59 protein-coding genes (2 of these 59 only partly in view) are annotated in these 53944 nt (G+C 64.6%); 28 read left to right on the forward strand and 31 right to left on the reverse strand.

Translation table 11 applies throughout. The annotated features are described in order from the left end of the window. The 3 genes in view from FJ936_RS16825 to FJ936_RS16835 are tightly spaced (each overlapping or abutting the next) and all read right to left on the reverse strand, a layout consistent with a single transcriptional unit that may run on beyond the window. Positions 1 to 2133 carry the 5' portion of an error-prone DNA polymerase gene (locus tag FJ936_RS16825; protein ID WP_140791667.1) on the reverse strand. Its footprint begins 1203 nt before the window's first position, so only the first 2133 of its 3336 coding nucleotides appear in the window; the start codon lies at positions 2131 to 2133; the stop codon falls past the left edge of the window. After that, complete coding sequence (locus tag FJ936_RS16830; protein ID WP_140791665.1) at positions 2130 to 3608, reverse strand: DUF6504 family protein; 1479 nt, start codon at positions 3606 to 3608, stop codon at positions 2130 to 2132. Before FJ936_RS16830 ends, FJ936_RS16825 begins: the two co-directional genes overlap by 4 nt. After that, positions 3550 to 4590 carry a hypothetical protein gene (locus tag FJ936_RS16835; protein ID WP_140791663.1) on the reverse strand — a complete coding sequence of 347 codons (1041 nt, stop codon included), beginning with the start codon at positions 4588 to 4590 and terminating at the stop codon, positions 3550 to 3552. The genes FJ936_RS16830 and FJ936_RS16835 overlap by 59 nt, the downstream gene beginning before the upstream one ends. 178 nt (positions 4591 to 4768) lie before the next feature. Here FJ936_RS16835 and FJ936_RS16840 point away from each other — a divergent pair, with 178 nt between their 5' ends. Further along, the gene (locus tag FJ936_RS16840) at positions 4769 to 5191 is read left to right on the forward strand and encodes a metallopeptidase family protein (protein ID WP_140618287.1); all 423 of its coding nucleotides are present in this window, start codon (positions 4769 to 4771) and stop codon (positions 5189 to 5191) included. Positions 5192 to 5207: 16 nt separating this feature from the next. On the opposite strand, the gene FJ936_RS16845 is transcribed toward FJ936_RS16840, so the two are convergent. Then, positions 5208 to 5414 (reverse strand): DUF1737 domain-containing protein, encoded by a 207-nt coding sequence (locus FJ936_RS16845; RefSeq protein ID WP_140791662.1) that lies wholly within the window; start codon positions 5412 to 5414, stop codon positions 5208 to 5210. Between the two features lie 38 nt (positions 5415 to 5452). Further along, complete coding sequence (locus tag FJ936_RS16850; RefSeq protein ID WP_140791660.1) at positions 5453 to 6340, reverse strand: CoA ester lyase; 888 nt, start codon at positions 6338 to 6340, stop codon at positions 5453 to 5455. A gap of 285 nt (positions 6341 to 6625) precedes the next feature. Here FJ936_RS16850 and FJ936_RS16855 point away from each other — a divergent pair, with 285 nt between their 5' ends. From FJ936_RS16855 to FJ936_RS16870, 4 genes are read left to right on the forward strand one after another with little or no spacing between them, the layout of a single operon-like run. Further along, positions 6626 to 8161 carry a DUF4173 domain-containing protein gene (locus tag FJ936_RS16855; RefSeq protein ID WP_141906784.1) on the forward strand — a complete coding sequence of 512 codons (1536 nt, stop codon included), beginning with the start codon at positions 6626 to 6628 and terminating at the stop codon, positions 8159 to 8161. Between the two features lie 3 nt (positions 8162 to 8164). Continuing rightward, the gene (locus tag FJ936_RS16860; RefSeq protein ID WP_015314984.1) at positions 8165 to 8857 is read left to right on the forward strand and encodes a response regulator transcription factor; all 693 of its coding nucleotides are present in this window, start codon (positions 8165 to 8167) and stop codon (positions 8855 to 8857) included. After that, entirely contained in the window at positions 8848 to 10464 is a 1617-nt protein-coding gene (locus FJ936_RS16865) for an ATP-binding protein (protein WP_140791656.1), read from the forward strand. The genes FJ936_RS16860 and FJ936_RS16865 overlap by 10 nt, the downstream gene beginning before the upstream one ends. A 27-nt stretch (positions 10465 to 10491) precedes the next feature. After that, positions 10492 to 11658 (forward strand): FAD-binding oxidoreductase, encoded by a 1167-nt coding sequence (locus FJ936_RS16870; RefSeq protein ID WP_140791654.1) that lies wholly within the window; start codon positions 10492 to 10494, stop codon positions 11656 to 11658. Between the two features lie 233 nt (positions 11659 to 11891). On the opposite strand, the gene FJ936_RS16875 is transcribed toward FJ936_RS16870, so the two are convergent. Both FJ936_RS16875 and FJ936_RS16880 read right to left on the reverse strand, forming a co-directional pair. Next, a complete protein-coding gene (locus tag FJ936_RS16875; protein ID WP_140791652.1) occupies positions 11892 to 12629 on the reverse strand; it encodes a DUF72 domain-containing protein in 738 nt (245 codons plus the stop codon). Positions 12630 to 12724: 95 nt separating this feature from the next. Beyond that, entirely contained in the window at positions 12725 to 13195 is a 471-nt protein-coding gene (locus tag FJ936_RS16880) for a GNAT family N-acetyltransferase (RefSeq protein WP_141906785.1), read from the reverse strand. A 154-nt stretch (positions 13196 to 13349) separates the two neighbouring features. Between FJ936_RS16880 and leuD the strand changes: the two genes are divergently transcribed. The 6 genes from leuD (at position 13350) to leuB (ending at position 18267) form a co-directional block, all read left to right on the forward strand. Further along, on the forward strand, positions 13350 to 13955 hold the full coding sequence (gene leuD, locus FJ936_RS16885) for a 3-isopropylmalate dehydratase small subunit (protein WP_015314976.1): 606 nt from the start codon (positions 13350 to 13352) through the stop codon (positions 13953 to 13955). Positions 13956 to 14005: 50 nt separating this feature from the next. Beyond that, positions 14006 to 14941: a hypothetical protein gene (locus FJ936_RS16890; protein WP_141906786.1), complete on the forward strand. Its 936-nt coding sequence runs from the start codon at positions 14006 to 14008 to the stop codon at positions 14939 to 14941. A gap of 160 nt (positions 14942 to 15101) precedes the next feature. Continuing rightward, positions 15102 to 16106, forward strand: a complete 1005-nt coding sequence (locus FJ936_RS16895) for a L,D-transpeptidase (RefSeq protein ID WP_141906787.1) — start codon at positions 15102 to 15104, stop codon at positions 16104 to 16106. A 124-nt stretch (positions 16107 to 16230) separates the two neighbouring features. Then, the gene (locus FJ936_RS16900; RefSeq protein WP_141906788.1) at positions 16231 to 16614 is read left to right on the forward strand and encodes a RidA family protein; all 384 of its coding nucleotides are present in this window, start codon (positions 16231 to 16233) and stop codon (positions 16612 to 16614) included. A gap of 13 nt (positions 16615 to 16627) precedes the next feature. Beyond that, positions 16628 to 16978: a VOC family protein gene (locus FJ936_RS16905; RefSeq protein ID WP_141906789.1), complete on the forward strand. Its 351-nt coding sequence runs from the start codon at positions 16628 to 16630 to the stop codon at positions 16976 to 16978. Positions 16979 to 17163: 185 nt separating this feature from the next. Next, a complete protein-coding gene (leuB, locus tag FJ936_RS16910) occupies positions 17164 to 18267 on the forward strand; it encodes a 3-isopropylmalate dehydrogenase (RefSeq protein ID WP_141906790.1) in 1104 nt (367 codons plus the stop codon). Here leuB and FJ936_RS16915 read toward each other — a convergent pair whose 3' ends face one another. The 4 genes from FJ936_RS16915 to FJ936_RS16930 form a co-directional block, all read right to left on the reverse strand. Then, entirely contained in the window at positions 18268 to 18717 is a 450-nt protein-coding gene (locus FJ936_RS16915; RefSeq protein ID WP_140874525.1) for a MarR family winged helix-turn-helix transcriptional regulator, read from the reverse strand. Beyond that, positions 18710 to 19138 (reverse strand): polyketide cyclase, encoded by a 429-nt coding sequence (locus tag FJ936_RS16920; protein WP_015314969.1) that lies wholly within the window; start codon positions 19136 to 19138, stop codon positions 18710 to 18712. Before FJ936_RS16920 ends, FJ936_RS16915 begins: the two co-directional genes overlap by 8 nt. A gap of 135 nt (positions 19139 to 19273) precedes the next feature. Then, the gene (locus FJ936_RS16925; RefSeq protein WP_141906791.1) at positions 19274 to 20005 is read right to left on the reverse strand and encodes a DUF805 domain-containing protein; all 732 of its coding nucleotides are present in this window, start codon (positions 20003 to 20005) and stop codon (positions 19274 to 19276) included. A gap of 277 nt (positions 20006 to 20282) precedes the next feature. After that, positions 20283 to 22151, reverse strand: coding sequence for a DEAD/DEAH box helicase (locus FJ936_RS16930; RefSeq protein ID WP_141906792.1), 1869 nt, complete (start codon positions 22149 to 22151; stop codon positions 20283 to 20285). Positions 22152 to 22608: 457 nt separating this feature from the next. Here FJ936_RS16930 and FJ936_RS16935 point away from each other — a divergent pair, with 457 nt between their 5' ends. Beyond that, positions 22609 to 23643 (forward strand): aspartate-semialdehyde dehydrogenase, encoded by a 1035-nt coding sequence (locus tag FJ936_RS16935; RefSeq protein WP_023774477.1) that lies wholly within the window; start codon positions 22609 to 22611, stop codon positions 23641 to 23643. A 214-nt stretch (positions 23644 to 23857) separates the two neighbouring features. Here the strand turns inward: FJ936_RS16935 and FJ936_RS16945 are convergent, their stop codons facing one another. Next, positions 23858 to 24265: an ACT domain-containing protein gene (locus tag FJ936_RS16945; RefSeq protein ID WP_141906794.1), complete on the reverse strand. Its 408-nt coding sequence runs from the start codon at positions 24263 to 24265 to the stop codon at positions 23858 to 23860. A 173-nt stretch (positions 24266 to 24438) separates the two neighbouring features. Between FJ936_RS16945 and FJ936_RS16950 the strand changes: the two genes are divergently transcribed. The 3 genes from FJ936_RS16950 (at position 24439) to FJ936_RS16960 (ending at position 26301) form a co-directional block, all read left to right on the forward strand. Further along, positions 24439 to 25344 carry a bestrophin family ion channel gene (locus tag FJ936_RS16950; RefSeq protein ID WP_140618264.1) on the forward strand — a complete coding sequence of 302 codons (906 nt, stop codon included), beginning with the start codon at positions 24439 to 24441 and terminating at the stop codon, positions 25342 to 25344. A 103-nt stretch (positions 25345 to 25447) separates the two neighbouring features. After that, positions 25448 to 25858 carry a DoxX family protein gene (locus FJ936_RS16955; RefSeq protein ID WP_140618262.1) on the forward strand — a complete coding sequence of 137 codons (411 nt, stop codon included), beginning with the start codon at positions 25448 to 25450 and terminating at the stop codon, positions 25856 to 25858. A gap of 179 nt (positions 25859 to 26037) precedes the next feature. Continuing rightward, positions 26038 to 26301, forward strand: a complete 264-nt coding sequence (locus FJ936_RS16960) for a YMGG-like glycine zipper-containing protein (RefSeq protein ID WP_015314961.1) — start codon at positions 26038 to 26040, stop codon at positions 26299 to 26301. Between the two features lie 108 nt (positions 26302 to 26409). Here FJ936_RS16960 and FJ936_RS16965 read toward each other — a convergent pair whose 3' ends face one another. The 7 genes from FJ936_RS16965 to FJ936_RS16995 form a co-directional block, all read right to left on the reverse strand. Next, positions 26410 to 27255 (reverse strand): acyl-CoA thioester hydrolase/BAAT C-terminal domain-containing protein, encoded by an 846-nt coding sequence (locus FJ936_RS16965; RefSeq protein WP_140874515.1) that lies wholly within the window; start codon positions 27253 to 27255, stop codon positions 26410 to 26412. Between the two features lie 125 nt (positions 27256 to 27380). Continuing rightward, positions 27381 to 27782 carry a 30S ribosomal protein S16 gene (gene rpsP, locus FJ936_RS16970; protein WP_023774471.1) on the reverse strand — a complete coding sequence of 134 codons (402 nt, stop codon included), beginning with the start codon at positions 27780 to 27782 and terminating at the stop codon, positions 27381 to 27383. 47 nt (positions 27783 to 27829) lie between these two features. Continuing rightward, a complete protein-coding gene (locus FJ936_RS16975; RefSeq protein ID WP_015314959.1) occupies positions 27830 to 28156 on the reverse strand; it encodes a chorismate mutase in 327 nt (108 codons plus the stop codon). Positions 28157 to 28163: 7 nt separating this feature from the next. Continuing rightward, positions 28164 to 29759, reverse strand: a complete 1596-nt coding sequence (ffh, locus tag FJ936_RS16980; protein WP_015314958.1) for a signal recognition particle protein — start codon at positions 29757 to 29759, stop codon at positions 28164 to 28166. Positions 29760 to 30054: 295 nt separating this feature from the next. Next, entirely contained in the window at positions 30055 to 31011 is a 957-nt protein-coding gene (locus FJ936_RS16985) for a type II CAAX endopeptidase family protein (protein WP_141906795.1), read from the reverse strand. A gap of 172 nt (positions 31012 to 31183) precedes the next feature. Further along, on the reverse strand, positions 31184 to 31783 hold the full coding sequence (locus FJ936_RS16990) for a DUF1236 domain-containing protein (RefSeq protein WP_015314956.1): 600 nt from the start codon (positions 31781 to 31783) through the stop codon (positions 31184 to 31186). A 62-nt stretch (positions 31784 to 31845) separates the two neighbouring features. After that, entirely contained in the window at positions 31846 to 32943 is a 1098-nt protein-coding gene (locus FJ936_RS16995) for a putative zinc-binding metallopeptidase (RefSeq protein ID WP_141906796.1), read from the reverse strand. A 311-nt stretch (positions 32944 to 33254) separates the two neighbouring features. Here FJ936_RS16995 and FJ936_RS17000 point away from each other — a divergent pair, with 311 nt between their 5' ends. Next, positions 33255 to 34052 (forward strand): lytic transglycosylase domain-containing protein, encoded by a 798-nt coding sequence (locus tag FJ936_RS17000; protein WP_141906797.1) that lies wholly within the window; start codon positions 33255 to 33257, stop codon positions 34050 to 34052. A gap of 48 nt (positions 34053 to 34100) precedes the next feature. Here the strand turns inward: FJ936_RS17000 and FJ936_RS17005 are convergent, their stop codons facing one another. Together FJ936_RS17005 and FJ936_RS17010 are read right to left on the reverse strand one after the other, a co-directional pair. Further along, entirely contained in the window at positions 34101 to 34622 is a 522-nt protein-coding gene (locus FJ936_RS17005; protein ID WP_141906798.1) for a hypothetical protein, read from the reverse strand. A gap of 5 nt (positions 34623 to 34627) precedes the next feature. Then, positions 34628 to 35851 carry an argininosuccinate synthase gene (locus tag FJ936_RS17010; RefSeq protein ID WP_141906799.1) on the reverse strand — a complete coding sequence of 408 codons (1224 nt, stop codon included), beginning with the start codon at positions 35849 to 35851 and terminating at the stop codon, positions 34628 to 34630. A gap of 325 nt (positions 35852 to 36176) precedes the next feature. On the opposite strand from FJ936_RS17010, the gene FJ936_RS17015 reads away from it, so the two are divergent. Then, positions 36177 to 36818, forward strand: a complete 642-nt coding sequence (locus FJ936_RS17015) for a LysE family translocator (RefSeq protein ID WP_140703788.1) — start codon at positions 36177 to 36179, stop codon at positions 36816 to 36818. On the opposite strand, the gene FJ936_RS17020 is transcribed toward FJ936_RS17015, so the two are convergent. From FJ936_RS17020 to rlmN, 3 genes are read right to left on the reverse strand one after another with little or no spacing between them, the layout of a single operon-like run. Then, positions 36790 to 37263: a hypothetical protein gene (locus FJ936_RS17020; protein ID WP_015314950.1), complete on the reverse strand. Its 474-nt coding sequence runs from the start codon at positions 37261 to 37263 to the stop codon at positions 36790 to 36792. The genes FJ936_RS17015 and FJ936_RS17020 overlap by 29 nt on opposite strands. Continuing rightward, positions 37260 to 37709 carry a hypothetical protein gene (locus tag FJ936_RS17025; protein ID WP_141906800.1) on the reverse strand — a complete coding sequence of 150 codons (450 nt, stop codon included), beginning with the start codon at positions 37707 to 37709 and terminating at the stop codon, positions 37260 to 37262. The genes FJ936_RS17020 and FJ936_RS17025 overlap by 4 nt, the downstream gene beginning before the upstream one ends. Next, entirely contained in the window at positions 37706 to 38941 is a 1236-nt protein-coding gene (gene rlmN, locus FJ936_RS17030) for a 23S rRNA (adenine(2503)-C(2))-methyltransferase RlmN (RefSeq protein ID WP_140618248.1), read from the reverse strand. Before rlmN ends, FJ936_RS17025 begins: the two co-directional genes overlap by 4 nt. A gap of 278 nt (positions 38942 to 39219) precedes the next feature. Here rlmN and FJ936_RS17035 point away from each other — a divergent pair, with 278 nt between their 5' ends. Then, complete coding sequence (locus FJ936_RS17035; protein ID WP_015314947.1) at positions 39220 to 39519, forward strand: hypothetical protein; 300 nt, start codon at positions 39220 to 39222, stop codon at positions 39517 to 39519. An 80-nt stretch (positions 39520 to 39599) separates the two neighbouring features. Here FJ936_RS17035 and FJ936_RS17040 read toward each other — a convergent pair whose 3' ends face one another. Next, complete coding sequence (locus FJ936_RS17040) at positions 39600 to 40157, reverse strand: DUF305 domain-containing protein (protein WP_140719665.1); 558 nt, start codon at positions 40155 to 40157, stop codon at positions 39600 to 39602. Positions 40158 to 40286: 129 nt separating this feature from the next. Here FJ936_RS17040 and FJ936_RS17045 point away from each other — a divergent pair, with 129 nt between their 5' ends. Continuing rightward, positions 40287 to 41642, forward strand: coding sequence for a chloride channel protein (locus FJ936_RS17045; protein ID WP_140660410.1), 1356 nt, complete (start codon positions 40287 to 40289; stop codon positions 41640 to 41642). A 54-nt stretch (positions 41643 to 41696) separates the two neighbouring features. Here FJ936_RS17045 and FJ936_RS17050 read toward each other — a convergent pair whose 3' ends face one another. The 3 genes from FJ936_RS17050 to FJ936_RS17060 form a co-directional block, all read right to left on the reverse strand. Then, on the reverse strand, positions 41697 to 42200 hold the full coding sequence (locus FJ936_RS17050) for an invasion associated locus B family protein (RefSeq protein WP_141906801.1): 504 nt from the start codon (positions 42198 to 42200) through the stop codon (positions 41697 to 41699). 286 nt (positions 42201 to 42486) lie between these two features. Further along, positions 42487 to 42849 carry a YkvA family protein gene (locus FJ936_RS17055; RefSeq protein WP_015314943.1) on the reverse strand — a complete coding sequence of 121 codons (363 nt, stop codon included), beginning with the start codon at positions 42847 to 42849 and terminating at the stop codon, positions 42487 to 42489. Between the two features lie 138 nt (positions 42850 to 42987). After that, entirely contained in the window at positions 42988 to 43284 is a 297-nt protein-coding gene (locus tag FJ936_RS17060) for a 4a-hydroxytetrahydrobiopterin dehydratase (RefSeq protein WP_015314942.1), read from the reverse strand. Positions 43285 to 43334: 50 nt separating this feature from the next. Between FJ936_RS17060 and FJ936_RS17065 the strand changes: the two genes are divergently transcribed. Continuing rightward, the gene (locus FJ936_RS17065; RefSeq protein ID WP_015314941.1) at positions 43335 to 43853 is read left to right on the forward strand and encodes a low molecular weight protein-tyrosine-phosphatase; all 519 of its coding nucleotides are present in this window, start codon (positions 43335 to 43337) and stop codon (positions 43851 to 43853) included. Here FJ936_RS17065 and thpR read toward each other — a convergent pair. Both thpR and FJ936_RS17075 read right to left on the reverse strand, forming a co-directional pair. Continuing rightward, entirely contained in the window at positions 43757 to 44353 is a 597-nt protein-coding gene (gene thpR, locus FJ936_RS17070; RefSeq protein WP_140618242.1) for an RNA 2',3'-cyclic phosphodiesterase, read from the reverse strand. The genes FJ936_RS17065 and thpR overlap by 97 nt on opposite strands. A gap of 139 nt (positions 44354 to 44492) precedes the next feature. Further along, on the reverse strand, positions 44493 to 45137 hold the full coding sequence (locus FJ936_RS17075; protein WP_140793865.1) for an arylesterase: 645 nt from the start codon (positions 45135 to 45137) through the stop codon (positions 44493 to 44495). An 85-nt stretch (positions 45138 to 45222) separates the two neighbouring features. Here FJ936_RS17075 and FJ936_RS17080 point away from each other — a divergent pair, with 85 nt between their 5' ends. The 4 genes from FJ936_RS17080 to FJ936_RS17095 all read left to right on the forward strand — a co-directional run bounded on the left by FJ936_RS17080 (position 45223) and on the right by FJ936_RS17095 (position 50152). After that, on the forward strand, positions 45223 to 45918 hold the full coding sequence (locus FJ936_RS17080; RefSeq protein WP_140793867.1) for an ABC transporter ATP-binding protein: 696 nt from the start codon (positions 45223 to 45225) through the stop codon (positions 45916 to 45918). Next, positions 45918 to 48467: an ABC transporter permease gene (locus FJ936_RS17085; RefSeq protein WP_140793869.1), complete on the forward strand. Its 2550-nt coding sequence runs from the start codon at positions 45918 to 45920 to the stop codon at positions 48465 to 48467. Before FJ936_RS17080 ends, FJ936_RS17085 begins: the two co-directional genes overlap by 1 nt. Positions 48468 to 48694: 227 nt before the next feature. After that, positions 48695 to 49468, forward strand: a complete 774-nt coding sequence (locus FJ936_RS17090) for a Bax inhibitor-1/YccA family protein (protein ID WP_015314936.1) — start codon at positions 48695 to 48697, stop codon at positions 49466 to 49468. A gap of 105 nt (positions 49469 to 49573) precedes the next feature. Then, entirely contained in the window at positions 49574 to 50152 is a 579-nt protein-coding gene (locus tag FJ936_RS17095) for a GNAT family N-acetyltransferase (RefSeq protein ID WP_140618237.1), read from the forward strand. A 74-nt stretch (positions 50153 to 50226) separates the two neighbouring features. Here the strand turns inward: FJ936_RS17095 and FJ936_RS17100 are convergent, their stop codons facing one another. Further along, positions 50227 to 50607 carry a DUF2794 domain-containing protein gene (locus FJ936_RS17100; protein ID WP_015314934.1) on the reverse strand — a complete coding sequence of 127 codons (381 nt, stop codon included), beginning with the start codon at positions 50605 to 50607 and terminating at the stop codon, positions 50227 to 50229. Positions 50608 to 51135: 528 nt separating this feature from the next. Here FJ936_RS17100 and FJ936_RS17105 point away from each other — a divergent pair. The 4 genes in view from FJ936_RS17105 to FJ936_RS17120 are tightly spaced (at most 35 nt apart) and all read left to right on the forward strand, a layout consistent with a single transcriptional unit that may run on beyond the window. Further along, positions 51136 to 51795 (forward strand): XRE family transcriptional regulator, encoded by a 660-nt coding sequence (locus FJ936_RS17105; RefSeq protein ID WP_140719651.1) that lies wholly within the window; start codon positions 51136 to 51138, stop codon positions 51793 to 51795. Between the two features lie 35 nt (positions 51796 to 51830). Beyond that, on the forward strand, positions 51831 to 52901 hold the full coding sequence (locus FJ936_RS17110) for an extracellular solute-binding protein (RefSeq protein ID WP_181171355.1): 1071 nt from the start codon (positions 51831 to 51833) through the stop codon (positions 52899 to 52901). A 23-nt stretch (positions 52902 to 52924) separates the two neighbouring features. Continuing rightward, on the forward strand, positions 52925 to 53788 hold the full coding sequence (locus FJ936_RS17115; RefSeq protein WP_140793871.1) for an ABC transporter permease: 864 nt from the start codon (positions 52925 to 52927) through the stop codon (positions 53786 to 53788). Next, positions 53788 to 53944 carry the 5' portion of an ABC transporter permease gene (locus FJ936_RS17120; RefSeq protein ID WP_140660404.1) on the forward strand. The gene runs 641 nt beyond the window's last position, so 157 of the gene's 798 nt are visible here — the first part of the coding sequence; it begins with the start codon at positions 53788 to 53790; the stop codon falls past the right edge of the window. The genes FJ936_RS17115 and FJ936_RS17120 overlap by 1 nt, the downstream gene beginning before the upstream one ends.

Raw genomic sequence — 53944 nt, forward strand, 5'->3', positions numbered from 1 at the left:
TCGTCCTGTCATGCCGTCGATCATCTGCTGGCGATAATTGCCGATCGTGCCGGTGCGCTTGAAGGTGGCCATGGCACGGCGCAGTTCATCGGCCTTGCCCGGTTTGAAGCCGCCGGCGACGATGGCGATCTTCATCGCCTGCTCCTGGAACAGCGGCACGCCCAGCGTCTTGCCGAGAATCTCTTTCAGCTCCGCCTTGGGATATTCGGGTTTTTCCTTGCCTTGCCGCCGGCGCAGATAGGGGTGCACCATGTCGCCCTGGATCGGGCCCGGCCGTACGATCGCCACCTCGATGACGAGGTCGTAGAATTCGCGCGGCTTGAGACGCGGTAGCATCGACATCTGAGCACGCGATTCGATCTGGAAGACGCCGAGCGTATCGGCACGGCAGATCATGTCGTAGACACAGGAATCCTCCTTGGCGATCGTATCCAGGGTCAATGGCCTGCCATAATCGTCTCTCACGCCGTAATGGGTCTCGAGCAAAGTGAAAGCGCGCTGCAGGCAGGTCAGCATGCCGAGCGCCAGGATATCCACCTTGAGGATTTTCACCGAATCGAGATCATCCTTGTCCCATTCGACCATCTTGCGCTCGTCCATCGCCGTCTTGACGATGGGGACGATCTCGTCGAGCCGGTCCCTGGTGATGACGAAGCCGCCGACATGCTGGGAGAGGTGGCGGGGAAAGCCCATGATCTCGTTGGCGCGTTCCATCACATGCCGTGACACCGGATCCCTGCGGTCGAGGCCGCCGGCCCTGGCTTCCTTCTCGCCGAGTTCCGAGGTCGACCAACCCCAGATCGAGCCGGAGAGAGACGCCCTGACATCCTCCGAAAGGCCCATCGCTTTCGACACTTCGCGCAGCGCCGAACGGCCGCGATAGCTGATGACGGCGGCGGCGAGTGCCGTGCGTTTGGAGCTGTATTTCGTATAGATGTACTGCATCACCTCTTCGCGCCGTTCATGCTCGAAGTCGACGTCGATATCCGGCGGCTCGTTGCGTTCCTCGGAAATGAAACGCTCGAAGAGCGTGTCGATCTTGTCCGGCCCGACCTCGGTAATGCCAATGCAGAAGCAGATAATCGAATTGGCCGCGGAGCCGCGGCCCTGGCAGAGAATGCCTTCGCCTCGGGCGAATTTGATGATGTCATGGACGGTCAGGAAATAACGGGCGTAATTCAGCCGCTCGATCAGGGCGAGCTCTTCCTGGATTCGTTTTATCACGCTGGCGGGGATACCGCCGGGAAAGCGCCGGGCCGCACCTTCCCGAGCCAGTCGCTCCAGCTCCGCCTGCGGTCCGAGACCCGATTCCGTCGGCTCGTCGGGATAATTGTACTGAAGGTCGCCGAGCGAGAAGGTCAGCTCTTGCGCAAACCGCAGCGTCTCCGCCAGCGCTTGCGGATACCGGCGGAACAGGCGCGCCATTTCCAGCGGCGGCTTCAGATGGCGTTCGGCATTGGCGGTCAGTTCCAGCCCCACCTCGGCGACCGGAACATTGAGGCGGATCGCGGTCAGCACGTCCTGCAGCGGGCGCCGTTCGGCCGTGTGGTAGAGCACATCGTTGGTCGCCATCAGCGGGATGCCGGTGCTCTCGGCGAACGCCGCCGCCTGCTCGATCCGGAAGCGATCATGGCCGGCATAACAGGGTGAGACGCCGAGCCGCAGGATCCTGCCGAAGCGATCCCTGAGTTCACGGAGCAAAGCCAGACTGTCTTGCGCGCCGGCCGCCAGATCGGGCAGGACCGCCAGCGACATCCGGTCCCCCCATTCGAGCAGGTCGTCGCGCCGGAGCAGGGTGGCGCCCTTTTCGGTCTCGTCACGCAGATTGGCCTGGGTGAGCATGCGGCACAGATGGCCCCAGCCCGCACGGTCCCTGGGATAGGCGAGAATGTCCGGCGTGCCGTCGCCAAAAACCAGCCGGCAGCCGGGATGGTAGGCAAGCTTTTCGACCTTGGCCTGCTGCCAGGCGCGCACCACGCCGGCGACGCTGTTGCGGTCGGCGAGCCCGATCGCGGAGAAGCCCATGAGCTTGGCCGCGACCACCAGCTCCTCGGGTTTGGAGGCGCCGCGCAGGAAGGAGAAATTCGACTGGATGCCGAACTCCGCATAAGGAATGACGGTCAGCGCGTTCATGCGAAGACCCCATGCATGAACCAGCGCGGCGGGGTTTGCGAGACGCCGCCGTAAAGGCCTTGCCGGTAGAGCCAGTAGCGGCGGCCACCGGCATCCTCGATGCGGAAATAATCGCGTGTCGACGCGGCCGCGTCGCCCGGCGCCTCGCGCCACCATTCGGCGGCGATGCGCTCCGGCCCTTCGGCGCGCGTCACACGGTAAAGCGCGCGGCGCCAACGAAAATGCAGCGGCGGTCCCTCCGGCATTTCGGTGGCCGGCACCTCGATGGGCTCGGGCGAACGGAACAGCCGGATCGGTCGTTCCGGCGGGAAGATGGTCATCGGCGCCTGCATCCTGTCCGGCTTCTTGGGTGGTGTGGTCCGGCGCGGGGCTTCGGTGAAGGGAATGACGGCGACGGCGCGTTCCGGCAGGTGGCTTTCCACGGGAACCGGCTGCAGAACCGCGCCCTCGCCGAGGCGGGCGCGGATACGGTCGGCGAACAGGGCGATGTCGGCGCCGTCATCGGCCGCTTCGCCGGTCAGATCGGCCTGCTGCATGTCGAAAGCGGCGACGGCCAGCACCGAGAGGCGCACCAGGTCGAAGCCAAAGCCGGCATCGATATGCTGCTCGAGTGCCGCCAGCCTTTCATGGAACAATTTCCGGATCAGCAAGGGTTCGCGCATCGGCCGCGAGGTGCCGAGCGCGATGCGGCTGACGGCGCCGTCGACGCGAAAAAGCAACAGCGTCAGGCTCCTTGCGCCTTCGCCGCGGCGTTCGAGGTCGGTCTTCAAGGTCGTCGCCAGCATGCCCACCAGCCGTTCTATTTCCTCCGTCAGCGTGACGGGCTCGGCGAGATGACGCTCGACCGAAAGCGGCGCGACGGGAAGACGCGGTGAGATCGCCTCGTCGAGACGGCCAAGCGCCTGGTCGAGGCGCTGGAGCAGCAAAGCGCCGAAGCGGCGGGCGAGCGGCGCGCGCGGTGCCGCCATGACGGCGTCCGCCGTGCGCAGCCCCACGCTTTCCAGGCTGGTACGGGTTTCCGGCGCTATGCGAAGGGCGGCCAGCGGCAAAGGGGCGAGCAAGGCTTCCTCCTCGCCTGATGGAACGATGCGGTCGCCGCAAAAGCGGGCCGCCGCCCAGGCCGCCCCGGGCGTGCCGGCAAGCCCGGCGCGGACGTCGAAACCCTGCTGGAAGAAGCGCGACAGGATTTCGTCCAGCATGGCGCGTTCGCCGCCGAACAGATGGGTGCAGCCGGTGACGTCGAGGAACAGGCCGTCAATGCCGTCCAGCGCCACCAGCGGCGTGTAGCGGTCGCACCAGTCGGCAAGGCCCTCGAGCAGGCGCCGGTCGGCCTCCGGATCGGCTTCGACGATGTCGATCGACGGATGCATGGCGCGCGCATCGGCAATCCCCATGTCGCGCTTCAGGTGCAGCGCCTCAGCCCGCGCGTCGAGGGCCGAGATGCGCTGCGCGTTGCCCTGGCGATGGCTGATCACGAGCGGTGGATGAGATGGCTGCGGATGATCCGGCGGCCGGGAACGCCAGGATTTCCCCAGACGCTGCCGCAGGATCCTTTCGGTCGCGAGATAGGGAAACCACAGGGACAGGATTCTCTGCCCATTCGTTGCTTGCCCTGCTTCTTTCCTCGCCCCTTCTTTCATCGAATCTGCATTCATCGGGGTTCCACTCCAGTGTGAATTGTCCAGGCAGGGCCGTGCGGCTCTTGCCGATGCTGATGGTGAAGGCCGGGTGGCCGATCGAGCCGGCGAGCGGCCCGGCGACTGTTTCGCGCGGCACGGCCGGCGCCGAAGCGACAATCAGACGAACAGGCGCCGCCGTCGGTTCGGGCTCGGCCGCTTGTCGCAGCAGGAACACCGGCCGGCCGGCACCTTGCGCCCGCGCATGCAGGCGGCGTGTCGCGGTCAGGTCCAGCCGCTGCGGATTGCCGCGGATCTCCAGGATGACGGCTGCAAGCGCGGTCATGCGGGCCGCCTCCTCGGCGATCCACAGCGCATCGACAAGCCTGGGCGTCTCGGAAAACAGCAATTGCTGGGGCTCGATGCCGAACGAGGCATGCAGCCCCCTGGCATAGGGAAAGCCGGCCTCATGGAAAATTTCCGATGTCCCGATCCACAGGATGGGCAGCCCCTGCGCCTGGCTGAGGATCAGGCTGACGATCGACAGGGCGAAACCGGCGACGGCGCCCGCATCGCGGGTTTCCAGGCCATGGATTTCGGTCAGGGCGGCTTTCGGCAGGCCGCCGCTGAGCGCGGCATCGAGCCGCTCGATGCCGATGGGCAGGAAAGCGTCCGGCAAGGCGGCGGCAAGCCCGCGCCGGACGATCGTCAGATCGCTGCCGGCGTCAGCAAGGGGCGCGCCAGCCGGCGCCTGCAGGCGCTCGGGCAGTGTTCCCTCGATCTTCGCGATCTGGCGGCGCAGGGCAAAAACAGTCTCCCGCGCCACGGCGGTCATCGCCATGACGGTCAGCTTTCACTCACAATTGTTCCTGTTATGTTCCTATAGATTCCAGAGGGGATCGGAAGAGTCAAGCAGGCTCATCAAGGAATTTATTCCTCTTCTTGCGCGACACCGGCGTACAGGCGTCATTTGCCTCGACCAGCGCGAACGCCTATATGCCGGGATCAAAGGACAAAGCATGGCCCGCATCTACAAGACCCGCACCTGGCATGGTGAACTTGCGCCCTCGATGGAGGAATTGGAGTTCCTGGCCCTGGAGGCCTACGCCCACCTGCCGGAGGATTTTCGCAAGCTGACCGGCGAGATCGTCATCCAGATCGCCGAATTCCCGACCGACGAGATCATGGACGACCTGTCGCTGGAAACGCCGTTCGACCTGCTCGGCCTGTTCGAGGGGCGCGGTATCGCCGAACGCTGGAACCCGCAGACAGGCGAAGGCCCGAACCGCATCACGCTCTACCGCCGCGCCATGCTCGACTACTGGGCCGAAAACGAGGAAACGCTGGGCGACATCGTCACCCACGTACTGGTCCACGAGATCGGCCACCATTTCGGCCTGTCGGACGATGATATGGAGAAGATCGAAGAGGCGGCTGAATAGCCCTCGGCGTTTTCCCCTACCAGTCGCTGAGCTTCGTATCCGGCCCGTATTCCTGGCCATCGACATCCTTCACCACGGCCTGGCCGCAGCGCATGGTCTTGGTCTTCTTGTCGTAGGCGTAGGTCGGCGAGCCGAACAGGTGCCAGCCCCTGTTCAGCGCCGCCGTCACCTTATGGCAAAAGCTGGCGTCGTCCGGGGCGGTGAGAAAGCGGTAGAGTTTCATCGTCCAACTCCTGTCGTGTATCCCCAAATCGGCGAATATCATGCGCCGATGGCGGCCGCTTTCGCCAGAAGTTTTTCGGCCTGCGCCAAGTGCAACCGCTCGACCATCCTGCCATTCAGCGCGATGACCCCCTTGCCACTGTTTTGCGCAAGCGCGAAGGCATCCTTCACCGCGCGCGCCTCGGCCAGCGCCTGCGCCGACGGGGCGAAGGCACGGTTGGCCGCCTCGACCTGCGATGGATGGATCAGCGTCTTGCCGTCGAAGCCCATGGCGGCGGCCTGCGTGCACTCACGCGCGAACGCATCCGGGTCGCGGAAATCGTTGAACACCCCATCGAGCATGTCGATCCCGCCGGCGCGTGCCGCCAGCAGCATCTGCATCAGCCATGGCAGCAGATAGGCGCGATCCGGCGTCGCCAGCACGCCGGTATCCTTGATCAGGTCATTCGTTCCGGCGATGAAACAATCCAGGCGCGAGGCGGGGTCGCGGCCGAGTTCGGCGATGGCGCCGATGTTGAGCATGGCCTTGGGCGTCTCGATCATCGCCCATAGTTTCACGCTGTCCGGGGCAAAACTATCGTCCAGCACATCGCCGACTTCGAGCACGTCACGCGGCGTGTCGACCTTCGGCAGCAGGATGCCGTCCGGCTCCGCCTTGGCCACGGCCGCAAGATCGTCAGTGCCCCATTCGCTGGACAGCGCATTGACGCGTACCACCATCTCGCGGCGCCGGCCATTGGCATCAGGGCGGTTGGCGAAAATGCCGGCCAGTTTTTCGCGCGCGGCGATCTTGTCGGCGGGGGCGACGGCGTCCTCGAGGTCGATGATGACGGCGTCGCAGGCAAGCTGCGCGATCTTGGCCAGCGCCTTGTCGTTGGAGGCCGGGACATAGAGCACGGAGCGGCGCGGGCGGTAGATTTCGGTCATGCCAGATCTATGCCGTGTGTGATTGGTCGAGGCAAGCCGCCAGCCCTGCACGAAAACTGCACGCGCCTGCCGAAAACCTCCTCCGATCCGCCGCATCGCTTTCCTGCAGGCCTGCGACACAGGCGGCATGCACAAGCGAGCAAAACCCCGTCTGCCTTACCGGCTGCGCAGCGAAGGCTGGTGGCTGGTCGACCCGCAACGCGCCAACCCCGCTGCAACTCCCATCCCATTTGTCCGCAAGAGCCCATCGCCATGGCGATGGGACGCCATCAGGAAGATCAGGCCATGACCTCTTTCTTCCGCGCCGCGCCAAGCTATTGCAGCCGCTTCGGCGTCGCCGTGCTGCTGGTCGCGCTCGCCGATTTCCTGTTCTACGGCCAGCCCGCCGGGATCACGGTTCTGCTGTTCGCTACGCTGCTTGCCGCCGCGGCGGTTGCCGTGCATCCCGCCGCCTTCAGCGACGGCAAGATGTGGCTCAAGTCGGCCGCCTTGCTTGTCGCGCTGTTGCCGCTCGCCGAGACTGTCAGTCCCTTGTCCGTCTCGGTCGCGCTTGCCGCGCTGGTGGCGTTCGCGCTTTCGCTGAGCGGCCGCCCGTGGCACGGCATGGCGCGAATTGCCGGCCAGATCGTGCTGTTCGGACTGGCGGCGCCGTTCCGGTTCCTCGGCGATTTTCTCCAGTGGCGAAGAGCGGCGCGGCGGTTCGGCGGACATCGCATAAGGCTGGCGGCAATCGCGGTCTGGGTAATGCCGCTGACGCTGGGCGCGGTCTTCGTCGCCCTTTTCGGTGCCGCCAATCCGGTCGTCGAAGACTGGCTGTCGCTGATCGACGTCTTCAAGCTGCTCGAGCTTATCCAGCTGACGCGGATTACCTTCTGGCTATTCGTGCTTGCCGGCGTCTGGGCCTTTCTGCGGCCACGCCTGCCGCGCTTTCAGCGCCGCATCGCCAGGCTAAATCACCCTCCTGCCGATGCCCAGCCAGCGGCCGACCGGTACGCCGTCGAGGACATCGTCTTCGGCAAGGCCGCCATCCTGCGCGCGTTGATCGTCTTCAACATTCTGTTTGCGCTGCAGAGCGGGCTCGACGCCACCTATCTGTGGGGCGGGGTCGCGCTTCCCGATGGTTTGAGCTACGCCGCCTACGCGCATCGCGGCGCCTATCTCTTGATCGCCACCGCGCTGCTGGCCGCCGGTTTTGTCCTTGCGGCGCTGAGGCCCGGCAGTGAAACATCGGCCGACCCGCTCATCCGTCGGCTGGTCTATGCCTGGGTGGCGCAGAACATCATGCTGGTCGTCTCGTCGATCCTGCGGCTCGACCTCTATGTCGGCATCTATGCGCTGACCTACTGGCGCGCCGCCGCTTTCGTCTGGATGGGACTGGTGGCGGCCGGCCTTGCGCTGATCATCGCCCGTATCGCGCTCGGAAAATCCAGTGAATGGCTGCTCTCCGCCAATCTTCTGACGTTATCCCTAACGCTGTATGTCTGCTCTTTCATCAACTTCGCAGCCATGATCGCCACCTACAATGTCGACCATTCCCTCGAAATGAGCGGCCAAGGCATCCCGCTCGACGTCTGGTATCTCCGCTCGCTCGGGCCGGACGCGTTTCCAGCGCTCGATCGCATCTTCGATCGTCAGCGCGGGACGGCCAATGCCGGTGCCGCCGGCGAACTGGCAAGGTTGCGCGGTGTCGAGGAAGGCTGGTATCGCGGCCTGCAGGAAAACTGGCGAAGCTGGAGCTTCCGCGACTGGCGCCTGCTTCGCTATCTCGACAACAGGCGGCCTATTGTTCCCAGCGTCGCAGAACCCGTGCCGGATCGCTAATCCATGCCGCATCACATCCTCGTCGCCGACGATGACCCGCATATCCGCGAAGTGATCTGCTTCGCGCTGGAAAAGGCCGGCATGAAAACGGCTGCCGTCTCCGATGGCGCCGCCGCCCTGCAGGCAATCGAACGAAGCACACCCGACCTTGTCGTGCTCGACATCGGCATGCCGGAGATGGACGGGCTGGAGGTCTGCCGGCGGCTGCGTCACACATCAGACGTGCCGGTGTTGTTCCTGTCCGCACGCGACGAGGAGATCGACCGCATCCTCGGGCTCGAAATGGGTGGCGACGACTATGTCACCAAACCGTTCAGCCCGCGCGAACTCGTCGCCCGTGTCAACGTCATCCTGCGCCGCGCCCGTCCGGCGGCGCCGGAACTGGCCGACGACAGGCAGTTCGCGCAGGGAAAGCTCACCCTGGCGCCGGCCAGCCACGCGGCCGCCTTCGACGGCAAGCCGCTCGCCCTGACGGCGATCGAGTTCTCGATCCTGAAAGGGTTTCTGGCGCGGCCCACCCATGTGCTCGACCGCGACGCGGTGATGGCCAATGCCTATGCCGGCAAGATCCATGTCGCCGACCGCACCGTCGACAGCCATATCCGCAACATCCGGGCCAAGCTGGCGGCCGTGGGGTGCCCGGAGGTCATCGAGACCGTGCACGGCGTCGGCTTCCGGCTCGGCCGATGCGGCTGACGACATCAAGCAAGTCGATTGGCAGCAAGTGGATCGGCCGCAAATGGCGGCCGCGCCTCGCCACGGTCGTCGTCGCCATCCTGATCTTGGTAATGTCCCTGCCGCTGGTCGGCCTGTTCTTCTTCCGCCTCTATGAGAACCAGCTGATCCGCCAGACCGAGGCGGAACTGATCGCACAGGGCGCGGCCATCGCCGCCATCTATGCGCAGGAGGTCCGCGACGCCGGCATTTCACCGGAAAAGCTTGGCGTGGCGATGCCGCCGGCCAATGGCTATGCGAGCCGAGGCGCCAATCTCGATTCGCCCTATCGGCCGATCGAGCCGCGGCTCGATCTCGCCTCGGACTACGTGCTTGCGACCCGGCCGGCGGGGATCCCCACCACGGTCGATCCCGCTTTCGCCGCGATCGGCGCGCGGCTGGCGGGCATTCTCGACGCGACGCAGAAGACCACGCTGGCCGGCTTCCGGCTGCTCGATCCTCGGGGTGTGGTGATTGCCGGGCGCGACGAGACCGGGCAGTCGCTCGCCGGGGTCGAGGAGGTGCGCGCAGCACTTGCCGGACGCTATGCCAGCGCGCTCAGGCTGCGCATCCCCAACCAGCCGGCGCCGCCGCTCTATTCGGTCAGCCGCGGCACCAAGGTGCGCGTCTTCGTCGCTTTGCCGGTGGCCGTCGACGGCAAGGTCTCCGGCGTGGTCTATGTGTCGCGGACGCCCAACAACATCATAAAACATCTCTATGGCGAACGCGGCAAGGTGACGGCGGCGGCGATCGCCATCCTAGGCGGCACGCTGCTCATCGGCCTCGTCTTCCTGCGCACCGTCAGCCGTCCGATCTACGCGCTGATCGACCGCACCCAGCGCATCGCCGCCGGCGAGCGCGACGCGATCCGGCCTCTCGACCACCATGGCACGCGAGAAATGGCTGAATTGTCCGCCGCCTTTCTCGACATGGCCGATAAACTGCAGGCGCGCTCGGATGCCATCCAGACCTTCGCCACCCATGTCTCGCATGAACTCAAATCGCCGCTGACGGCGATCCAGGGCGCGGCCGAACTGCTGCGCGATTCAGGCAGCGCGATGGGCGATGACGAGCGGCGGCGCTTCTCCGACAATATCGTCACCGATGCGGGGCGGCTCAACCTTTTGGTCCGGCGGCTGCTCGATCTGGCGCGGGCCGAAAACCTCGCACCCAGCGGCGAAAGCACCTCGGTCGGCGCGGCGCTGGCCCTGCTTCCCGTCGACACCAGGTTGGCGGTTGAAGTCAAGGCCGGTGGCGACCTGGCCTTGCGCATCTCGGCCGAGAACGCGGCGATCATGCTTGCCAACCTCATCGACAATTCCGCCAGGCACGGCGCGACGCTGGTTTCGATCACCGCCGCAAGCGCCGGCGGCAAGGCGACCGTGCTGGTCAGCGACGACGGCGCCGGTATCTCGCCAAGCAACCAAGCGCGCATCTTCGAGCCGTTCTTCACCACGCGACGCGATACGGGCGGCACCGGCATGGGGCTTGGCATCGTGCTGGCCCTCCTGAAAGCGCATGATGGTACGATCCGGCTGGTTGACTCCGAGCGCGGCACGCGCTTCGAGATCACTTTGCCGGTCGCGTAGATTGCGGACGGCGGATCGGAGAAAAAAGTGCGCTACGACATCGTCATCATCGGCGGGGCCATCGTCGGATCCTCGATCGCCTACTATCTGCGCGAGGAAGGATTTTCCGGTTCGATCGCACTGATCGAGCGCGACCCGCAATTCGCCCATGCGGCGACCACACTGTCCATGGCCTCGATCCGCCAGCAATTCTCCATTCCGCAAAACATCCGCCTGTCGCAGTTCACGCTAAAACTGTTTCGGCGGCTGAAGGAAGAATTCGGCACCGACGCCGATATCGGTTTTCGCGAGGGCGGCTACCTCATCCTTGCCGGCGAGGCCGGGCTGCCGATCCTGAAAGCCAACCACGAAGCGCAGGTCGCCGAGGGCGCCGACATCCTGCTCGAGGACGCCGACCAGCTGACGCGCCGCTTCCCCTGGCTGTCGGCCGAAGGCATCACCGCCGGCGCCTATGGCCGGACCGGCGAGGGCTGGTTCGACGCGCATGCGATGCTGATGCTGTTTCGCAAGGCGCTGCGGCAGAAGAAGATCGACTTCATCAGCGCGTCGGTCACCGGCGTCGAGCGGCAGGGTAACCGTGTCACCGGCGTCAGCCTCGACAATGGCGATCGGCTCGAGGCCGGCACCGTCATCAATGCCGCCGGGCCGAATGCTGGCAAGGTCGCCGCCCTTGCCCAGCTTTCGCTGCCGGTCGAGCCACGCAAGCGCAACGTCTTCGTGTTCGACGCGCGGGACAAATTCACTGACATGCCATTATTGGTCGATCCCTCCGGCATCTATGTCAGGCCGGAAGGCTCGGTCTACCTCACCGGCGGCGCCGAGCCGGAAGAGGGCGACGGCCCGGCCGACCCCGGGGACTTCGACGTCGACTGGCCGCTGTTTGAAGAGGTGATCTGGCCGGTGCTGGCAACCCGCATCCCGGCCTTCGAGGCGATCAAGGCGACGCGCGCCTGGGCCGGGCACTACGATTACAACACGCTGGACCAGAACGCCGTGATCGGCCCGCACCCGCAAGTGACGAATTTCCTGTTCGCCAACGGTTTCTCCGGCCATGGCCTGCAACAGGCGCCGGCGGTCGGCAAGGCGCTGGCCGAACTGATCGTGCATGGCGGCTACCGGACGATCGACTGCTCGGCATTTGGCTACGCGCGTGTCGCCGAAGGGCGGGCCTTCCGGGAATTGAATGTGATTTGAGGTCAGGGGCTGCCTCGCGGGTTTGCCAGGCGCTCAGTTTCTTCGTCATTCCAGGGCGGAGCAGGAGCGAAGCGACGTCGCGGAGACCCTGGAATCCATGCCGTTACCGTTGTCGTAGTGTTCTAACGGCGCAGAACGAAGGGGGTGCCGATTGGCGCGTATTGTCGCGACAAGTCGACGTCGCGGCATGGATTCTAGGGTCTGCGCGACGTCGCTGCGCTCCTTGCTTCGCCCTAGAATGACGAAGTCTGGGCGTCAACCTTGAGCGCGTTGCCCAGCGCATTGCCTCCGGCCGTATTGTCGAAGATTCCCCAGACCTCGGCACCCGAAGCGGCGGCGGCCTCGACTTGCCGGCTGAATCGGTCGAGGCTGTCGGCGTCGTAGTCGGAGTAATAGACGCGCGGCGCGCCGTGCCAGCGGAAATAGGCGAGGCCGGGCCAGCCGCCGGGCACCGCGGCAGATGGCACCGGAGCGGGGTCGGCGGCAACGCGTGCGATCCGGCGATCGGCCAGAAGCGCTTCAGCCTCTGCTTCGAACCAGCTGGGATGGCGCGGCTCGCAGACCAGCCTAGTTTCGGTTCGGGTGCCCACCATGTCGAAGAAATCGCTCGCTACATCGGGCTCGAAGGACAGGCTGGGCGGCAACTGCACCAGAACCACGCTTAGCTTTCCACCGAGACCTTCGACCTCCTGGAGAAAGCTTTGCAAAATTTCGTTGCAGTCCACGAGACGGCGCTCATGGGTGATCGCCTTCGGCATCTTGACGGCGAAGCGGAAGTGCTGCGGCACGGCGTGTGCCCAGCGTTCGTAAGTCTCGCGACGGTGCGGCTTGTAGAAGGACGTGTCGATCTCGACGATCGGAAAGTGCCGGGCGTAGCGTTCGAGATGCGATCCGGGTTGCGGGAAATTATTCTTGTATCGTGTCGGAATGCCCCAGCCAGCCGTGCCTATGAAACATGCCTGTTTTCCCATGCAAGGGATGTGGACCAGAAGAGGCATGGGTCAAGGCGTGCGGAGGGCGCGTGACGACGCGCGCCGTTGGCGATGGATGGATCACAGAAGAAAAGTCAGCGCTGGCGGGAGATCCAGAAGGCGTCGGGCACGCGCTTCATGCCGATGCGTTCATAGAATCCGACAGCGTCCGGCATGGAAATCAGGCTGATGGCGACCGACGGTCCGAGCTGCCGGGCCACCTCGTCCATCAGTCCCTTGCCGATGCCCAGGCCTTGCGCCTTGGCCGAGACGGCAAGATCGCTGATGTAGCAGACCCAGGAAAAGTCGGTCAGGCAGCGGGCAACGCCAATCAGCGGCCTGCCTCCCATGTCGAGATGCGCCATGTCGAGACCGGCCATGTCTAGACGGGCCATGTCTAGACGGGCGGTCACGATCAGGTTGGCGCCCTCCAGCATCGCCTTCAGCCTTGCCTCGTCGTCGACGGGCCGGACTTCGCCGAGACTGGATTCCACCAGCACGCGGCGGAATTCGGGAATGCCGAGCGCCGGTTCGCGCGCATAGAGAACGTGGGAGTTTTCCACCATTGGACCAGACTGCACCATCGGGCGGTGAATTCGAAGCTGTTTTGCGCAGCGCCCTTGTGCCGGCGCGCACGAACAGTTGCCTTTTATTTGCCCGCGGCTTTGTGTAAACCGGGCCTCAGCAAATCCCCCCGCAACGAAAACACGGGCCAAAGCCATGGAAAAATTCACCAAGCTCACCGGCGTCGCCGCTCCCATGCCGATCGTCAATGTCGACACCGACATGATCATCCCGAAGGATTATCTCAAGACGATCAAGCGCACCGGGCTTGGCACCGGCCTGTTCGCCGAGATGCGCTACAAGGACGACGGTTCGGAAAATCCGGATTTCGTGCTCAACAAGCCGGCCTACCGCAAGGCGCAGATCCTGGTTGCCGGCGACAATTTCGGCTGCGGCTCGAGCAGGGAACACGCGCCATGGGCGCTGCTCGATTTCGGCATACGCTGCGTCATCTCGACCTCGTTCGCCGACATCTTCTACAACAACTGCTTCAAGAACGGCGTGCTGCCGATCACCGTCAGCCCCGAGGACCTGGAGAAGCTGATGGACGACGCATCGCGCGGCTCCAACGCCACCCTGTCGGTCGATCTCGAAGCCAAGGAAATCCGTGGTCCAGACGGCGGCGTGGTCACCTTCGACCTCGACGACTTCAAGCGGCACTGCCTGCTCAATGGGCTCGACGATATCGGCTTGACCATGGAAAAGGCAGGCGCCATCGCCTCGTTCGAGAAGAAGAACGCCGAACTGCGCCCCTGGGCCTGAGCGGCCGCAAGGACTGGCCCTTTCCGGGCCGGGTCGAGGGAGGGACAGTCATGAGACATCAGCTTCTTGCCGGCGTTTGCGGGCTGGCCTTGTTGCTGGCGCCCGCCGCGAGCGTGCTCGCGCAGACCCAGACGCCCGCCGCGCAACAGGCGCCGGCGGTGGAAAAGCCGGCCACCGATCAGGATGCGGGAGCCAACGCCGCCGACGACGCCGACGACGACAAACAGGCGCCGGTGCCGTTCGAAGGCGGCCACCTCACCATCACGCAGCCGGAGCAGGACGGCGAGAAGGTGCTTGCTTATGACGGTAAGCAGCTGGCCAGCAATTACGATCTCTTCTTCGACAAGATTGTGGAGGTTGGCGGCATCAAGGTGGCCCTGTTCGATGTTGGCGATGGCGGCAATCAATGCGGCCCGGCGACGGTGATCGTCTGGAAGCCGGAAGGCGGCGCCATCCAGAGCACCAAGGTCGAGCAGGACGAGTGCGGAGCGCCGCCCGCGGGAGTGTCCGACAACGCCATCTATTTCGTGCCCTATCTCCTGCCGGGGGACCAGAGGCCGGCCCTGCAGTGGTCGCCGACGGATGGGCTGACGATTTCGGGCAATCTCACCTACATGCCCGAACCCGGTACCGACTGGAAAGACATCGATCCGGAAAAGTACCAGAACATCATCGACGCCTTCCACAATGAGGCTGTCTACAAGGAAGCCGAAAAGCTGCTCGGCAAGGACATGTCGGATATGGCGACCAGCCTGCTGGTCGGCGGCGGCACGGAAAAGACCGCGTCCGGCGCCTTCTTCGCCAGCGGCTGCGTGCCGCATGATTGTGGCGGCAATGACGGCTTCATGGCCGTCGACCCGGCCATGCACCAGCTCTATTTCGCCCGCCGCGGCGACAATGGCCAACCGAACGCCTGGCCGGCGCTGGCGACATGGCCGGCCGATGTGAAGGAAGCGCTGGACAAGGCGCTGGGGTCGGCGAACTAGCCAGGGCATTTCCGGCGAAAGGGCGGCGCCTCCAGGGCTCTGCCCCTTTGTTTCGGGCAGGACCGCGTCAACGGCGACATTCGCTGGGACAAAATGGAACCAGATCGGCCGCGCGGCGTCATAGAAGCAGTTTCGCTCGGCAGTGCCTGGAGTAACATCGATGGTCAGGCTCGTTCTTCTGGCGCTTGTTCTGTTCGCCCTCGCTGCTGGCGCCACAGAGGCGGCAAAGCTGGACGCAGCCGCCGTCAACAACGCCCAATTCACCGACGCCGCAACGAAGGGTGTCGATGCGACCGTGTTGAAGGCACAGGTCCTTCTGGATCGCGCGCGCTTCTCGCCTGGCCTGATTGACGGCCGCCAGGCGGAGAACTTCACCAAGGCGGTCCGGGCATTTCAGGCGGCCAACGCCCTGCCCGCCGATGGCAAGCTCAACCGGGAGACCTGGGACAAGCTGGTCGCAACCTCACCAGGCGCGGTTCTTGTGAACTACGAGCTGACGCGCAAGGACGTGCGTGGACCGTTTACCAGGCGCATTCCGGCCAGTATGGAAAGAATGGCTCGCCTTCGCAGGCTCGGCTACCGCAGTTCGCTGGAACGGATCGCGGAGCACTTCCACATCAGCGAACAATTGCTGCGAAGGCTCAACCCGGGCATCAGCTTCAGGAAGGCGGGCGCAAAGGTGCTGGTGCCGGCCATCGACCGAGGCGATCCGCCCTCAGCCGCTGTCAGCGTCGAGGTCGACAAGGCCGCGCGCCAGGTTCGCGTTCTCGACAATTCCGGCAAAGTGGTTTCGGTCTACCCCGCCTCGATTGGAAGCGAAGAAAAGCCGGCACCGAGCGGCGAGGCACAAGTCACACGCGTGGTCCACAATCCCACCTATCACTACGATCCCCGCTTCGCCTTCAAGGGGGTGAAAACCAAACGGCCCTTCACCATCGCTGCCGGGCCCAACAATCCTGTCGGATCGGTCTGGATCGATCTGTCCATTGAAAGTTACGGCATTCACGGCACGCCCGAACCAGGCAAGATCGGGAAGACCTTTTCGCATGGTTGCATCAGACTGACCAATTGGGATGCCGAAGACCTCGCCCTTGAGGTGCACAAAGACACAAAGGTTGTCTTCACTGGGGAAACGGCTGAATCGGCCGAGGGCCAACCCGGCTGACTCATCGCGGGAAAGAGAGCTGGCCGTCGAGGCCACTGATTCTGCACCGCCGATCCTTCCGTATTGGCCCATGGCAGGATCGGTTTTTCCCCGCAGAGTAGCTGCAACAATGCGAGGCTCCCCCATGCGCAAGCTAATCTCAACCGGCTCACCGTTCGAAAAGACCGCCGGCTATTCACGCGCCGTGGTGCAGGGCGACTGGTGCTTCGTGTCCGGGACGACGGGCTACGATTACGCCACCATGACGATGCCGGACAGTGTCGAGGCGCAGACGCGCAATTGCCTGGCGACGATCGGCAAGGCGTTGCAAGACGGCGGCTTCGAAATATCCGACGTGGTGCGCGCGCACTACTACATCGCCGACCAGGCCTTCGTGGATGTCGTCTTCCCGATCCTCGGCGAGACATTCGGCGACATCAGGCCGGCGGCGACGATGATCGTCTGCCAGCTCAACAAGCCGGAAATGAAGATCGAGATCGAGGTGACGGCGCTGCGGCGTACCGTGTGAGGAGACTTCCGCCATGAAGGTCCGGCGTATCGTGGCCAATATCGAAACGCCGGACGTGGCCGCGGCGAACCGTTTCTACCACGACGTGCTTGGCCTCGACATCCTGATGGATCAGGGCTGGATCCTAACCTACGGTTCCGAGGACATGATGCAGCTGCAGGTCAGCTTCATGGCGCAAGGCGGATCCGGTACGCCGGTGCCGGATCTGTCGATCGAGGTCGACGATGTCGATGCGGCATTCGAAGCCATGAAGGACGCCGGCTTCGCCGTCGAATACGGGCCCGTCGACGAACCCTGGGGCGTGCGGCGCTTCTATGTGCGCGATCCGCTGGGCCGGCTGGTCAACATTCTCGCACACCGGTGAGCGCACCTTACGTGGCCAAGTAACTTGGACATGCCGGCGGGACAGCGGCGATAGGTCGTTCGTCCTCCCCTTGCGCTGCAACCGCTTGGCGTTTAGCAAGGCCGCGTCACACAGCGCCGCGCGCCTCTTTGGCGCGCGAAGGACGCTGTGCAAACCGAAACGCATTCTTTCTGGGACGGCTCATCATGGCAACGAAGCATCTTTTCCTGCTCCCCGGCGACGGCATCGGCCCCGAGGCGATGGCCGAGGTCAAGAAGCTGATCGCGGCCATGAACGCAAAGCTCGGCAGTGGCTTCGTCACCGACGAGGGCCTGGTCGGCGGCTGCGCCTACGATGCTCACAGTGCGGCGATTTCCGATGCCGACATGGAAAAAGCGATGGCAGCGGACGCGGTGCTGTTCGGCGCCGTCGGCGGGCCGAAATGGGATGCCGTGCCTTACGAGGTGCGCCCCGAGGCCGGCCTGCTGCGCCTGCGCAAGGACATGGAGCTGTTCGCCAATCTGCGCCCGGCGATCTGCTATCCGGCGCTGGCCGCATCGTCCTCGCTGAAGCAGGAAGTCGTCGAAGGCCTCGACATCCTCATCGTGCGTGAGCTGACCGGCGGCGTCTATTTCGGCGAGCCCAAGCAGATCATCGATCTCGGCAACGGCCAGAAGCGCGGCATCGACACGCAGGTCTACGACACGTTCGAGATCGAGCGCATTTCTGGCGTCGCTTTCGAGCTCGCGCGGACCCGCAAGAATCATGTCACCTCGATGGAAAAGCGCAACGTCATGAAGTCGGGCGTGCTGTGGAACGAGGTCGTCACCCAGACCCACAAGGCACGCTATTCCGACGTCAAGCTCGACCACATGCTGGCCGATGCCGGCGGCATGCAGCTGGTGCGCTGGCCAAAGCAGTTTGACGTCATCGTCACCGACAATCTGTTCGGCGACATGCTGTCCGACATCGCCGCCATGCTGACCGGCTCGATCGGCATGCTGCCATCGGCCTCGCTCGGCGCGCCTGACGCCAAGACCAAGAAGCGCAAGGCGCTGTACGAGCCGGTGCACGGCTCGGCACCCGACATTGCCGGCAAGGGCATCGCCAACCCGATCGCCATGATCGCCTCCTTCGCCATGTGCCTGCGCTATTCCTTCGGCATGGTCGATGAAGCGGACAAGCTCGAAGCTTCAATCGCCGCAGTGCTCGACCAGGGCCTGCGCACCAAGGATATTTTCTCACCCGGCATGACCGAGGTCGGCACGGTCGAAATGGGCGACGCGATCATCGCCAAGTTCCTGGGGTAATCAGCGGATCTCGCCGGCAAGCTGCCGCAGCAGGCCGACGAGCCGCGCCTCGTCCACCGGCTCGAAAAACGCTGAGTCGGCGGCCTCGACGGCGACGATCGCTTGCTGGGCGGCCGCCGCCCCGGCGGCGGTGACGCGGATCACCTTGGCCCGGGAGTCCCGGGGATCGGCTTCGCGTGCGATCAAGCCCTTGGCCTCCAGCCGGGCGACGACGTCCGAGGTCATCTTCACCTCGGTGCCGGCCTGGGCGGCGAGCTGCACCTGGTTGGGCGGTTCGCCATTGCGGCCAAGCCACATCGCCGAGGCGAGCAGCACGAACTGGACATGCGTCAGGTCGAGCGGCGCCAGCGCCGCCGTCATGACGCGCTGCCAGCGCATGGTGGTTCGCCAGAGCAGCAAGCCGGGGCTCTCCGACGGCCCGCCCTTGAAGCGCGTGTCGAGTTCAGCCATGGTTCGCCAACGCCTCCGCCTGCTCGAACAACTTGGCCATCGACACGTCGAAATCGCCACTGATCTGAGGCCCGAGTTCAGGGCCGACCTCGGCTGCCGAAGGGCCTGAGATATCGAGCCGGTGCGTCACCTGCGTGCCGCCTTCGACAGGCACCAGAGTGTGCCGGAACAGCAGCTTGGTGTCGCCGAACGAAGTTTCATCGGCATAGGTGACGTTTTCGACGAGATCGACGATGGTCGATTCGAACGTGTCCTGACCGACCGGCGTCACCGAGACGCGGGTGCCCTTGGCGAATGGCCCATGCAGCACGAAGGTATCGGAGCCTTCATAAGTCAGGCGGCCTTCATGCAAGGCCTTGAGCGCGTTCCAGATGGCTTGCGCAGGAAGGGGGGAAGTCGCGGTGTATTCATTGGTCCACATCGTTTTGCTCCATTCGCTTATTTAATCTGCGCATAGACTATCTGCGCGCAGATTAAATTGCAAGCGGAATCTTCATCTGTGACGAAGATCGCCTGAACCGTCGTTTTTGGAGTGACATTTCTCGGGACCTGGCTCCTAAACCCTGACTCCCGCCGGCACCGGTCCCCATTGGTTTTCATGCCCTTGAGTCGGGATCAGCGCGAAGACCAGGATGATCAGGCTGCCGATGCTGGGGATCAGGATCACCAGATAGAGCCAGCCCGACAGGCCGATATCGTGCAGCCGGCGCACGGTCATGCCGAGGCCGGGCAGGAGCGTCGCCATGAGGAAGGTGCCGCAGAGGCCGACCGTCACCACCGCCGAGACATCTGTGTCGAAATTGCCCATTTCGATATCGGTGAAGATGCCGATGCCGCCGACGATCAGCAGGCAGACCACCCAGAACAGGCAATAGCCCCAATATTCCTTGCGGCGGGCGCGGCCGGCGAAGTTGAAGTAGTTCTGCGTCAGTCCACGCCAGAAATAGCCCCAGAGATCACTGGGTTCGGCGGTTGCGCTCTCGCTGGATCGGCCGAAATGCTGCGCCTGCGGTGCGCGGGCTGTGGATGCGGTGCCGGCTTGGGCCGGTGCCGCATCTATGCCTGCGCCAACCGTCGAGTTCACGGCCGGGCCTGCGGTGGTTTGGCCAGCGATCGAAAAGACGTCGCGCGCCTGGCCGCCGCCCGGCTGGAACTCGACCGCCGTCCCGTTGGGCATGGCGGTTTGCCGGCGCAGGTTCTCGCGGGTGAAGGTGTAGCTGTTGCCGTCGGCTCCCGTGATGAAGCCGAAGCCCTGGTCCTCGTCATAGTGAAGCACTTCGCCGCGCATCCGCCCGCCCCTTACAGCCCGTTCCCTGCCAAGATGTGGCACAGGCCCAAGCCCATGGGCAAGCCGCCCATAGCTACCGTCTTCGCGGCAAATGAAGCACAAGGCTTCACGTGCAGCCGTCTTCGCCAAAGCAGACAATGGCAGCCAAGCGTTCCGATGCCTGCCGTGCGTCCCTGGCCGGGCACATCGCCAGACAGCACCGGCCGACACTGGCGTCGGCAAGCTGGGCGGCGGCCATCCGGGCCGGCCTGAAGCAGAGCGCGGCCAGTCTGGATTCCTACGAAGGCCGCTTCTTCGTCTTCTTGTTTTTTGGCGGACCGGCGTTGTCGAATTTCGGCTTGCCCGGCTTCTTCGCCCAGGGCTTTGCTTCATGCGTGGTGGCCGGACGCTGGTCGACTGAAGCCGGTGCACGCTTCTCGAACTTGCGCTTCGGCGCGTTCGGGTCGAACGGCGCCTTGCCGCGATGCGGCTTCTTGTCCGGGCTCGGCGGCTGATAGCCGGCCCGCGACAGGTCCGGCGTGCCGTCCAGCCGCTTGACCACGATGTTGCCCTGCAATTTGCGGTCGGGCCCGATCGCGGCGAGAAAGCGCTCCGCCCAGTCGGCGGCGATCTGCACGAACGTCTCTTCCGGCTGCATCTTGATGGCGCCGATCTCGCGCTTGCTGATGCTGCCGGCACGGCACAGCATCGGGATCAGCCAGCGCGGCTCGGCATTCTGCCGGCGCCCCACCGACAGCGAGAACCAGACGCTGGCGCCGAAATCGTCGCGGCGGCTCGGTGCCTCGTCGCGAGGGCTGAATTTTTCGCCCGCCGCTCTTTCACGCGATGGCGTGAAAGGCGCGACGTCCATGAGATCCTCGGGCGCCGAGCGGCTGGCGCGGCACTGGCGCACGAAGGCGGCCGCCACCTGTTCGGCGCCGTGCCGGCTAAGAAGCGCGTCGATGAATGCACGCTCGTCATCCTTGACCGGTTCGTCGAAAGCCGGGTCGGCAAGAATGCGCTCGTCGTCGCGCCGCATCACGTCGTCGGCCGAGGGCGGGCTCGCCCATGTCGCCGTCAGCTTGGCGCTTTGCAGCAGCCGCTCGGTGCGCCTGCGGGCGCTGTTGGGCACGATCAGCGCGCTGACGCCCTTGCGCCCGGCACGTCCCGTGCGGCCGCTGCGGTGCAGCAGCGTTTCGGGATTGGTCGGCAGGTCGGCATGGATCACCAGCTCGAGATTGGGCAGGTCGATGCCGCGCGCCGCGACGTCGGTGGCGATGCAGACTTTCGCACGGCCGTCGCGCATCGCCTGCAGCGCGTGGCTGCGTTCGTTCTGGCTGAGCTCACCCGAAAGCGCGACGACGGAAAAATTGCGGTTGTTGAAGCGTGCCGTCAGATGATTGACGGCGGCGCGCGTGTTGCAGAACACCAGCGCGTTCTTGGCCTCATAGAAGCGCAGCACGTTGATGATGGCGTTCTCGCGGTCGGCCTGGGCGACATTCAGCGCCCGATACTCGATGTCGAGATGCTGCTTTTCCTCGCCGGCGGCCGAGATGCGCACGGCATCGCGCTGATACCCCTGGGCGAGCGTGGCGATGGAGCGCGGCACGGTGGCCGAGAACATCAGCGTCCGGCGCTCGGCCGGTGCGGCATCGAGGATGAATTCGAGGTCCTCGCGAAAGCCCAGATCGAGCATCTCGTCGGCCTCGTCGAGAACCACGGCCTTGAGCGTCGACATGTCGAGCGAATGCCGCGTGATGTGGTCGCGCAGCCGGCCGGGCGTGCCGACGACGATATGGGCGCCGCGCTCCAGCGCGCGCCGTTCGGTGCGCATATCCATGCCGCCGACGCAGGACGCCACCGTGGCGCCGGTTGGCTCATAGAGCCATTCGAGCTCGCGCGTCACCTGCAGCGCCAGTTCGCGTGTCGGCGCCACCGCCAATGCCAGCGGCGCCGCTGCCGGGCCGAAACGTTCCGCGCCGTCGAGCAGCGTCGGCGCCATGGCAAGGCCGAAGGCGACGGTCTTGCCCGAGCCGGTCTGCGCCGACACCAGCGCGTCGGCCTGGCCGAGCTCCAGCACCGCCTTCTGCACCGGTGTCAGGTCGGAATAACCGCGTTTTTCCAGCGCTTGTGCCAGCGCGGGAACAATACCATCGAAGTTGGACATCTCGTTCTTTCGGAATTCAGGGTTCTGCGCTCATCATGGAGCACATGCCGGGGGCTGGCGGCGCCAGCCAAACAATCTTGGCCGTTCGTACTTCGTGCCGCCCTTCTTGTACAGGGTGCCATGAAGGCTATGCGGCGTGCCGCCAATTGACTCCTGCCGCAAACCGCGTAAAAGCCCGCTTCGAACGGGATCGTTTTTCGATGCGCGGCCTTTTGATGGCTCTTCTTGCATTCGATGCCCCCAGCCTCAATGCGAACCATTGGGCCGGGGGCGTCGCTGCGTCGCCTCGTCCCGGCAAAACCCCATTCTTGGCCAAGAAAACCACCAAAACCACCACCAAAACGGTGTGATTCCCTTGGCCTAACCACCCTCTCCCGGGTCCGGCCCGGGGGACGGAACCCCGCACTTGGCCGGCGGGTTTTCTCCAAAACCAAGCGGAGAGGGACAGGAGATCTTTATGAGTTTCAAGGTTGCGATAGTCGGCGCCACGGGCAATGTGGGCCGGGAAATGCTCAACATCCTGGAAGAGCGCGGCTTTCCAGTGAGCGAAGTCGTGGCGCTCGCCTCGCGACGCAGCATGGGCACGGAAGTGTCGTTCGGCGACCGCACGCTGAAGGTCAGGCCGCTCGACCAGTATGACTTTTCCGACACCGACATCTGCATCATGTCGGCCGGCGGCAATGTCTCCAAGGAATGGTCGCCGAAGATCGGCAAGCAGGGCTGCGTCGTCATCGATAATTCGTCGGCCTTCCGCTACGACCAGGACGTGCCGCTGATCGTGCCCGAGGTTAACCCGGACGCGATCTCGCTGTTCACACGCAAGAACATCATCGCCAACCCGAATTGCTCGACGGCGCAGCTCGTCGTGGCGCTGAAGCCGCTGCATGATTTCGCCACCATCAAGCGCGTCGTCGTCGCCACCTACCAGTCGGTGTCCGGCGCCGGCAAGGAAGGCATGGACGAGCTGTTCACGCAGACGCGTGCGGTGTTCGTCGCCGACAGCGTCGACGTCAAGAAGTTCACCAAGCGCATCGCCTTCAACGTCATCCCGCATATCGACGTCTTCCTCGATGACGGTTTTACCAAGGAAGAATGGAAGATGGTCGCCGAAACCAAGAAGATGCTCGACCCCAAGATCAAGCTGACGGCGACCTGCGTGCGCGTGCCGGTGTTCATCGGCCATTCGGAAGCGGTCAACATAGAGTTCGAGAAGCCGATCACCGCCGATGAGGCGCGTGACATCCTGCGTGATGCGCCGGGGTGCCAGGTCTTGGACAAGCGCGAGGATGGCGGCTACATCACGCCGCTGGAATCGGCCGGCGAGGACGCCACCTTCATCTCGCGCATCCGCGAGGATTCGACCATCGACAACGGCCTGTCGATGTGGATCGTCTCCGACAATCTGCGCAAGGGCGCGGCGCTGAACGCCGTGCAGATCGCCGAGCTCCTGGTCGAGCGCGGCCTTATCCAGCCGAAGAAGAAGGCGGCTTAATCCCGCTCACGGGCCGCACCGCCGCTGCCGCGGCTGGCCCTCCGCGAGGGCGCCGGACCATCGGCGGCCCACTGTCGCGGGCTCGGCCTCCGGCCGTTAGCCCTCTTCTCCCCGTCACTATACGGGGAGAAGGTCCCGGCAGGGGGATGAGGGGCGGCGCTGGCCTTGCCAATTTTGGCGCTGCCGACTCATGATTAGCCGCTCTGCGCCGAGTTCAACTCGCACTATCCACACTCAGTTCGCGCAGCACCGCCATCGCCTCCTCCGCCCGGTCCGCCGGCACGAACAGGTGATCATGGTAAAAACCCGAGACCGGATTGACGCCCATGCCGGCGGCGGCGAGGCACGCGGTGATGGCGGCGAGGAAGCCGACGGCTTCCAGCGATGAGTGGACGTTCAGCGTGATCATCCGGCAGCGGAACGAGGCGGCTAGTTCCGTGCTCCGGGCGGCTTCCTCCGTCACGATCAGCGTCGTGCCTTCGCGCTCCCGAAACGCCATGACCGGTTCGAGGCCTTCGGGCCGTGGAACGCCAGGCGCCAGCATGGCGAAGACATAGATGCCATCGCGCAGTTCCGGCGTCATCGACGCCAACAGAGTGCTCAGATCGGTCTCGCCCGTCATTTTTTTCTCGCCTGCATCGGGACGGCAGCAGCTTCTCAATATCCGCAAACAGCACACACCGGTAGTCGACACACGGACGACATGGCAATGTCGCCGGCGGCCGGGCTTGCATGACGGCCGCATCGCACAATACAGGAGCTGAGGGCCGACGCCGGTCCGTGAAAGGCTCCCGAATGATCGTTCGTCCGCGCCCCACCTTCCTGCAGCTGTTCTTCATCATGCGCGGTTCGGTGGTGCCACGCATCCTGCCGCAGATTTTCGGCTTCGCGATCTATTCGGCGGTCATCCTCGTCGTGGCGCGCCGGTTCCAGCTCGATCTCGGCGTCTTCAACATCACGCCTTTCGGACTGGTGGGCGTGACCTTGTCGATCTATCTGTCGTTTCGCAACAACGCCGCCTATGATCGCTGGTGGGAGGCGCGCAAACTGTGGGGCGCGCTGGTCTTCGAAATCCGCAATCTGGCCCGCGCCACGACAAGCCTCATTCCCGATCGGGCCGAGCAACGCGCCCTGCTGATGGAAGCGCTGGCCTTCTGTCATTTTCTGCGCGGCCAGTTGCGCAAGATCGACAGCGTCAAGGAGGTCCATGCCTTCATCGAGGCTGAAGCCGGGACGGCCGCTAGTTTCGCCAATCCGGCGGACGAGATGGTCAGGCGCATGGGCCGCCGTGCCAATGCGCAGCGCCGGGCTGGCGACCTCGACACGATCGGTTTCCGCATTCTGGATGAGAGGCTGGCGTCAATCACCGCCATCCAGGCCGGCTGCGAGCGGATCGCCGGCACGCCCTTGCCCTTCGCCTACACGCTGCTGGTGCACCGCACGGCCTACATCGTGTGCCTGCTGCTGCCGATTGGCCTGATCTCGACCACCGGTTGGGCAACGCCATTGTTCACGGCGCTGATCGCCTACACCTTCTTCGGCCTCGACGCGCTTTCGGAAGAGCTTGAGGATCCGTTTGGCACCGAAGCCAACGACCTCGCGCTCGACGGCCTGTGCCGGGTCTGCGAAATCTCGGTGTTCGAGGCCTTGGGCGAGACGCCACCAAAGATGCTGTCGGCCGAAAAGTTCTATCTTTCGTAACGCCGCACCGTCAAAAATCCGAACATTTGTCGGATCGACGCCTCATGGAACGTCCTTGGGTCGACCCCACCGAAAAAGGGGCTGACCATCAGGAGGACACCCAATGAGCATTTCTCAAACCGCGCCCGTCTCGGCTGGCGCCCTGTGGACCGGCCGGGCGCTCAGCGGCCTCATCGTCCTGTTCATGATCTTCGACGGCGCCATCAAGCTGCCGCCGCTCGACGTGGTCACCCAGACGATGGTGCCGCTTGGGTGGCCAGCCGATCCCAACGTCGCGCGCATGCTGGGCGTCATCGGCCTGGTCTCGACCGCGCTCTACGCGCTGCCGCGCACCTCCGTGCTCGGCGCCCTCCTGCTCACCGCCTATATGGGCGGCGCCATCGCCACCAATGCGCGCATCGGCAATCCGCTGTTCTCGCACATGCTGTTCGGCGTCTATCTCGGCATCATCCTATGGGGCGGCCTCTATCTGCGCGACCCCAGGGTTCGTGCGCTGATCCCGTTCAGCCGATAGCTGTTCCGAGCCAAGAACAGCGTCCACTTCGCCTGCACGCCATCGGGTGGCAATACCGCCGATGCGGTCTGTTTGGGCGAGCAGCGTCGCGATCTTCGTTCTCCTCGGGATCAAATTAGCCGTCTGAGAGTTAAGCACTTGGCGGCGAGACGGCGATCCGCGTGTGAGAGGAACGACAAATGAAGAAAATACTGACCATTCTGGTGCTGACGACGGCACTGGGTGCATGTTCGCAAACGGAAAAAGGGGCTGCCGTGGGCGGCCTGGGCGGTGCTGCGGTTGGCGCGGCCGTGGCCGGAGATCCGGTGCAGGGCGCTGTTGTCGGCGGTGCGGTCGGCGCCGTGGCCGGCGCGCTGATCGGCCATGCCAGCGAAAGCGGCCAATGCCGGTACCGCGATCGCCATGGTCGGGTCTATGTCGATCGCTGCCCAAGCGGTTATTGATCGGCCTCAGTCCAAACATGAAGAGCAAAACGGCGGGCTTTTGACCCGCCGTTTTCGATCGATGAATTGGCCGCGACTCGCTTGAGACAGCCGCCGCCGCGAGCCGCGCTACAACAGCTCCCGAATGTATCGCCAGGCGTCCCGTCCCAGATCCGCATCGGCGCGGTCATTGCCGCCATGCGCATGCGAGCTTGAGCGCGGGGTGGTTTCGCCAGGCAGGACGATGCGGTGGCCGGCGCCGGGGGCCGAAACCAGGCGCGTGGCCTTTCCGGCGTCTTGCCTACGCTGGACAATCGACGCGGCAAATTCCAGGGACGGCCACAGCGCGTCGTCGCCGCCCGCGACCAGCATGACCGTCGCCGAAATTTCCTCGACGGGAATGGCGGCCTTGCCGGCCTCCTTCTTGAAAGCGGTCAGGCAGTGTTCGAAAAGCCCTCGGTAGGACACGAGGCCATCGACGTAGCGTGCCTTCCAGTTGGGGTCGGCCGGAACAAAGGGGAGAGGGCGCCCCTTGAGTGTCCACGACGACCGCTCGGGCCAGCTGACGCCGTCGCGGCCCGGCCCGATGTTTCCCCAGACCACCGATGTCGGGCTGATCGCGACAACGGCGTCGATGCGCGGGTCATGCGTCGCCACGAGCAAGGCCGCCTCGGCACCTTTGGACGTGCCGACATAAACGATGCGCCGGCATCCCAAACCGACAAGACGGTCGGTCGCGGCGAAAAAAATCTCCAGGGGGATTTCGCATATGCCTGGGATCTGGTCTTGGCCGCCAAACCACCGGAGGGCAAGGGCAGAGACGCCCACATCGGCAAACAGCCTGGCGCGCCCGACGTCGACGCGGCCGCTCGATCCGCTCAGCACCACGACACCTGTCGTGGCCTCGGGGCATCGCAACAGGGTTCCGGCGACGAAGCCGGACAGGATTTCCTCCGCGACTGCCCGTTCGTCCATCCGATCCTCAGCCGGAAATCAGAAGCTTTCCAATGAAACAGCAAAGGGCAGGTGAGTGACAAATGCAAACAACAAAACGGCGGGCACAGGCCCGCCGTTTTGTTCCCGCAAGGAATAGGACGCGATTACTCGGCGGTAGCGGCTTCCGCTTCGGCCGGTGCGGCAGCGGCCGAGGCGACGGCGGCAGCGGCGTCTTCCTGGGCCTTCTTCAGCAGGGCGGCGCGTTCCTGCGCCTTCTTGCCGGGCTCGGCCTTCTTCGGGTTGGAGCGGGCTTCGCGCTTGGCAAGGCCGGCCTCATCGAGGAAGCGCAGCACGCGGTCGGTCGGCTGGGCGCCGTGCGACAGCCAATGCTTGACGCGGTCGGCGTCGACCTTGATGCGCTCGCCGTCCTTCGGCAGCAGCGGGTTCCACGAGCCGAGCGACTCGATGAACCGGCCGTCGCGGGGCGAACGGGCATCGGCGACGACGACGTGGTAGTAAGGACGCTTCTTCGAGCCCGCACGGGCCAGTCTGATCTTCAGTGCCATTTCTTTTCTCCTAAAAGCTCTGATTCGTTTGATAAGTCAGGGTTTCTTCAACCCGTTTTCGTCACGCCGTTGGCAGCGGCGATCTGTTCGTGGTGCCGGATCACTTCGCGGACGACGAAGTTGAGGAATTTCTCCGCGAAATCCGGGTCGAGATGCGCGTCATGCGCCAGCTGGCGCAGGCGGGCGATCTGCTGCTGCTCGCGCGCCGGGTCGGCCGGCGGCAGGCCATGCTCGGCCTTGAGCACGCCAACCGCCTTGGTGCAGCGGAAGCGCTCGGCGAGCATGTGGATGAGGGCCGCGTCGATGTTGTCGATAGAGGCGCGGTAGCCGGCCAGGATGGTGCGGGCGTCGGCCATGTCCTTTTCTTCGTTCATAGCGTCCTCACTTTTTCTTGCCGAGACCGGGCAGGCCGCCACCGCCGCCAAGGCCGGGAAGCTTCATGCCGCCGGGCAGGCCGGGCAAGCCGCCGCCGGGAAGACCGCCCGGCAGGCCCTTCATGCCGCCGAGGCCGGCGGCCTGCGCCTGCTTCTGCAAGGCTTCGAGCTGCTTGGGGTCCATCTTCGACAGATCGGGCATGCCGCCCATGCCGCCGGGCATCATGCCGCCCCCCAAACCACCAAGGCCCATCTTGGAGGCAAGGCCGCCCATCATGCCGCGCATCAGGCCACCGCCTTTGCCCTTGCCGCCCATCGCCTTCATCATGTCGGCCATGCCGCGATGCATCTTCAGGAGCTTGTTGATCTCGGCGGCATCGGTGCCGGAGCCGGCGGCGATGCGCTTCTTGCGCGAGTGCTTTAGAATGTCGGGATTGGCGCGCTCGGCCTTGGTCATCGAGGAGATGATCGCGAGCTGGCGGCCGAACATCTTGTCGTCGAGGCCGGCGGCGGCCATCTGGTCCTTCATCTTGCCCATGCCGGGCATCATGCCCATGATGCCGCCCATGCCGCCCATCTTCGACATCTGCTGAAGCTGCTGGGCGAGGTCGTTCAGGTCGAACTTGCCCGACTGCATCTTCTTGGCCATCGCCGCCGCCTGCTCGGCATCGATGTTCTCGGCGGCTTTTTCGACGAGCGAGACGATGTCGCCCATGCCCAGGATGCGGTCGGCGATCCGCTTGGGGTGGAATTCCTCCAGCCCATCCATCTTTTCGCCGGTGCCGATCAGCTTGATCGGCTTGCCCGTGACGGCGCGCATCGACAGCGCGGCACCGCCACGGCCGTCGCCGTCCATGCGGGTCAGGACCAGGCCGGTGATACCGACGCGCTCGTCGAAGCTTTTCGCCAGGTTGACGGCGTCCTGGCCGGTCAGCGAATCGGCGACCAGCAGGATCTCGTGCGGGCTCGACACCTTCTTGATGTCGGCCATCTCGACCATCAGCGGCTCGTCGATATGGGTGCGGCCGGCGGTGTCGAGGATGACGACGTCATGGCCGCCGAGCTTGGCGGCCTGCACGGCGCGCTTGGCGATATCGACCGGGTTCTGGCCTGCGATAACAGGCAGCGTCGCCACCTTGACCTGCTCGCCGAGCTGGCGCAGCTGCTCCTGCGCGGCCGGACGCCGCGTGTCGAGCGAGGCCATCAGGACCTTCTTGTTCTGCCGCTCGGTCAGCCGCTTGGCGATCTTGGCCGACGTGGTGGTCTTGCCGGAGCCCTGCAGGCCGACCATCATGATGACGACCGGGGCCGGCGCGTTGAGGTCGATGGCGACACCCTCGGCGCCGAGCATGTCGACCAGCTCGTCATGGACGATCTTGACGACCATCTGTCCCGGCTTGATCGACTTCAGCACCGCGGCGCCGACGGCCTTCTCGCGCACCTTGTCGGTGAAGGACCGCACCACTTCCAACGCCACGTCGGCCTCGAGCAGCGCACGGCGCACCTCGCGCAACGCTGCCGAGACATCCGCCTCCGACAGCGCGCCACGGCCGGTCAGGCCGTTCAGGATGGAGCCAAGACGCTCCTGCAGCGATTCAAACATTCGTTTTCCTTTTCCCTGGCACCCGGATGGTGCCCGAGAGGTAATGCGTTCGCGCCCAGTCTCCAAGCAAAAGCCAGTCCAAGCAAAAGCCCAAAACCAAAAAGCACCCGGGGGCGCACAGCGCTGCCGGGTGTTGGCCTCCAGGATCTGTTTACAGCACTCGGCCTCAAAGAGGTTTCGGCGTCCTGGTCGGCTTGCTCGGAGGGATACTCGTCGCGGAATTGGTGGGCTGTAGACAGGAATTTGGCGCGAGAGTCAAGGCAAGGCCGGTGCCGCGCCGTTTCCCGGGCCGCGATCAGGCCGTGCTCGGGCCGTTGGGGACCTGGGCTGAGACCCTCAGCGGCGAGCGCGGATGCAGCAGCAAAACAATCGTGAGCAGGCTGCAGGCAATACCGATGAGCGCAATGAGGATGGCATCCGATATCATCCAGCCCGGTCCCTCGAGCGGCTTTGCAGTGAACAAGGCGAAGGAATTGTAGCTCTCCTGATGCGAGATCAGCAGGAAGCCGGTGAGGTTGTTGCCAAGATGGGCGCCAAGTGCCGCGCCGAGATTGCCGGTGGCGTAGACCACGAGGGTCAGAAGCAGCGCGAAGGCAGCGATCGACACCAGCACGCTGGCGTTGATGGCGGCCGACGAACCGCCGCTCCAGTGCAGCGAGGTGAACAGCAGGCCGGGCAGCAGCGCCCAGACGCACGGGCTTCTGAACCGATTGGCCAGGCCACGCAGCAGATAGCCGCGAAACAGCACCTCCTCCGACGAAGTCTGCAGCAAGGTGAGCGTGGCGATTGGGATCGCGAACAGCAGCCATGACGACAGGCTGATCGTGCCGCGCGCAATGCCGGGCTGCAGCAGATAGAGCAGGATTTCGGACAAGGCCGACGTGATCAGCACCGCGATCAGCCCCTTGAGGAAGTCCGGTCGCGCTACGCGGCGGCCGGCGCCAAGCAGCGCCGACAGCGGCTCGCCATGCACCCAGCGCATCACGATCCACAGGCCGATCCAGATCCCGGCGAAAGAGGCGAGCGCGCAGAGGATGCCGACGGGCGAGGCGAGAAAACCTTCCACGCCGTATGGCGAAGCCGCCGCCCCCTGCCAGGCGAAGTAAACATGGGTGCCACCGAACAGCACGGCCGCGGTGGTGGCGGCCCAGAACAGGACGGCGATCAGCGTTCCCAGCAACAGGCGCGGCAAGGTCGTCCTGGCGTTCGGCGTGTTGCGATAGCGCTCGAAGGCGGTGTCGTCGATCGTCACGCTTGTCCTCGATCCCAATCCATCGCTGCTTGATCCAGCTGATGGCTTCGGGAACCGGAATCGATATCAGCAGGAATACGCGCACACCCACGGAACGCAGGCGCGGGCCAGCCTGCCGAGGCAGCCAATCCAGGTTTCGCCGGCGGCCGCTTCGGCGACCGCCGGCATCGCGTCAACGCACGACGTACATGATGCGCCGTGTCTGCGGATCGATCAGCGCCCGCTGGCCGTTCACATAGACGTAGCGGTAGTTGTAGTCAGGAATTTCGCGCAGCTCGACCGTATCGGGCAGGGTCGCGCCGGTGACCACCTCGCCGTCGAGATAGACGGGGTCGAGGCGATGGGTGTCGACATAGGTCCGTACCGCGGCCGGCGGCGCTGGAAAGTCGCCAACCACCGGATCGCTGGAAATGATCGCACCGGTATAGTCGGTCGAATAGTTGCCGATGTCGTCCGGCGGCGAGACCACGGCAACGGCGGAGCGACGCTGCGTCAGCACCACGCGGCTGCCGCCGAAATCGGCGGTGACGTAGTCGGAATAGACCCAGCCCTGGCCGCCGGCTTCGGCGATGGTGCACCATTTGCTGTTTTCGATGCAGCCGTTGAGCGTTGCCGACTGGCCTGCGGCGAGAACGCCAATGACAGGATATTGCGGGCCGGGACCGGCACGCACGTTGAGATCGGTGACTGCCGAGACAGCGGTATCGGCCAATGCCGCGCCCGACATTGCGGTCAGCATCCCGGCTATTGCGGGAAACAATAAGGATTTCATGGGTTCTCTCCGTTTCACAGTCCCTCGGCGGTGACAACGGGACAGCAGCGCATGCGTTCCGGCTAAAATGCGCGAGCCAACTCACGATTTGTTCCGGCGGCTATCGGCAAGCCGGTCAGAAGATCGTGTACGAACGCCAGTTTCCTCGCGGTCGCGTCCGAAATGACGAAGGGGTAGAGGTCGGGCAGGCCCATGCAGCGGTTGATCGAATTGGAGGCTTCCGACAGCACCAGCCAGCGGGCAAGGATCTTGTCGAAGGGCTCGGGCGTGTTGGCGGGCTCCGAGGGTGCCGCCTGCGGCTCGCCCCCGGTATCGCCCCGCGGCAGTTCGTTCGCCTCCACCGTCTCCAGCCGGCCGAGCGGGAAGTTCAGCGCATGGACCATCTCCAGCGTGTCGGTGATGTGCAGGTGGTGGGCCCAGGTCTCGGCCCAGTCCTCCCACGGATGCGAGGTGGCGTAGGCCGAGATGTGGTCTTGCTGCCAGTCGGGCGCCGCGCCATTGGCGTAATAAGCCTTCAGCGCCTGTTCGTAGTCGGCACGCTCGTCGCCGAACAAGGCGCGGAACGCTTCCAGCCTTTGCGGATCGTCGCGGATCAGGCGGTCCCAGTAATAGTGGCCGAGCTCGTGGCGGAAATGGCCGAGCAGCGTGCGGTAATTCTCACCCATCTGGACGCGACGTTTTTCGCGCTCGGCTGAATCGGCTTCGGCGACGTTCAGCGTGATCAGGCCGTTGTCGTGACCGGTGAGAATCCGTTCGCCGCCCGGGCCGCCGCCGATCGGATCGGCGAGGAAGTCGAAGGCCAGCCCGATCTCGTCCGTCGGGCTCTGCTTGGGCGCCACCGGCAGGCCGAAGGCGAGCAGCGAATAGATGGCGCGCTTCTTCGCCGCCTCGACGCGAATCCAGCGGCGGCGATTGCCGTCGACCGAGAGATCCGGGATCAGCTGGTTCAGCACGCAAGCCCGGCAGAAGACCTGTCCCGGCTCGGCCATCCAGTTGCAGGCGCATTCGTCGGCATTGGTGCACTGGATCGCGCCGTCGACGCCGGACAAGACAAAGCGCGCGCCCTCGGGATCATAAAGCACGAGACTGCTGCAGTTCAGGCACTGGGCATTCTCGAAATAGAGACGGTGGCCGCAATGCGGGCAGTCGAAAAGTTTCATCTCGGTCTCAATTCGTCAGAAGGGATGCATGATTCATCTGAAAGGGATGCATGGCGGCCCATGCCCAAACGCGAACCACCGGCCGGTGTTCCGCGGTCCAGCGCGACTATTTTGCTTCGCCGGTCCAGGCGCGCCTGCCCCGGTCCATGGGCGGCATCAGCGTCTTTCATGCCTGACACTCGCCATAATAATCACTTGATCGTAGGCAAATTCCCCGGCATTCGCCAGCATCGCGCCACAGACGGTGACAAATGCGCGTTTCGCTGGCAAATTCGCAAACGGGACGTGAATCAGGCAACCAGGAGAACAAAATGGCATTTCTTGCCAAGGGTAGGATTTTAGCGGCGGCGGTGGTGGCGGTGCTGGGGCTGGCAACCGGCGCGCAAGCGGCGGCCAGCTGCGGCAAGACCGGCGCCGGCTTCGACGCCTGGAAACAGGACTTCGCCGCGGAGGCCAAGTCCGAAGGTGTCGGGTCGAGGGGTCTGGCCGCTCTGGCCGGCGCGACCTACGCAACAAGGACGATCTCCGCCGACCGCGCCATCCACAAGGCTTTCAGCGGCTCGGTGGACGATTTCATGAAACGCCGCGGCGGGTCGGCGATCATCTCCAAGGGCCGGTCGCTGAAGAAGTCGAACGCGGCGCTGTTCAACCAGATCGAAGCCAACTACGGCGTGTCGCCGGGCGTGCTGCTCGCCATCTGGGGCATGGAAACCGGCTTCGGTGCTTCCATGGGCAACCAGAACACGGTCTCCGCCATTGTGACGCTTGCCTATGATTGCCGCCGTCCGGATTACTTCCATCCGCACGCCATCGCGGCCCTGAAGCTGGTTGATCGCGGAGCGTTGACCGCCTCGTCGGTCGGCGCCATGCATGGCGAGATCGGCCACACGCAGTTCTTGCCCGGAAATGTCTTGAAGTATGCGGTCGGTAGCGGAAACCTGCGCGACAAGGCCACAGCTTTGGCCTCCACCGCCAACTTCCTCAAGGGTCACGGCTGGCGGGCTGGCGCCAGCGCGCAGTCGAATATGGGCGCGATCGCCGGCTGGAATTCCGCAAGCGTCTATCAGCAGGCCATCGCCCGCATCGCCACCGCGATCGACGCCGATTGATCGAACCGCACGGCCATTGAACGAAAAACCCGGCCACCGCGCCGGGTTTCATTTCACGTCGAGCGCATAGGAACAGCCGGCCAGCGTCCTGCCGGGGTGGGACTCGACGGTCGAGACGTTGAGCGTGATGCGCGTGGCAAGGCTCACGCCGCCGGCGTCCTCGCTGCTTTCGGCCATGACCTTCTCGCCGAGGAACTTGTCCGGCGTCGAGACCGTCGCCGGGACGTCGAGCTGGCGGGCGAGGTCCGGCGCGGCGATGCCATCAAGCACGGCCATCGGCCCTGTCGCGGTAAAGACGATCGTCGCGGTCTCGCGCCCGAAGACATGGACCGGGGCCGACAATCGATACTGCCGCAGGAAGGGATTGCCGGAAGCGACCTCCTTCCAGCCAAGGGTCTGCGCCGCGTCCGGCTCACCGGCCAGCCAGAGGGCAAGACCATTATACGCCGGCACATCGGCCCTGCATTCGATGAGGGCGGCAAGGTCGACGGAGGCGGGGTCGAAGTCCCCAGCCATGACCGGCGCCGCCAGAAAGAGCAGCGGCACCAGGCATCGACCGAGACAGCGCATTCCGTCTAGCTGTTGCGGTTGCGCGCGGCCAATGTCCGCAGCCTCAGCGCATTGAGGCGGATGAAGCCGGCGGCGTCCTTCTGGTCATAGGCGCCACGGTCGTCCTCGAAGGTGACCAGCGCGTCGGAATAGAGCGTCTTCCCAGATTTGCGGCCGGTGACCATGACATTGCCCTTGTAGAGCTTCAGCCGCACCGTGCCTTCGACGTCTTCCTGGCTCTTGTCGATCATCGCCTGCAGCATCAGGCGCTCGGGCGAGAACCAGAAGCCGTTGTAGATGAGCTCCGCGTAGCGCGGCATGAACTCGTCCTTGAGGTGCGCGGCACCCCGGTCGAGCGTGATCGATTCGATGGCGCGATGGGCCACGATCAGGATGGTGCCGCCCGGCGTTTCATACACGCCTCGCGATTTCATGCCGACGAAACGGTTCTCGACCAGGTCGAGCCGGCCTATGCCATTGTCGTGGCCGAGATCGTTGAGCGCCGCCAGCATAGTGGCCGGCGACAGCTTCTTGCCGTTCAGCGCGACCGGGTCGCCCTTCAGGAATTCGATTTCGATCTCTGTGACGGCATCCGGCGCGTCCATTGGCGACACGGTGCGCTGATGCACGAATTCCGGCGGCTCGCTCCATGGGTCTTCCAGCACCTTGCCCTCGGAGGACGAGTGCAGCAGATTTGCGTCGACGGAGAACGGTGCGTCGCCCCTCTTGTCCTTCGGCACCGGGATCTGGTGCTGTTCGGCGAAGTTCATCAAGTCGGTGCGCGACTTGAACGACCAGTCGCGCCACGGCGCAATGACCTTGATGTCGGGGTTGAGCGCATAGGCCGAAAGCTCGAAACGGACCTGGTCGTTGCCCTTGCCGGTGGCGCCATGCGCGATGGCGTCGGCGCCGGTTTCCCTGGCGATCTCGACCAGGTGCTTGGAGATCAGCGGCCGCGCGATCGAGGTGCCCAAGAGATAGGTGCCTTCATAGACGGTGTTGGCGCGGAACATAGGGAAGACGAAGTCGGCGACGAATTCCTCGCGTACGTCGACGACGCGGATGTCCTTGATCCCCATCATCTCGGCCTTGCGGCGCGCCGGCTCCAGTTCGCCGCCCTGGCCGAGATCGGCGGTGAAGGTGACGACTTCGGCGCCGAGTTCGGTCTGCAGCCATTTCAGAATGATGGATGTGTCGAGGCCGCCGGAATAGGCGAGCACGACCTTCTTGACGTCTTTGATCTTGGACATTTCTGCTCCGTCGAAAGGTGGACGCCTGAGGCAAGGCGTCACGGATTGTCGGAGCGCCTTTTAGCAGGAACGGCAAAGCGAGCAAGCGCACGCGGCGCAAGGTTGCTGATCCAGCGCGGCAGTACGACGCCGGGCTTGATCGGGAGGACCGATCCCGGGGCCATGCCGCCGGTTACCAGGCGCTCAAGACCGCCGCCTGTAAGCTGGCGAAATGTAAGCTGGCGAAACTGGCCGAACCGCTCCACTCCACCGGAGGACGCGCTGGCCCCATCTGGCGCCGGCGAGACGGGTCCTGTATAGCCGACGCGTTCCCCCGGGGCCTGCCATGTCCTTCATTCCCGACACCACCACGCTGATCCAGTTCGCCATCGCCACCGTGATCCTGGCGATCACGCCAGGCCCCGACATGACGCTGTTCGTGTCGCGCACGCTGAGCCAGGGCCGCGCCACCGGCTTTGCCTCGATGGCCGGCGCGCTGTGCGGCACGCTGATCCACACCACGCTGGTGGTGGTCGGCGTCTCGGCGCTGATCGTCGCCTCGCCGATGGCTTTTTTCGTGCTGAAGATCTTTGGCGCCGGCTATCTCGTCTTCCTCGCCTGGCAGGCGATCGCCAAGGGCTCGGCTTTCTCGCCGGAAAAGAAGACCGGTCCGCAAATTTCCCTGTTGCGCAGCTGGGCGGCGGGGCTCGGCGTCAATTTGCTCAACCCGAAGATTATCCTGTTCTTCATGACCTTCCTGCCGCAATTCGTCTCCGCGCACGATCCGAACGCGCCGGGGAAACTGTTCTTCCTCGGCTCCATGTTCATCGTGCTGTCGATCCCGGTGACGGTACCGATGGTGCTGGCGGCGGAAAAATTCTCGGCGGCAATGAAAGCCAGCCCCCGTGTGACGCGGGTGGTCGACTATCTCTTCGCCGGCGTGTTCTCGGCGTTCGCGCTCAAGATCCTGACGGCCCAGGCGAAGTAGAAACCTTCCACCAGCTTCCCGCCCAGCGCCCGGCGGCAAGCCAATAGAAGATCCCACCGACCATGCCGCCACCGAGCACCGCCATGATGGCGCTGGCTTCGGTGACCGCGAAAGGGGAATCGCGGACATTGTCGACGAGGCCGAGGAAAACCCCCGCCACCACCGCGCCGGCGAGCGCGTAGAACAACCAGTCGCGCCGGCCGAGGATTTCGGCAATCAGGATGACGATCGCCGCCGGCATGAAGCCGAAATAGGCGACGAACAGGGCGACGAAGGGAATTGAAAAATAGAGCGATGCCGTTGCCGCCGGATGCGCTTGCGCCGGCGCGTAGCCGAGCGAGGCCAGGAACAGGATGTTGAGGAAGGCGCTCGCCGCTAGCGAGGCGACGGCATAACCGAACAGGATGATGGCGAAGCGCACGATGTAGGCGACGAGACGGTTCATCGGGGATCACGGCCCTTGAGACGACCGGAGCTGCGTCCGGCCAGAAGCCAGTAGACCCAGCCGGCGGCAATGCCGGCGGCGGCCAGAAAACCCAGGAAGCCCGGATTGAAAACAAAGCCTCCAGCGGAGCCCGGCACAAAAACACCGAAGGCGATCGACGTGACCGCGCCCGTGACGGCGAAGTAGAACCATCCTCGCAGAGCCAGCCGTTCGGCGACGAAGATCGCCGGGCCGACGATCAGCAGCGCGCAGATCGCCACGGTCAACACGGCGAGCGGGAAGGAGGCCAGCCAGTCGAATGTGAAAATGATCGACCAGTTGCCGTCCTCGATCCCTGCCAGAAGAACGATCAGCAGTACCGGCACCAGGATCGAGGTCAGCACGGCGGCGAGGTAGCCGACTGCAATCATGGCGAAACGTGTGAGGCCGGCGGCGAGACGGCTCACACCTCGCCGTGCCCCGCGATCATCATGGCTTCCAGCGCCAGCCGGTCGACCTTGCGCATGCGTTCCGATTCCGACTTCAGCTGGCCGCAGGCGGCCAGGATGTCGCGGCCGCGCGGCGTGCGGATCGGCGAGGCATAGCCGGCATTGTTGATGTAGTCGGCGAACTTCTCGATCGTCTCCCAGTCCGAGCACTGGTAGTTGGTGCCCGGCCACGGGTTGAACGGGATCAGGTTTATCTTGGCCGGAATCCCCTTGAGCAGCTTGATCAGCCCCTTGGCGTCCTCGATGGAATCGTTGACGTCCTTCAGCATCACATATTCGAAGGTGATGCGCTTGGCGTTGGAGAGGCCGGGATAGGCGCGGCAGGCGGCGATCAGCTCCTTCAGCGGATACTTCTTGTTGATCGGCACCAGAAGGTCGCGCAGATCGTCATTCGTCGCATGCAGCGAGATCGCCAGCATGACGCCGATCTCCTCGCCGGTGCGGAAAATCTCGGGCACGACGCCGGAGGTCGACAGCGTGATGCGACGCTTCGACAGGGACAGGCCGTCGCCGTCGGAGGCGATCAGCAGCGCCTTCTTCACCGCCTCGAAATTATAGAGCGGCTCGCCCATGCCCATCATGACGATGTTGGACACTTTCCGACCCTCGGCCGGCACGATGGCGCCATCCGGCGTGTCGCGGTCGGGGAAGTCGCCGAGCCGGTCGCGCGCGGTGAGCAACTGCGCCAGGATTTCTTCCGCGGTCAGGTTGCGCACCAGCTTCTGCGTGCCGGTGTGGCAGAACGAACAGGTCAGCGTGCAGCCGACCTGCGAGGAGATGCACAGCGTGCCACGGCCTTCCTCGGGGATATAGACGGTCTCGATCTCGACCGGCCGGCCGGCGCCGCGGGGCGGAAAGCGGAACAGCCACTTTCGCGTGCCGTCGGCGGAAATCTGCTCCTCGACGATCTCGGGCCGGGCGACGGTGAAATGCTTGTCGAGTTCGGCGCGCAGATCCTTGGAGATGTTGAACATGCCGGCGAAGTCGGAAACGCCGCGCACATACATCCAGTGCCAGAGCTGCTGGGCGCGCATCTTTGCCTGGCGCTCCGGCACGGTGCCGGATTCGACAAGAGCGGCGGCGAGTTCCGTCCGCGTGAGGCCGATCAGCGATGGCTTTTCGGTCCGCGCGGCACGGCCGCGCAAGGCGTCACGGGCGCCTTCGGCGGTAAGGTCGAGTGAAAGGGTCATGGTTGCACAGATATAAGCGGTTTGCGGCCGATTTCATCCATCGGCCCGATATGAAGCGCGGCGCATAGCACAGGTTGAGCGCGAAGTCATGCCGTGCACGCCAAACTGGGGTCCGCCGTCGGTGTCCCGATCGCCACCGTCCCCGTGAAGGACGATCGCCGCCGGTGGACGCGATGTCGTTGGCGGCGATCACTTAGTCGTGTTGGCGTAACGATCCCCATCGCGCCTTCGAACCCTAAATGGGGCAACTGTGCCCCTACAGAATGGGAGTATGCAGGATGAAATCGATCAAGCTCGCCGTCGTTGCCGGCTTCGCCGCTCTTTGCGCCTCGCAGGCGTTTGCCGAGGACGCGATGGGCACCATGAGCATGATGAAAGGCGGACAAGTGACGGCGATCATGCCCGACGGGCATATGGGCACCATGACGCCGGACGCGAAGATGGGCGCCGACATGATGAAGATGGCCAAGCCGATCAAGCACTGCATGATGATGATGACCGACGCCAAGGGCAAAGCCTACATGATCGACACCTCGACCAAGAAGGCCCAGGCCGAATGTGAAAAAATGGCTATGTGACGATCCCGCAAGGATGTTCCCGCCGGCTTGGAGGCCGGCGGGACGAGCAACTTCCATATTATCCGCGCGTCTCCCCGCGCCTACCTGTCGATGGAGAGCGTATCGATCCCGGTGCTCTGGTCGGTTTCCGGTGGCGGCGGCGCGGCCCCGCGGGCTCGGTAGGACGGCAGGTCAGGAGCGCCGGCCGCTACGGGATTCGGTTCGAGTCGCGCGATCAGACGCTTCATTTGCGTGATCTCGCGCACTTGGGCGTCGATGATGCCGTCCGCGAGCTTTCGCACCTCCGGGTCGCGGATATGGGCGCGTTCGCTGGTCATGATCGCGATCGAGTGGTGCGGGATCATGGCCTTCATGTAAGAGACGTCGCTCACGGTTTCCTGGCTTCTGACCAGCCACAAGGCACCAGCGAATACGAGCATGCCGCCGATGACGATGCCGACATTCGCGGCCACGCTCCCGTACATCCCCCACATGAAGCCGATCATGACGATGGCCATGGCGGCGCCCATCACGATGGCCATCCACACCCGGGTCTGGCTGAAGAAAACATGATCCAGCGCATAGGTGTTCAGGTACATGAGCCCGTACATGAGGACCGTGGAAACCAGGATCATCGCGGCGAATCTGACATAGCTCATGACTGCGGGCTCCTTGTTCAAAGGGACACAACCGCGACGGTGGGCTTTTTGATCCCGTCCGATCGGCAGACTCACACTTGATCGGCGTCATGCCTGTGTTAGGGCTGGGTTTTCCCCCCGAGGGCAGACATGGCCGGCCAATCGCGAAAACACCCCATGCTGCGGCGTTCGCGCGCCATGTGGGCCTCGCGCCGCGTCTGGCAGCCACGTCTGGTGTTCTGGGCCGGTGCGATCTCCATCGGCCTGATCAGCGTGCTCTTTGCCGTGCTGGCCGACAAGGCGCAGGCGCTTTTTCATGTCGTGATCGGCAATGACGGCGGCTGGCGTTTCTATCTGCCGCTGGCCATCACGCCGCTCGGCTTTGTGCTGTGCGCCTGGCTGGCGCACGCCTTCTTCCCGGGCTCGCAAGGCAGCGGCATTCCGCAGGCGATCGCCGCCCGCCACCTGCGCGACGACGACGACCGCAGCCACATCCTGTCGCTCAGGCTGGTGGCGGGCAAGATCGCGCTCACCCTTGTCGGCCTGTTCTGCGGCGCTTCGATCGGCCGCGAGGGACCGACCGTACAGGTCGGCGCGTCGCTGATGCTGCAGGCGGCGCGTTGGGGCGGCATGGCGCAGGCGCGCGGCCTGATCCTGGCCGGCTCGGCGGCGGGCATCGCGGCGGCGTTCAACACCCCGCTCGCCGGCATCGTCTTCGCCATCGAGGAGATGGGCCGCACTTATGAGGCGCGCACCAACGGACTGGTGCTGACAGCGGTCATCCTGGCCGGCCTCGCCTCGCTCGGCGTGCTCGGCAACTACACCTATTTCGGCGTGTCCAAGGAGACGATCTCGTTTGCCGTCGACTGGCCGCTGGTGATCGCCTGCGGCGTCATCGGCGGCGGCTTTGGCGCCTTGTTCTCGTTGCTGGCCCTCAAGGCGACACGGCGTATCCGACGCTGGAACGCGCTGCAGCCGCTGTGGCGCGCGCTGCTGGTGGCCGCGATCTGCGGACTGGCGGTCGCGGTGATCGGTATCGCCTCGGGCGGGCTGACCTTCGGCACCGGCTACGCGCAGGCGCGCAGCGCGGTCGAAGGCACGCCGCTGCCCTGGTTCTTCTTTGCCGAGAAATTCGCGGCCGGCCTGCTGTCGATGATCTCAGGCATTCCCGGCGGCATCTTCGCGCCCTCGCTGGCGGTCGGCGCCGGCATCGGCAGCTCGCTCGGCCTGATGTTCGGGAGCAGCGCGGGCGTCGCGGCCCTGCTCGGCATGGCGGGCTATTTCGCCGGCGTCGTGCAAGCGCCGATGACGGCTTTCGTCATCATCCTCGAAATGACCGGCAATCACGACAATGTCATCGGCCTGATGCTGGCTTCGATGCTGGGCTACGGCACGGCGCGGCTGATCTCGCACGAGCCGCTTTATCACGCCCTGTCGCGGGTGTTCATCGCCGAGGCGATCCGGCGGCGGCGGGCGGAGGCCGCACCGGAATCAGGGCTGGGCTGAAAAAGCAAAGGCCGGGCGTTACGGCCCGGCCTTCGGTTCAAAAACGAAGATAGCCTATTTGCACTTGGCGATCGAGGACAGCGCCGCCGAAATGCCCTTAAGCGAGAAGACATAGTTCGTGGGATTGCCGCGGCCCGACTTCGCCGACACCTTCATGTCGGTTCCGGTCTTCATCGCGGCGATCAGCACTGGCTCTTCCGCCGCGTTCTCGACCCAGGCCGATTTGCCGCGCGTGAACATCGAGAAGCTCTTCTTGTCGATGGTGACGGTGGCCTTGGAACCTTCCTGGAAATTGTAGCCGGCGATGAACTGAGGCTCATAGGACACTTGCTGGCCGGGCCGCTGGCTGACGAAGAAGAACATGTCGCCATGGTCGAGCGTCGGCGGCTGCTTGTCGGTCGGCACGGTCAGCACGTAGCAGACCTTGCCGCCCGAAGCCTGGTAGCTGTAGGTCCCCCAGGCATTGTGCTGGCCGATCTTGGTCGCCTGCTGCGCCAGCGCCGGCGCCGCCGAGGCCGCCAGGACCAGGCTCGAAACTAGTACAATCAATCCGCGCATCGTTTTTCCCGTATTCCAAATGGTGCGGAGGCGGGCCGCGTGGCGTCCTGCCGTCGCTTCATTTTGATTTAATCTGGGTTACCAAACGGTGAATTTCCCAAGAGAAAAGGACCTTCACCCCAGGAAACCGCCGCCATTTCCGCGCCGCCGCCTTGTCAGCGGCCGGCTCGGTGTCCCTTTGGCGACTTGGAGGCCACGAAAACGGCAAGAGTTTGACTTCTAACCCGCCGCTGAACGCCCCTGTCCAGCGGTCGAGCCGTCGCGGCGGGATTCGGCCGGCGGGACTTCAGCTCTTATCGGCGATGGCGTCCTTGGCGGCTTGCCGGTGCGCGGGCGTGATATGGGCGCTGACGGCGGTGATCGCGGCGGTCAGCACGGCGATGTCGTCGGTGAAGCCGAGACCGAAGATGAAGTCGGGGATGAGATCGACCGGCAGGACGAAATAGCCGAGCGCGGCCACCAATATGCCCTTGGCACGCAGCGGCGTCTTCTTGTCCATGGCGCAGTAATAGGCGGCGACGACATCTTCCATGAACGGAATCTGCCGAGCGGCCTTCCTGGCCGTGCGCCAGAACTTTTCACGCACTTCGCCTTCGCCGGCCAGCTTGTCGCCAAAGCCGAAGAAATCAAAACCGGATTCTTGCGCCATCAATCTCTCCTTGCGGGCCTGATGCGCGTCTTAGCGCACGTCCGCCGATCAAAATGTGGTGAAAGCTTAACCCGGCTGCAAGATGCGGGCGCCGATTTGCCGGGTCCGCGCCGGGCCTGGACGTTGGACAGCCCGTGTTCAGCCGCCGAAATAGCGGTTCATCTTCTTCGCCAATTCGATGTCGAGCGCCGTCACGCCGCCGGCGTCATGCGTATTCAGGGTAACGCTGACGGTCTTGTAGACATTCGACCAATCGGGATGGTGGTCCATCTTCTCGGCGGTCAGCGCCACCCTGGTCATGAAGGCGAAGGCTTCGGAGAAATTGGCGAAGGTGAAGGTGCGGCCGATCGAGGCGCCGTCGTCCGCCAGTGCCCAGCCATCAAGCCCTGTGAGCGCTGCTTCGGCGGCCTCCCTGCCCAGTTTCTCTCTCGTCATGTCCGCTTCCCGTGCTATTGGGCTGAAGTCGTCACCATAGCGCCGGATCCATGATCGCGAAGCCCATAAATTCCATTCTTTTCGTCTGCCTCGGCAACATCTGCCGGTCGCCGCTGGCCGAAGGCATCCTTGGCGCCGTGCTGGCTGAGCGCGGATATGGCGGCGATATCGTGCTCGATTCGGCCGCGACCAGCGGCTGGGAGGTCGGCTCCGCTCCCGACCCGCGCTCGATCGCCATCGCGTCTCACCACGGCATCGACATCTCGCGGCAGCGGGCGCGCAAGATCATGCCGGAGGATTTTCACCGCTTCGACCTGATCTTCGGCATGGACCGGTCCAACGTCGCCGACCTGAAGGCGCTGGCGCCGGCGGCGGTGCGCGACCGTATCCACCTGTTCCTGGAATTCGCCGAGGGAAGGCCGCGCGATGTACCGGACCCCTACTATGAGGACCAGCAAGCGTTTGCCGAGGTCTATCGCATGATCCGCGAGGCGTCGGAGGTGCTGGCGACACGGCTGGCGGCACGCGTATCGACGCCGGACAGCGGCCATGCCTCCTCGACAATATAGGGGCCGCCACCCACCGAATCGCGCGACGACATCAGCACGAAACGGCCGATGCGGAACGGCAGCGTCGAGAAATTGCCGCGCGCCGACAGATATTGGGCGACGTCGAGCGGGCTCGAATTGCGCAGCCGCGCCAGCGTCACATGCGGCATGAACCTGCGCGGATCGGCGGGAATGCCGAGCCGCTGGCAGATGCGCTCGATTTCGGCCTGAAGAGCCGCCATATCGGGCGAGGGCGAAGCGCCGGCCCACACCGCATGCGGCTTCTTCTGGCCGAAAGCGCCGACACCCGACAGCGTCAGCGAGAAGGAAGGACGGTGCACCCGGTCGAGCGCGTTGGCGATCTCGTCGGCGACATGGCCCTGGACGTCGCCGATGAAGCGTAGCGTCAGATGGTAGTTTTCGACGTCGATCCAGCGGGCCCCGGGCAGGCCGCCCCGGAGCAGGGACAGCGAAAGGGCGGCATCACGCGGAATTTCGAGGGCGGTGAAAAGACGCGGCATGAAGAGCCTCCCTTCCTCGAATCGAAACTGTCATCCCTAGCGAATCATCGATAATCAAATGGAGCAAGTGGTTTGTTGGTCCCGGATGCAATCTAGATGCAATCTAAAGCTTCCGCAGCGGAACCGGTTCCATCCGACTTCACGATCCTCCTGGCGCGGCCGCCATGGCCTTCTCGACGGTGGGCAGGATGCGTTCGACCATCAGGTCGACGCCGCGAGCACTCGGATGCAGGCCGTCCTCGAGCTGCAGGCCGGGCTGGCCGGCGACGCCGTCGAGGAAGAACGGATAGAGCGGAACATCGTATTTGCCGGCCAGGTCAGCAAAGATGGCGTCGAAGGCGATCTGGTAGTCGGCGCCGAGATTGGGCGCCGCCCGCATGCCGGCCAGCAGCACGGCAATCTTGCGCTCTTTGAGCTTGCCTAGCATCTCGTCCAGGTTCCGTTTGGTGATGTCGGGCGCGACGCCGCGCAGCATGTCGTTGGCGCCGAGTTCGAGGATCACCAGCTGCGTGCCGTCAGGCACCGACCAGTCGAGCCGCGCCAGGCCGCCGCTGGAGGTGTCGCCGGAGACGCCGGCATTGGCGACGACGACGTCATGGCCCTTGGCGCGAAGTGCTGCCTGCAATTTGTCGGTAAAGCCCTCGCCCGGGCCAAGGCCGTACCCCGCCATCAGGCTGTCACCGAAGCCGACGATCTTGAAAGGCGCGGCGCGCGCCGACGAGATGCCGCCGCAGATGGCGAGGAAAACGACCAGGCCTGCGGCAAAGCGGCGTTTGAAAGACATGCGGCAGGCCCCATATGACAGAGAATTCTTCCGGCGATGGCTTCCGACAGGCAGAGCCTCCCTTTCCATATAGGACGCTTTCATTTTGACAGAAGCCGTCATCGCGCTGAAAGACATATCCCTGACACTCGGCGAAGGCGCTTCGTCGGTTCATGTATTGAAGGGCGTCAGCCTCGACGTCGCGCGCGGCGAGGCGACGGGTATCGTCGGTCCGTCGGGGTCCGGCAAGTCGACATTGCTGATGGTGCTGGCAGGGCTGGAGCGGGTCGATTCCGGTACGGTGCGCATTGCCGGCGAGCTGCTCAACGGGAGAAGCGAGGACCAGATCGCTTCGTTTCGCGGCCGAAACATTGGCATCGTGTTCCAGTCCTTCCACCTCATCCCCAATATGACGGCGCTCGAAAATGTCGCCGTGCCGCTGGAACTGGCCGGCCACGCCGATCCCTTCTCGGTGGCGGAGCGGGAACTGGCGGCCGTCGGCCTCAGCGACCGCGTCACCCATTATCCTGGCGAACTCTCCGGCGGCGAGCAGCAGCGCGTGGCGATCGCCCGGGCGCTGGCACCATCGCCGCGCATCCTGATCGCCGACGAGCCGACCGGCAACCTCGATCAGGCGACGGGGCGGCAGGTCGCCGATCTGCTGTTCGCCAAGGCCGCCGAACGCGGCATGACGCTGGTGCTGGTCACCCACGATCCGGCGCTCGCGGCGCGCTGCTCGCGCCAGGTTTCGATGCGCTCCGGCCGGATCGAGGCGCCGCCGCCGGTCAGGATCACCGCCTGATGCCGCTGGCGCGGACCTTGAAGCTTGCCATCCGCTTCTCGCTGCGCGAGATGCGCGGCGGCCTGTCCGGCTTCCTCATCTTCCTCGCCTGCATCGCACTCGGCGTGGCGGCTATCGGCGGCGTCAATTCGGTGGCCCGCTCCATCACCGCCGGTGTCGCCGATCAGGGCCAGACGCTGCTCGGCGGCGATCTTCGCTTCCAGATCAACCAGCGCGACGCCAGCCGGGCAGAACTTGGCTTTCTCGACGGGCTGGGCGTGGTTTCGCATACCACCGGCATGCGCTCGATGGCGCGCCTGGCTGACGGATCCGACCAGGCGCTGGTCGAGGCCAAGGCTGTCGACGAGGCCTATCCGCTCTATGGCGCGCTGGAAACCGAACCGGTGCTGACGAAGCAGGAACTGTTCGGCAGGCAGTTCGGCGTTTTCGGCGCCGCGGCACCCGATCTCTTGTTCGAACGGCTGCATCTCAAGATCGGCGACCGGCTGAAGCTCGGCACCGCCACGTTCGAACTGCGCGCCAGGCTGGTGGCCGAGCCCGACGCGGTCTCCGACGGGTTCGGCTTCGCGCCAAGGCTGATGATCTCGACCGAGGGCCTGGCCGCCACCGGGCTGATCCAACCGGGCAGCCTGGTCGAGAACGCCTACAAGGTCCGGCTGCCCGCCGGTGCCGACGAGGCGCGGCTCAAGGCCATCCAGGACCGGGCGGCCAAGGATTTTCCGCAGGCCGGCTGGTCGATCCGCACGCGCAGCAACGCCGCACCGGCGCTATCCTCCAACATCGAACGCTTCTCCCAGTTCCTGACGCTGGTCGGGCTCACCGCGCTGGTGGTCGGCGGCGTCGGCGTCGCCAATGCGGTGCGCGCCTATCTCGACGGCAAGCGCGGCGTCATCGCCACCTTCAAGAGCCTGGGGGCGTCCGGCGGCTTCGTCTTTGCCGTCTACCTCGTGCAGATCCTGATCATCGCGGCACTTGGCATCGTGCTCGGCCTGGTGCTCGGGGCGCTGATGCCGTTCGCGGCGAGTGCCGCGCTTCAGTCGGTCATTCCGGTGCCGGCGCAGGGCGGCTTCTATCCCGGCGCGCTCGCCATGGCGGCCCTGTTCGGCCTGCTGGTGACGCTGGCCTTCGCGCTGTTGCCGCTCGGTCGCGCCCGTGACGTGCCGGCAACCGCGCTGTTCCGGGAGATGGGACTGGAAGGCCGGGGCCTGCCGCGCCCCGTCTATGTCGTTTGCGCGCTCGGCATCGCGCTTTTCCTGGCAGCGCTGGCGATCCTGTTTTCGGGCGACCAGCGCATCGCCTCGATCTTCGTCGGCGCCACCGTTTTTGCTTTCCTGGTGCTGCGTCTCGTCGGCGGACTGGTGCAATGGGCAGCCCGGAAAAGCCCGCGCGTGCGCTTTGTCGCGCTCAGGCTCGCCATCGGCAACATCCACCGGCCCGGGGCGCTGACGCCGTCCGTGGTGCTGTCGCTGGGGCTTGGGCTGACGCTCTTGGTGACACTGGCGCTGATCGACGGGAATCTCAGGCGCCAGATCTCCGGCAGCCTGCCGGAGCGGGCGCCGAACTTCTTCTTCGTCGACATCCAGGGCAGCGAAGTCGATGCGTTCTCCTCGCTGATCGCGAAGGAGGTGCCGCGGGGAACGCTGGCCAAGGTGCCGATGCTGCGCGGCCGGGTCATGGCTCTCAACGGCGTCGATGTCGACAAGGTCAAGGTGCCGGCCGAGGGCGCCTGGGTGCTGAAGGGAGATCGCGGCCTGACCTATGACACCAGGCAACCGGAAAACGCGACGCTGACAGAGGGCAAATGGTGGCCCGACAACTATGCCGGCGAGCCTCTGGTTTCGTTTTCCGACAAGGAAGGCAAGGAAATCGGGCTGAAGCTCGGCGACACCATCACCGTCAACGTGCTCGGCCGCAATGTCACCGCCCGCATCGCCAATTTCCGCCAGGTCGAGTGGGAAACGATGGGCATCAATTTCGTCATGGTGTTCTCGCCCAACACATTCGCCGGCGCCCCGCATGGCTGGATAGCCACGCTCACCGAAAAGAACGCCTCGGCGGCCGACGACGCGCGCGTCCTCAACGCCGTCACCCGCGCCTTCCCCGCCGTGACGACGGTGCGGGTCAAGGACGCACTCGACATCGTCAACCGGCTGGTCGGCCAGCTCGGCACGGCGATCCGGGCGGCGGCCGGCGTGGCGCTGATCGCCTCGGTTCTGGTGCTTGCCGGCGCGCTTGCCGCCGGCAACCGGGCGCGCATCCACGACGCTGTGGTGCTGAAGACGTTGGGCGCCACCCGGCGAACGCTGATCACGGCATTCTCTCTGGAATACATGCTGATCGGACTGGCCACCGCCATCTTCGCGCTCGCCGCCGGCAGCGCCGCCGCCTGGTTCGTGGTCGCACGCATCATGACGCTGCCATCGCATTTCATGCCCGAGGTGGCGGTGGCGACGATTGCCTCTTCGCTGGTGATCACGGTCGGCATCGGCCTTGCCGGCACCTGGCGGGTGCTCGGCCACAAGGCGGCACCCGTGCTGCGAAACCTCTGATTCGCCGGCGGGCGCCGCCTGCCCGGGTTAAATGTTGGTAAGAATGCCGTCCGAAACGGCCGGCGAAGCGGCATTTTGGCCTGTCACGAACCGTTACACCCGGTTACGGTCTTGTTCTTGACGCGAATAACCATCATATTCCGCGCAGGCATGCTGGAGCCCCCCAGCGGCGCCTGGGTCCGCAAGAGGCCCGACACCGGACGGGGCAGAAGCAACGAGGATTTCCAATGGCTGATCCCATTCGCAACTATCAGACGTCGGCGGTGCCCGGCGTCCGCGCCGACATCGACCAGGGTCTGCGCGCCTACATGATCAAGGTCTACAATCTGATGGGGCTTGGCCTGCTCATCACCGGCCTTGCCGCCGTCGGCACGATCATGCTGGCCACCACCACCGATCCGGCTTCGGCCGTCGCGACGCTGCCGAGCGGCGAGATGCTGACCTCGTTCGGCTACGCGATCTTCGGTTCGCCGCTGCGCTGGGTTGTCATGCTGGCGCCGCTGGCCGCCGTGTTCTTCCTGTCGTTCAGGATCCAGTCGATGAGCGTCGCCGCCGCGCAGACCACCTTCTGGGTCTATGCCGGTCTGGTCGGCCTGTCGCTGTCGTCGATCTTCCTGGTCTACACCACGGCAAGCATCTCGCAGACCTTCTTCGCCACCGCCGCGGCCTTCGGCGCGCTGTCGCTGTTCGGCTACACCACCAAGCGCGACCTGTCGGCGATGGGCTCGTTCCTGATCATGGGCGTGTTCGGCATCATCATCGCCTCGGTGATCAACATCTTCCTGCAGTCGTCGGCACTGACCTTCGCCGTCTCGGCGATCGGCGTACTGGTCTTCGCCGGCCTCACCGCCTACGACACGCAGAAGATCAAGGAGATGTATTTCGAGGGCGACGCTTCCGATGTCGCGGGCCGCAAGGCCATCATGGGCGCGCTGTCGCTCTACCTCGATTTCATCAACCTCTTCATGTTCCTGCTCCAGTTCATGGGCGACCGCCGCTAAGCGGTATTGGACCATCGACTCCTGGAAGGGCGGCCCAACGGCCGCCCTTTTCTTTTAAGCGGGCCTCTGCTGTTATCGAAAGCACAAAAGAGGCTTGCATAAAGAATGAGCAACATCGCGATCAGGCCGGCGACCCCGGCCGACCTCGACGCCATAACCGAAATCTACGCCGACGCGGTCGCCAACGGCACGGCGAGCTATGAACTGGAGCCGCCCAGCCGCACCGAGATGGGGACGCGATTCGCCGCACTCGCGGCCGGCGGCTTTCCCTATCTGGTGGCGGAAAAGGCAGGCGCCGTGCTTGGCTATGCCTATGCCGGCGCCTTCCGGCCGCGCCCGGCCTATCGCTTCATCGTCGAGGATTCGGTTTATGTCGCGCCTGACGCCAAGGGCCAGGGTGTCGGCCTGAAGCTGATGCAAAGCCTGGTCGCGGCGGTCGAGGCGGCGGGCTTTCGCCAGATCGTCGCGGTGATCGGCGATGGCCGCGCCGACAGCGCCTCGGTCAGGTTGCACGAGAAGCTCGGCTTCCGTCATTCCGGCCGCCTCGAAGGCTCCGGCTACAAGCACGGGCGCTGGTTGGACACGGTATTCATGCAGCTGTCGCTCAACGGCGGGGCATCGCTGCCACCTGATCCGGATTCGCTGCCGGAGCGGAAGTTCCGGAAGGGGGAACTGAAGAATTGAGGAATAGGACACGCGGCGCCTGACGTAAGCGCCCCTTTCCTTCGTTCCTCAATTCTTCAGTTCGCAATTCACCCCTATACCAGCTTCAGCTTGCTGTCGAAGACGCCGAGCACGCGGCCAAGCTCCTGGCCGCGTTTGAGGATGCGCCCGCCCGCCGCGATGACGGCGAAGGCGCCTTGCTTGCGCGCCAGTTTCGGATCCTTGACGATCTGGAACAGCGGCACTTCGCTGGCACGGCGGAAGACGGAAAAGACAGCGCGGTCGGTGAGGTGATCGATGGCGTAGTCGCGCCATTCATTGGCCGCGACCATGCGTCCGTAAAGCCTGAGGATCTGGTCCAGTTCGCGCCGGTCGAAGCGGACCGGCTGGTCGAGGCGTGCGCTGCGCGCCTCGTGCAGCGGGATCAATATTGCGGATGCGTCTCCATCCCCCATCCCGCCGCCGTCATCGATCATGCCTGCCTCGATCCTTCAAAATGAATCTTTGCCAACCAAAGTTGGCCCCTTCGCATCGCAATTGCAAGAGCCGGGGAAGCGAAGGCAGCGGCGCGCCGTTTCCGTTGCGTCCAGTCACGTTTGTGAAACGCGTGTTGGAATTGGTGATGCTTCGCCACATTTCCGCCTTTTTTTATCCGCGCTCCTGCCCCAATGTCCGACGAATTTACCGGCGTTGCCTGAGACGGTTCGGTCCGGCACCGGCTCGTAAACCCCAAGCCCCCCGCCCACGGGTCTGCGTCGGATCGAACCAACCTCGGCCTTTCCTCGGAAAAGCCAGGTGCGACGATCCCAAAACCTAAATGACCGACGTCAGAAGCAAGCTGACGTCGGTTTTTTCGTTTTTGGGCCTTGCACCCGGGACTGCGCGCCGACGGCATCGGCGTAGGGCCGAAAGCGGCCAACCCCGCGTCGCCATTCAATTCTGCCGACCGTGCTTGCCATTTTCCGTTTCACTTAATAGGGTGTTAAGTGGAAACGGAGACGACAATGCCACACGCATCGGACTCCCCAGTAAAACAGTTGAATGGCGGGGCGGCCGTGCCGGAGGCCGGCGGGGTCGGCCCCCGTATCAAGGCACTGCGCACGGCGCGGCGCGTCTCGCTGCGCCAGCTTGCCGACATGACGGGCACCACGGCGAGCTTCATCAGCCAGCTCGAGCGCAATCTGTGCGGCGCCAACACCGGCACGCTGCTCAAGATCGCCGCCGCTCTCGATCTCGGCATCAACGATCTGTTCGAGGACAATGCCCGTCCCCTGCACAAGGTGCTGAGGCGCGAGGAGCGGCCGGTCGTTCCGGTCGGCCTCCAAGGCCGCAAGATGCTCCTGTCGCGGCGGCCGATCCGTCAATTCGAAGTCTATGCCGGTCATTTCGAGGTTGGCGGCTCGACCGGCGACGAGACCTATGTGCATGGCGGCGAGCATGAAATGTTCATGGTGCTCAAGGGCACCGTCGAACTGACGCTTGCCGACGAGCGCCATCTGATGCGCGAGGGCGACAGCGTCGAATACGCAACCTCGGTGCCGCACCGGACCGTCAATGTCGGCGACACGCCGGCCGAGGTGCTCTGGATCATCGCGCCGCCGACCGCCGGCGCGCTCGAACTCGATCGATACAGGCCCGGAAACCGCTCGCATCCGGGTGAATGAAAACAATGCGAGTTCTGCAAATGGGAGAGATGATCATGAAACTGAGATTTGGACATGCGGCGGCCGTCGCCGTGCTTATGGCGGCGACCGCCGCGCTCGCGCAATCCAAGCCGGTGGCGGGAGAGGTCGCCGAAGGCTCGCTGAAGGGCAAGACGCTGACGCTCGTTTCCTATGGCGGCATCTACCAGGACGGCCAGGCGGCGGCACTCAAGGAGTTCGTCGACAAGTCCGGCGTCAAGCTGCTCAATGACGGCCCGACGGAGATCGCCAAACTGCAGGCGCAGGTCGAGTCCGGCAATGTGACCTGGGACGTCGTCGATACCGACGACCTGCCGCCCTATGTCTATTGCGGCAAGCTGTTCCAGAAGCTCGATCTGACGAAGCTCGACGTCTCGAAAATCCCGGAAGGCCAGGTCGGCGAATGCTCGGTGCCGGCGATGAACTACGGTGTCGTGCTGATGTACAACAAGGAAAAGTACGGGGATAATCCGCCCAAGAGCTGGGCCGACTTCTTCGATACCCAAAAATTCCCCGGCGTGCGTGGCATCGACGGCTCCGGCAGCCCGACCGGTGGCCTGCTGGAACAGGCTTTCAAGGTTGCCGGCGGCGATCCGAAGGCGATGACGGTGGCCGATATCGACAAGGCCATCGATGTGGTCCGCAAGCTCGGCCCCGACACGATCTTCTGGAAGACGGGTGCCGAATCGCAGCAGCTCGCCGAATCCGGCGAGGCCGACATGCTGATGATGTGGACGGGCCGCGCCATGACGGCGGTCAAGAACGGCGCCAAGTACGCGCCCGCCTGGCAGGATTGGCTGGTGGTGATGGACCAGATGACGATTCCGGTCGGCGTCAAGGATACGGATGCGTCCTACGCGCTGCTCAATGCCTATCTCGGCAAGCATGCCCAGGAGATATTGGCGGAGAAGACCTCCTACACGCCGATCAACAACGACGCGCAGCCCAAGGTCGACGCTTCTGTTGCCGCCTACCTGACCAATACGCCTGAACGCCAGAAGCAGGGCTACAAGCAGAACTTCAAGTTCTGGGTCCCGAACTTTGCGGTGGCGCAGGAGAAGTGGTCGGCGCTGATGGCCGGCAACTGACCGGCTGACGGGAAGCAAGGGCCGTGAGCGCGTCCGAGCCAACCATTCCGGCCGCCGAAAGGCGCTGGGCATGGCGGCCGTTCGCGCTCGCGTTGCCGGCCCTGGTCCTGCTTTTCGCGGTGATCGGCTATCCGCTGCTGACCATCGTGCTGCGCAGCCTGTCGGAACCGGAGTGGGGAGCGCAGAACTATGTCTGGTTCTTCAGTGCGCCGATCAACCTTGTCGTGCTCCAGCGGACCTTCGTCATTTCGGCGTGGGTCACGCTGGTGTGCGTGGTCTGCGCTTATCCCTACGCCTATCTGATGACCGCGGTCGGGCCGCGCGTTCGGCTGGTGCTGCTCTTGTGTGTGCTGATCCCGTTTTGGGTGAGCGGCGTGGTGCGCACCTTGTCCTGGGTTATCCTGCTCCAGGATTCAGGCGTCATCAACTCGGTCCTGCGGTCGCTCGGGCTCGGTGGCGTCAGGCTGATCCGCACCCAGACGGGCGTGGTCATCGGCATGGCGCAGGTGCTTTTGCCGTTCATGATCCTGCCGCTCTATTCGGTCATGAAAGGCATCGATCTCAGGCTGATGCGCGCGGCGCAAAGCCTTGGCGCGCGGCCGTCCCGCGCCTTCTTCACCATCTACCTGCCGCTGTCGCTGCCGGGCGTCTATGCCGGCGCGATCATCGTCTTCATCCTGGCGCTCGGCTTCTACATCACGCCGGCTTTGCTCGGCGGTCCGCGTTCGACCATGCTGTCCACCCTGGTGCAGACACAGGTGCTCAGCCTGCTGCAATGGGGCCGTGGCGGCGCCATGGGCGTGGTGCTGCTGGTCACGACCTTCGTGCTGCTGGCGCTCGCCGCGCCCGTCATGCGGTCCCGGTACCGGGAAGCGGAGCGGCGCTAATGGAGATGAAGCCGCTCACCCGCGTCATCCTCGGCCTTGTCTGCCTGCTGGTGGCCATATGGCTGGTGGCCCCGACGCTGGTCGTGGTGCCGATGTCGTTCAACGAGAACAAGTCGCTGGCGTTTCCGCCGCAGGGCTTTTCCTGGCAATGGTACC

This window comes from Mesorhizobium sp. B2-4-13 (genome assembly GCF_006658535.1).
GTDB lineage: Bacteria > Pseudomonadota > Alphaproteobacteria > Rhizobiales > Rhizobiaceae > Mesorhizobium > Mesorhizobium australicum.

Excerpts from the sequence above, each read along its gene's own strand:
- FJ936_RS17020 (WP_015314950.1), bottom strand. The coding sequence starts at position 37,263 with ATGAACCGTCTCGTCGCCTACATCGTGCGCTTCGCCATCATCCTGTTC.
- FJ936_RS16965 (WP_140874515.1), bottom strand. The coding sequence starts at position 27,255 with ATGGACGAACGGGCAGTCGCGGAGGAAATCCTGTCCGGCTTCGTCGCC.
- FJ936_RS16950 (WP_140618264.1), top strand. The coding sequence starts at position 24,439 with ATGATCGTTCGTCCGCGCCCCACCTTCCTGCAGCTGTTCTTCATCATG.
- FJ936_RS16880 (WP_141906785.1), bottom strand. The coding sequence starts at position 13,195 with ATGGTGGAAAACTCCCACGTTCTCTATGCGCGCGAACCGGCGCTCGGC.
- FJ936_RS16835 (WP_140791663.1), bottom strand. The coding sequence starts at position 4,590 with ATGGCGATGACCGCCGTGGCGCGGGAGACTGTTTTTGCCCTGCGCCGC.
- FJ936_RS16890 (WP_141906786.1), top strand. The coding sequence starts at position 14,006 with ATGAGACATCAGCTTCTTGCCGGCGTTTGCGGGCTGGCCTTGTTGCTG.
- FJ936_RS17065 (WP_015314941.1), top strand. The coding sequence starts at position 43,335 with ATGATCGCGAAGCCCATAAATTCCATTCTTTTCGTCTGCCTCGGCAAC.
- FJ936_RS17045 (WP_140660410.1), top strand. The coding sequence starts at position 40,287 with ATGGCCGGCCAATCGCGAAAACACCCCATGCTGCGGCGTTCGCGCGCC.
- FJ936_RS17050 (WP_141906801.1), bottom strand. The coding sequence starts at position 42,200 with ATGCGCGGATTGATTGTACTAGTTTCGAGCCTGGTCCTGGCGGCCTCG.
- FJ936_RS16930 (WP_141906792.1), bottom strand. The coding sequence starts at position 22,151 with ATGTCCAACTTCGATGGTATTGTTCCCGCGCTGGCACAAGCGCTGGAA.
- FJ936_RS16875 (WP_140791652.1), bottom strand. The coding sequence starts at position 12,629 with ATGGGAAAACAGGCATGTTTCATAGGCACGGCTGGCTGGGGCATTCCG.
- FJ936_RS16945 (WP_141906794.1), bottom strand. The coding sequence starts at position 24,265 with ATGACGGGCGAGACCGATCTGAGCACTCTGTTGGCGTCGATGACGCCG.
- ffh (WP_015314958.1), bottom strand. The coding sequence starts at position 29,759 with ATGTTTGAATCGCTGCAGGAGCGTCTTGGCTCCATCCTGAACGGCCTG.
- FJ936_RS17060 (WP_015314942.1), bottom strand. The coding sequence starts at position 43,284 with ATGACGAGAGAGAAACTGGGCAGGGAGGCCGCCGAAGCAGCGCTCACA.
- FJ936_RS16845 (WP_140791662.1), bottom strand. The coding sequence starts at position 5,414 with ATGAAACTCTACCGCTTTCTCACCGCCCCGGACGACGCCAGCTTTTGC.
- FJ936_RS16975 (WP_015314959.1), bottom strand. The coding sequence starts at position 28,156 with ATGAACGAAGAAAAGGACATGGCCGACGCCCGCACCATCCTGGCCGGC.
- FJ936_RS17000 (WP_141906797.1), top strand. The coding sequence starts at position 33,255 with ATGGCATTTCTTGCCAAGGGTAGGATTTTAGCGGCGGCGGTGGTGGCG.
- FJ936_RS17090 (WP_015314936.1), top strand. The coding sequence starts at position 48,695 with ATGGCTGATCCCATTCGCAACTATCAGACGTCGGCGGTGCCCGGCGTC.
- FJ936_RS17095 (WP_140618237.1), top strand. The coding sequence starts at position 49,574 with ATGAGCAACATCGCGATCAGGCCGGCGACCCCGGCCGACCTCGACGCC.
- FJ936_RS17005 (WP_141906798.1), bottom strand. The coding sequence starts at position 34,622 with ATGCGCTGTCTCGGTCGATGCCTGGTGCCGCTGCTCTTTCTGGCGGCG.
- FJ936_RS16920 (WP_015314969.1), bottom strand. The coding sequence starts at position 19,138 with ATGTGGACCAATGAATACACCGCGACTTCCCCCCTTCCTGCGCAAGCC.
- FJ936_RS17105 (WP_140719651.1), top strand. The coding sequence starts at position 51,136 with ATGCCACACGCATCGGACTCCCCAGTAAAACAGTTGAATGGCGGGGCG.
- leuB (WP_141906790.1), top strand. The coding sequence starts at position 17,164 with ATGGCAACGAAGCATCTTTTCCTGCTCCCCGGCGACGGCATCGGCCCC.
- FJ936_RS17075 (WP_140793865.1), bottom strand. The coding sequence starts at position 45,137 with ATGTCTTTCAAACGCCGCTTTGCCGCAGGCCTGGTCGTTTTCCTCGCC.
- FJ936_RS17100 (WP_015314934.1), bottom strand. The coding sequence starts at position 50,607 with ATGATCGATGACGGCGGCGGGATGGGGGATGGAGACGCATCCGCAATA.
- rpsP (WP_023774471.1), bottom strand. The coding sequence starts at position 27,782 with ATGGCACTGAAGATCAGACTGGCCCGTGCGGGCTCGAAGAAGCGTCCT.
- FJ936_RS16905 (WP_141906789.1), top strand. The coding sequence starts at position 16,628 with ATGAAGGTCCGGCGTATCGTGGCCAATATCGAAACGCCGGACGTGGCC.
- FJ936_RS17110 (WP_181171355.1), top strand. The coding sequence starts at position 51,831 with ATGAAACTGAGATTTGGACATGCGGCGGCCGTCGCCGTGCTTATGGCG.
- FJ936_RS16960 (WP_015314961.1), top strand. The coding sequence starts at position 26,038 with ATGAAGAAAATACTGACCATTCTGGTGCTGACGACGGCACTGGGTGCA.
- FJ936_RS17035 (WP_015314947.1), top strand. The coding sequence starts at position 39,220 with ATGAAATCGATCAAGCTCGCCGTCGTTGCCGGCTTCGCCGCTCTTTGC.
- FJ936_RS17010 (WP_141906799.1), bottom strand. The coding sequence starts at position 35,851 with ATGTCCAAGATCAAAGACGTCAAGAAGGTCGTGCTCGCCTATTCCGGC.
- FJ936_RS17015 (WP_140703788.1), top strand. The coding sequence starts at position 36,177 with ATGTCCTTCATTCCCGACACCACCACGCTGATCCAGTTCGCCATCGCC.
- FJ936_RS16865 (WP_140791656.1), top strand. The coding sequence starts at position 8,848 with ATGCGGCTGACGACATCAAGCAAGTCGATTGGCAGCAAGTGGATCGGC.
- thpR (WP_140618242.1), bottom strand. The coding sequence starts at position 44,353 with ATGCCGCGTCTTTTCACCGCCCTCGAAATTCCGCGTGATGCCGCCCTT.
- FJ936_RS17055 (WP_015314943.1), bottom strand. The coding sequence starts at position 42,849 with ATGGCGCAAGAATCCGGTTTTGATTTCTTCGGCTTTGGCGACAAGCTG.
- FJ936_RS16995 (WP_141906796.1), bottom strand. The coding sequence starts at position 32,943 with ATGAAACTTTTCGACTGCCCGCATTGCGGCCACCGTCTCTATTTCGAG.
- FJ936_RS16900 (WP_141906788.1), top strand. The coding sequence starts at position 16,231 with ATGCGCAAGCTAATCTCAACCGGCTCACCGTTCGAAAAGACCGCCGGC.
- FJ936_RS16955 (WP_140618262.1), top strand. The coding sequence starts at position 25,448 with ATGAGCATTTCTCAAACCGCGCCCGTCTCGGCTGGCGCCCTGTGGACC.
- FJ936_RS17040 (WP_140719665.1), bottom strand. The coding sequence starts at position 40,157 with ATGAGCTATGTCAGATTCGCCGCGATGATCCTGGTTTCCACGGTCCTC.
- rlmN (WP_140618248.1), bottom strand. The coding sequence starts at position 38,941 with ATGACCCTTTCACTCGACCTTACCGCCGAAGGCGCCCGTGACGCCTTG.
- leuD (WP_015314976.1), top strand. The coding sequence starts at position 13,350 with ATGGAAAAATTCACCAAGCTCACCGGCGTCGCCGCTCCCATGCCGATC.
- FJ936_RS16895 (WP_141906787.1), top strand. The coding sequence starts at position 15,102 with ATGGTCAGGCTCGTTCTTCTGGCGCTTGTTCTGTTCGCCCTCGCTGCT.
- FJ936_RS16925 (WP_141906791.1), bottom strand. The coding sequence starts at position 20,005 with ATGCGCGGCGAAGTGCTTCACTATGACGAGGACCAGGGCTTCGGCTTC.
- FJ936_RS16915 (WP_140874525.1), bottom strand. The coding sequence starts at position 18,717 with ATGGCTGAACTCGACACGCGCTTCAAGGGCGGGCCGTCGGAGAGCCCC.
- FJ936_RS17085 (WP_140793869.1), top strand. The coding sequence starts at position 45,918 with ATGCCGCTGGCGCGGACCTTGAAGCTTGCCATCCGCTTCTCGCTGCGC.
- FJ936_RS16990 (WP_015314956.1), bottom strand. The coding sequence starts at position 31,783 with ATGAAATCCTTATTGTTTCCCGCAATAGCCGGGATGCTGACCGCAATG.
- FJ936_RS16935 (WP_023774477.1), top strand. The coding sequence starts at position 22,609 with ATGAGTTTCAAGGTTGCGATAGTCGGCGCCACGGGCAATGTGGGCCGG.
- FJ936_RS16860 (WP_015314984.1), top strand. The coding sequence starts at position 8,165 with ATGCCGCATCACATCCTCGTCGCCGACGATGACCCGCATATCCGCGAA.
- FJ936_RS16855 (WP_141906784.1), top strand. The coding sequence starts at position 6,626 with ATGACCTCTTTCTTCCGCGCCGCGCCAAGCTATTGCAGCCGCTTCGGC.
- FJ936_RS16840 (WP_140618287.1), top strand. The coding sequence starts at position 4,769 with ATGGCCCGCATCTACAAGACCCGCACCTGGCATGGTGAACTTGCGCCC.
- FJ936_RS16850 (WP_140791660.1), bottom strand. The coding sequence starts at position 6,340 with ATGACCGAAATCTACCGCCCGCGCCGCTCCGTGCTCTATGTCCCGGCC.